This window comes from Spirulina subsalsa FACHB-351 (genome assembly GCF_026130165.1).
Classification (GTDB): domain Bacteria; phylum Cyanobacteriota; class Cyanobacteriia; order Cyanobacteriales; family Spirulinaceae; genus Spirulina_A; species Spirulina_A subsalsa_A.
On the sequence record NZ_JAIHOM010000012.1, the window covers coordinates 1 to 57671 of the forward strand.

Below are 57671 nucleotides of genomic sequence, written 5' to 3' on the forward strand. Positions count from 1 at the left end.
GAGCGGGGGAGCAGGGGAGCGGGGGAGCAGGGGAGCAGGGGAGCGGGGGAGCAGACCTAGTCCCTAGTCCCTATTCCCTAGTCCCTATTCCCTATTCCCTAGTCCCTATTCCCTATTCCCTATTCCCTCTCCAACTGACTCAAAAGCTGTGCTACTTCCCCTTGAGTAGTATCAAACTCTACGAGATGCTCTCGTTCCGTTGCCGTGAAATCCTCGAAATTGGCTTGTTGAGACTGGAGTAAGTCAACGGTGGCATCGGAAATGTCTCCGACTCGTTGCTGAAGGCGATCGCGCAAAACCTCCAGAGGGGCGCTACAGTAAACAACAGTCACCCGAAAGCGGCTTTTCTGGTCGAATAACGGACTCCGCCAAGCCAAACGATCATATTTAGCATCCAACACCACCGAATAGCCTAAATTCGCTAAATAAATCCCCACTTCCGCCAACCGTTCATAGGTTTTTTGATTCATTTCGGGGGTATAAAGATCATCACTTCCCCGCTCATTCAGTGCGATTCCTGCTAAATGTTTCCGCACCGCATCTGAACGGAGATGAATTCCTTGTAAACCTTGAGCAATGTGTCGGGCAACCGTCGTTTTTCCAGCCCCCGATAGCCCCGACATTAAAATTAACTGCCCCGGTTTAGCTTTAGTATAATCATCCGCTAATTTATAATATTTTTTCGCTGTTTCTAATGCCTTTTCACGTTCTGATTCAGGAATGTTGGGATCATTGAGTAAAAATGATGTCACCTTAGCCCTTACATAAGCTTGACGACTGAGATATAACGGCAAAACTTGCAATCCTTCCCAATCCGCCGTCACTTCTAGATAGGTATTTAAAAACAAATTGCCTAAATCTTTCCGCCCCCGTGCATCTAAGTCCATAATGGCAAACGCTACATCATAGAATGTATCCACAAAGCGGAACGGTTCGTTAAACTCAATGCGGTCAAAAAGTTGTACCTTCCCTTGCCAAAAACAAATATTTCTTAAATGTAAATCTCCATGACATTCGCGAATTTTTCCCGCCTTTTGCCGTTGCTTAAACAACTCTCCTTGTGTCGCAAAGAACTGATCTGTAAAAGCTTTAGTGTTTTTGAACTGTTCTAGGCTTTGGGCTGTGCCGATATAGCTTTCCGTCTGTTGATAGTTTTCATCAACGGCCTGTTTAATTTGCTCAACTTCCCCAAAACGGTCAATATAAGGATTGGTTTTGCTGGTTTTATGAAACTCCGCCACGACTTGACCTAACTCAATAATATGTTGCGGCGAAAGTTCTCCCTGCTCCAACATTTCACTAAACAGAACAGACTGGGGAAACTGGCGCATTTTTAGGGCATAATCTACCACTTCTCCTGAACCTTCAATGGCTAATTTTTCTCCGTCCTGGGTTAACGGTAATACCTCTAAATATAAATCCGGGGCAGTTTCTTGATTCATGTCTAATTCTGCCCCTAGAAAATGTTGTCGCTTCTCTAAGGTTGAATAATCTAAAAAACCGAAGTTAACAGGCTTTTTAACCTTATAAGCGTATTCACCTGTTAGGAAAACACAGGAAGTGTGGGTTTGCATTACCGTAATAGGATTTTGCACCGGATGGGGATAAAATTCCGGTTGCTGCATTTGTTGGATTAGGGTTTCTAAATTCATGATTGACACTCCCACACTGTCCGTTTAAGATTCAGGTTAAAGTTTGCTCTTTGTATTTTACAAGGAGTTCAGTCATTTTCCTAAGTTTGAGCTTTTGTGATAGAGCTAGGCTCACATTTCTCTGCTTGTAATCCTTACGACCAAGACTTATTATGCCCACCGATATTTCACCTAGCAGCACAGTCTCTCGGAGTGAACTCCGGGAACTGGTACAAAGGCAACTGGAATTGCTTTTAGAACAAAAAAACTATGAAGGGGCGAAAGCACTGTTAATTCCGGTGCAGCCTGTGGATATTGCAGAAGCTATTGAGAATCTGCCGGAAACTATGCAGGTGATTGGGTTTCGGCTGCTCAATCAGACAACCGCTATTACAGTTTATGAGTATTTAGAGCCTAAAGTACAGGTTGCGCTGTTAGAACACTTCAAGGAACAGGAAGTGATCAGCATTGTGGAAAATATGTCCACGGATGAGCGAGCTAAACTGTTTGAGGAACTGCCAGCCAAAATTGTCCGCCAGTTAATCAATCATCTGAGTTTGGAGGAACGTCAAGCTACGTCGTTGTTGTTGGGATATCAGCCTAACACGGCGGGACGGTTGATGACTCCTGATTATATTGCCTTGAAGCAGAATTTGACCATTATTGAGGCAGAGGAGCGCATTCGTCGTTTAGCTCAGGATGTGGAGGTGAGTTATTATCTGTACGTCACGGATGAGCAGAAGCGATTAGTGGGGATTGTCTCTCTGAAGGATTTGCTCTTAGCCAAGCCGGAGCAGATTATTGAGGAGATTATGACGCGGGATATTGTGTATAGTTACACCAATTGCGATCGCGAAGAAGTCGCCCAACTCATCCAGCGTTACGATTTACTCGCCCTCCCCATTGTGGACCAAGAGCAGCATTTATTAGGCGTTGTCACCGTTGATGATGTCTTAGATATTCTCGAAGCCGAAGCCACCGAAGATATTTATCTCATGGGGGCTCTACAAGATGACGGCGACGATTACTTTCAGGCGAATCTCTTCGATGTGGTAAAAAAACGCATCCCTTGGCTGTCGATTCTCCTCTTAACAAACTCCGCCACCATCTTTATTATGAGCGGTTTTGAAGAGGTGATCGAACAAGTGGTTGCCCTCTCCTTCTTTACTCCCCTCTTAATTGATGCCGGGGGAAACGTCGGCGCTCAATCTTCTACCGTTGTCATTCGGGGATTAAGCACCAAATCCCTCCAAGGAAAGAAAACCACTTGGGTGATTTTGCGGGAACTAATTGCCGGGGGTTTATTGGGTTTAATTATGGGGATTGTGGTGATTGTGGGGGTGTTTTTCATTCTCGGCAAGCCGGATATTGGGCTTACCGTTGGCCTCAGTCTCCTAGTGATCACTATTTTAGCGGCTACCACTGGGGCGGGTTTACCCTTTCTGTTTAAGTCCCTCGGTTTTGACCCCGCTTTGATGTCTGCCCCTTTTATTACCACCGTTGTGGATATTTTAGGGCTGTTTATCTACTTCTCCATTGCTCAGGCTATTGTTATGAATGGTGCTTAAGGGCCTGTTGAGTCACGTCATGGCGATAGCGGAACATCTCCCGCAATCGTGAATTTACCCATCCCCCCAGTAACCACTCCGCCAAAAGTCCTCCCGGGAGTTCATAGTCAATGCGGTCGGTGAGGCGGGTGTGTTTCCCTTCTGGGGTGAATTGGTGGTGATGGGTCCAAGATTGCATCGGGCCTAAAATTTGCTCATCCACAAAGCTATGAGGGGGGTCACATTGGGTATGGCGTGCTACCCAAGTGATGGGAACAAACCCTAACCATAACCGGAATTCGGAGATTGCGCCCACTTCTAACCCTCCTTGTCGTCGGATAATTTGTACAGGTTGCCAAGGGGGGGTCAGTTGGTGCAAAATGTCGGGCTGTTCGTGGAACTGCCAAACCTGCTCGATGGGGGCTTTAATTAAGCTAGACTGTTCAAAATGTAACATAAGTATAATGAGGGCGTTCTCGCCGCATTTGATCCCAGTGGCGTAGTCTACCAAAAAAACAATGGCTTATTGTCCTATTTGTCAAACTGAATATACCCCCAACGAGGATGAAATTTGTGTCACCTGTGGATGGGATCTGATTCCTCGTTCCCCTCGTATGACGGCGGGGGAATACCATCGACGGGAAGAACGGCGTTTAATGTGGGCGCGGCAAATGTGGATGACGCTACAAGTTCACTCGCCTTTGATTACATTGTTACGGGATATGCAAGAACAACTGTCTAAGGGGAGTGATGAACGTCAAGAATTGAACGGTTTGCTCCATCAACTTCAAGCACAGTTAACTCCTGAAGTGGCGGCTTCGGTGAATGGGAATTCTGCGCCGTTACGGTTGGAAAATGAACCTCTGCCGGATGTGGTGACTCCTCGGGAGCGTCTGGGGAATTATCGCACGTTGGAACGTTTGTTACAGCAGAAACAATGGCGGGAAGCGGATCAGGAGACGGCGCGTTTGATGATTGCGATCGCCCAACGGGAAAAACAAAACTACTTAACCCAAGCTGACTTAGCGGTTTTCCCCTGTCAAGAATTGCTGGTTTTAGACCAACTTTGGCAGGTCGCCAGTCAGGGAAAATTTGGCTTGATGATACAGAAACAACTTTATTTAGAACTGGGGGGGACTCGCTTCCTCCAACCCTCCATTTGGCGCACAATGGGTCAAAAGGTGGGCTGGGTACAAGGGAACGGTTGGTTAACCTATGACCGCTTAACTTTTAGTCTAGAGGCTCCTGTGGGTCATCTGCCTGTGTTGGGAGATGGATTAGTCTGGTTTGTGGGAGGATGGGATGGCGGAAATCAGGGCTTTTCGGCGTTAGTCTCCCGTTTGGTACAGTGTCGGGTTTAATTAAGAATTGATAATTGATAATTGATAATGGTTAACATCTTAGGCTGAGTTGCTCATGGTGAAACCTTGCGGTATAGCGTGGGGCTTCTCAACGTCTAACTCCCTTACAGAGGGGCAACTTCAATATCAACAACAGCCGTTACTTCAGCATGAAGTTTAACTTCAACTTTATAGTTCCCTAACTTGTTAATTTCCGGCAGGGTAATATTGCGTTTATCGACTTCTTGCCCAGCACTCGCTAACAACACATCCGCCACATCTTGACTGGTAACTGTTCCGAAAATCGCGTTATTTTCGCCCACTTGTTTCTGAATTTTTAAGCGTCCAATGGTTGCCAACGCCGTTTTCTGGGCTTCTGCTTGTTGTTTAATTTCTAACAAACGCTGTCTTTCTTTTTCCCGTCTAATTTCCACCTGTCGGATTACGCTAGGGGTTGCAGGGATGGCCATACCTTGGGGAACTAGATAATTCCGTGCATATCCGGGGGCAACTTCCACTAAGTCCCCTGATTTCCCTAATTTATGAACCTCTCGATTTAAAACAACCTGTACTCGCTTGGACATAGTTTCTCCGTTCTTAAAACTTAGGTGTGGGAGTGCTTTAAAATAAGTCACAGTCTTCCATTATAACCTAAAACCTATCTTTCTTGCCACGTAAACGACTAAAGGTTTGCACCGGATCTGAACTGTTCATGGCTTGTTGAAGGTTGGGGCTATCCCAACGGAGAAAAGGATTGGTTTGTTTTTCCACACCCAAAAGCGAGGGAATTGTGGCCTGATGTTGTTGACGGGCTTGTTGCACTTGCTGGTAACGTTCTTGTAGGGGGTGATTGTCTGGATCGACGGTGAGGGCAAATTTGAGGTTATTGAGGGTGTATTCATGGGCGCACCAGACGCGGGTAGAGTCGGGTAACTGGCGCAACTGACCGAGGGAATGCACCATCTGGCTGGGGGTGCCTTCAAATAGCCGTCCACAGCCTCCTGCAAAGAGGGTATCACCACAGAATAATTCTCCGGGTTCATGGGGGGTGGTTGGGGGGAAATAATAGGCAATGTGGGCGCGGGTGTGACCGGGAACAAAGAGGACTTCGGCACTACGTTGGGCGAATTCAATGCGATCGCCTGCCCATAAAAAGACCTTTTGACCGGGAATCCGTCCTCGATCTTCAGCCCCCCCATAAACGGTTAAATTCGGGAAATGCTGCATGAGGACACTATTAGCCCCCACATGATCCCCATGATGATGGGTGTTAAAAATAGCCACCAGCTCACCCCCAACTTGCTGGAGATAGTCCAACACCGGATCTGCTTCTGCTGGGTCTACCACCGCCCCTTGACGGTTGGTTTCATCCCACAACACAAAAATATAATTGTCCGTTAGAGCGGGAAGTCGAGTAATCTGCATTTTGATCAACTATTAATTCTCTATATCTTTTCCCCGTACAGAAGACAGGCGAGGGGGAATGGGCTAGTGTTTCGTGAGCTAGTTCGCTCCAGAGACAATCTGCCACTGTTATATTTTAGATTCACCTCCCCAGCCCCTACAATTGTCCCCCCTACTTGTACCATGAGCGAACCCCAAAAAAACCCAACCCTAGCCACCCTACCGGAAACAGTAGAACGGATTTTAAGCACGGGATATTTAACACGCCAAGAACATTTTCAACTGGTGACGCTGTTTCTCTCCGACTTAGCGGTAAACGAAGAGGAGCGCCGTCAACTGAATCGCATTTTTGATGAACTGCAAATGGGACGGTTAAAATACTCAAGTTCGACCTAGTGCCTTGTTCGTAATTTTGGCCCTTTTTGACTCCTCCGATCCAAACTGCTCACAGGGATATAAAGCCTCTGAGTTTCACGCTTACCGCTATATTTTTTATGAACAAAATACAGGTCATTGGCATTGGTTTAGATGGTGCGGCCGGATTACCCAGCACCTTGTTAGAACAGATTCAAAGGGCTAACCTTTTAGTGGGTAGTGCGCGCCATTTAAGCTACTTTCCCGACTATGGGGGTCAGCAAATCGTCCTGGGAGAATTGGATCCGGCGATCGCGCAAATTCAGGCCGCCCTCGAACAAGGGGAAAAAATCGTGATCCTCGTCTCGGGAGATCCCCTGTTCTTTGGTTTAGGGCGCTTGTTACTTGAACATTTCCCTCCCGAACTCCTCACCTTCCATCCCCATGTCAGCGCTGTTCAGTTAGCCTTTAATCGGGTCAAATTGCCTTGGCAAGAAGCCCAGATGATCAGCGTCCACGGGCGTTCCTTAGAAGTCCTCAGCGCGGCACTCCAGCAGGGAGAAAGCCCCATCGCTGTCCTCACCGACTCCCTCAACACCCCCAGCGCCATCGCGGCCCATTACCTCTCCCTCGACTTACCCATCCTGTATCAATTCTGGGTGTGCGAAAACTTAGGCTCTCCCGAAGAACGGATTCAACTGTTCACTCCAGAACTTTTAGTCAACCAAGAATTTGATCCCCTCAATGTTTTGCTCCTAGTTCGACAAACCCCTACAGAACTAGCTTTACCCGTGCAGCAACTGCCTTTGTTAGGGTTGCCGGATCATGTATTCTTGAGTTTTCGCGATCGCCCCGACCTCATCATCAAGCGAGAAATCCGCCTCAGCATCCTCGGAGAACTTGCCCTACGTCCTGCCCAAATCGTCTGGGATATCGGATCCGGCATCGGTGCCGTCGCCATCGAAATCGCTCGCCTTTGCCCCACCTCCCAAATCTACGCCATCGAAAAAACTAGCATGGGGCATCATCTCATCCAAAAAAACTGTCAACAGCTTTACGTCCGCAACGTTCACCCCATCGAAGGAGCAGCCCCCGACATCCTGCACGACTTACCCGCCCCCCATCGCGTTTTCATCGGTGGTAGTGGCGGCCAATTGAGTGAAATCCTCACCTTCTCTCAAAACGTCCTACGGCCCAATGGTGTCATTGTCCTTGCCTTCACCACCTTAGAACACCTTTCCCTAGCCCTCCACCACCTGCAACAAAGCAAATGGCACTATCGCCTCCTACAAGTCAATCTCTCCCGTTCCGTTGCCCTCAGTCAATACACCCGCTTTGCTCCCCTCAATCCCGTTACTCTAGTAACGGCCTATCGGGTCTAAGAACAGGGAGATCCCATCATTAATATTGCAAATTGTGAACTTATGTAAAGACAACTCAACAGAGCCGAAAAAGGGATTCAATTTCCCCGATCCTAGAACAGATAAGCCCTTGAACCCTCTTCCTCTGTTTGCAAAAATTAATAAGATTTCTCAGAATAGCGTCCCCTCCTCGCTTATCATGTAGATTAATCTTTGTAAAAAAACGATAAAATCACGGAGGTTCACACCTTGACTATTCCTCTACTAGAATACGCGCCTAACAGCCAGAACACTCGCGTTGCAGGGTATGAAGTGGGAGGGGATGAGTCTCCCAAACGCTTTATGTCTGGGATGGTTCTCTCTTCTGAAGATGCAACTAATATTATTGAAGCGGCTTATCGTCAGATTTTCTTCCATGCCTTCAAATCCGATCGTGAACCGATCCTAGAATCCCAACTCCGCTACGGTCAAATCACCGTGCGGGACTTCATTCGCGGTTTATTGCTCTCCAATACCTTCAAACGCAGTTTCTATGATCTCAATAGCAACTATCGTTTTGTAGAACAGTGTGTGCAACGGGTACTCGGTCGCGAAGTTTACAGCGAACGGGAAAAAATCGCTTGGTCCATTGTTGTGGCAACCAAAGGGATTGAAGGGTTTGTAGATGAGTTGCTCAATAGCGCTGAGTATCTGGAAAACTTCGGTTATGATAGCGTTCCCTACCAACGTCGTCGCGTTATCGATGGACATGACACAGGTGAAACTCCCTTTAACATCAAGTCTCCCCGTTACGACGGCTACTATCGTAGCATTTTGGGCTTCCCCCAAATCGTTTGGCAAAATGCGGTTCGTCGCTTTACCCCCCAAGACGAAAAACCCAAAGCTGGCAGTCCTGCCAATTTCTTGGGTATGGCACGGGGCTTAAGCAATGCTCAAGGGAATTCCACTCCCCGCGTTGCTTTAAGTGGCAATTACTTAGATTTAGTTCCTCGTCGTTAAGCAGAATGATCTCTTTAATGATCTCTTTAAAGATTTAGATTCTGGTCAAAAACTAGGCAGTCAGAGATTGAGAGAAGCGTTAAGTTAATCCTGAACGGTTTTTTCAATTTGTGACTGCCTTTTTAGGGAGGTCGTGTTCAACTCAAAACTCGATATTTCAAATAAAATCCTCCCCACATTAACAAAAGAATGACCACTGTTCCCAGTCCTAAATAACTTGGCACCCAAAACACAGCTTCAATGTGATTAATTTGTCCCGGTTGGAGTTGCCAAATCAATTGATGATTGACTTTACGCACTGGGGGGGTGTTGTCATCTTTATGCACCACATTCCGCGCACCCCAAGGGCTATTGAGGGCAAATTCTAGGTTTAAAAGATTGCCGGAATTAATGATTAATTCCCCTTCTCCGGCGAAAATACTTAAGGCCCGGAGGTCTACATCTAAAATAAGGCGATCGCGCTCTAACAACAACAGGTTACTCTGATTAACCACCACCTGAGAGTTAAGCTGCACCACATCGGAGTTCTCCCCTAATTCCACCCCTTGGGGACTTTGGTCTGTGGGGTTAAAAAATTGATTAAATTTCTCCCCGAATTCTTGACCATTGGCAAAGGGAATGGTAACAATCACCTCTTGTTCTGACACTCGTTTAACCCGACCTTGTAAAGCTTTAGCGCGAGTCTCAATAGTTTTTAGCCACTTTTTCGCCTCACTTTGACTAAAACTGGTCAATTGTTCCCCGAGTTGAATATGTTGGGTGATCTGACCTCTATATTGTCCTTGCCAATTCACCCCCACATCATAACGCACACAACCGGAGAGCAAAAAAACCGCCATAATTAGGCATAAAATCAGTCTTTTTTTCGGTATTCTACGCGGTTTCATCGGTCTGGGGTTGAATAGTCGCATCATCGAACCTTCCCAACTCTTATGTTATAATGGATCACTAGCAAAAACAGCTAAAACCCTTGCTAGGCAAGGAAAAAGGGAGTCTTCAGCCTTCCCCCAAAGCCCTCCCGATTTGTATTTCTGAGTTATCCACATTTACCGTAATTGATCATACATTAATGACTGTTCAAACTCGTCCTACCCTCCTGCTCATTGACGGTCATTCTTTGGCCTTTCGTGCCTATTATGCCTTTGCCAAGGGACGAGACGGGGGATTGCGCACCTCTGGGGGCATTCCCACTAATATCTGTTTTGGTTTTATCAAGTCTTTGTTACAAATCTTAACGATACAGAAACCCGATCGAATTGCGATCGCCTTTGATTTAGCCGACCCCACCTTCAGACACCAGCTAGATGAGGGCTATAAGGCCGATAGAACCCCCACACCCGAGGATTTTATCCAAGACCTCGCCAACCTCAAAACCCTCTTAAATGCCCTAAATTTGCCCACTGTAACCGCCTCTGGCTACGAGGCCGACGACATCCTTGGCACCCTGACCCAACAAGGCACAGCAGCCGGATATCAGGTTAAAATCATCAGTGGCGACCGAGATTTATTCCAATTAGTAGACGATGAAAAAGGCGTGAGCGTCCTTTACTTTGACCGCAATGTTATTAAAGGATCCGTCACCGGAGCCGTTGAATATAAAACCGCCCAAGTGGAAGCAAAACTAGGCGTTAAACCGAGTCAAGTCGTGGATTATAAAGCCCTGTGTGGCGATAAATCTGACAGTATTCCGGGAGTAAAAGGCATCGGCGAAAAAACCGCCGTTAAACTCCTCCACACCTACGAAACCTTAGAGAATATTTATCAAAATTTAGGCAAAATTACCGGAGCAAATTACAAGAAACTTAAAGAGGGAAAAGCCGACGCAGAACATTCCCAAATCTTAGCTCAAATTAAACTCGATGTTCCCTTAGAAATTACCCTAGATCAATGTCACCTGCGAGGATTTGACCCCCAGAAAGTCAAACCCATCCTAGAACATTTAGAACTCAAGCAATTCCTCAAACAAATTGACCACCTCCAGCACCAACTCGGGGGAGAAGTTCCCCCTCCTCCCCCAGAGGATACCTCCTTTTTCTCCTCAGAAGAAACCGACTCCCAACCCCCCCGACAAAGTGTTAAGATTCAACCCCAAACTATCCAAACCGAAGCCCAACTGACTCAACTGATTACCCAGTTAAAACAACAGACAGACCCCAACTGTCCCGTCGCTTGGGACACAGAAACCACCTCCCTCAATCCCCGTCAAGCGGAGTTAGTTGGGTTAGGTTGTTGTTGGGGAGAAAATCCCCAAGATGTGGCTTATATCCCCCTAGGTCACACCCAAGGAGAACAACTGGATAAAGCCCTAGTATTAGAAAAAATTGGCGCAATTTTAGCCGATAAAACCTATCCAAAAGTATTCCAAAATACCAAATTCGACCGTTTAATTTTACATCACCAAGGTATTGAATTAAATGGGGTCGTTTTTGACCCTATGCTGGCTCATTATGTCCTCCATCCTGAAGAAAATCATAACTTAACGGATCTGTCTATTGATTATCTCGACGGGATCACCGCCCAAAGTTATAAAGAATTAGGATTAACCAAAGAGCAAACCATTGCCGATCTCCCCATTCCCCAAGCGGCTGTATATTGCGGATTAGATGCCTATGCAACCTATCAATTAGTGCCTAAATTACAAGCAGAATTAGCCGAATTCCCAGAACTCAACCGACTATTTCGTGAGATTGAACTACCCTTAGAACCTGTTTTAGCTGACATGGAAACGCGGGGAATTCGGATCAATTTACCCTATTTAAAAACTTTATCTAAACAACTAGAACAGGAGTTAGAGGAATTAGAACAAAAAGCCTATAAGGATGTGGGGGAAACCTTTAACTTAAATTCGCCTAAACAGTTAGCTGAAATTTTGTTTGATAAATTAGGATTAAGTACAAAAAAATCGCGTAAAACTAAAACGGGATACTCAACAGATCACGCGACATTAGAAAAGTTACAAGGGGATCATCCCCTGATTGATCATATTTTATCCCATCGGACATTAGCTAAACTGAAATCTACCTATGTTGACGCATTACCGGAACTTATTGATCCCCAAACCCAACGAATTCATACGGATTTTAACCAAGCGGTAACTTCTACGGGGCGCTTATCTTCGTCTAACCCTAATTTACAAAATATTCCCGTTCGGAGTGAATTTTCTCGCCAAATCCGTCAAGCGTTTTTACCTCAAGATGGATGGCTTTTAGTTTCGGCAGATTATTCTCAAATTGAGTTAAGAATTTTGGCGCATTTAAGTCAAGAACCTGTGTTAGTGGAAGCTTATCAGAAGGGGGAAGATGTCCATACCGTAACAGCGCGTTTGTTGTTCGAGAAAAGCGATGTCACCCCAGATGAACGGAGACTGGGGAAAACGATTAATTTTGGGGTAATTTACGGTATGGGAGCCCAGCGTTTTGCGCGGGAGGCTGGGGTATCCCAGAAGGAGGGGAAGGTATTTATCGAACGCTATCGGGCCAGATATCCTCGGGTGTTCGATTATCTGGAGACGATGAAAAAAAATGCGATCGCCTTGGGATATGTGGAAACCCTCCAAAAGCGCCGTCGTTACTTTAATTTCACCAGTGCAACCCTGCAAAGATTATATCAGAGTAACCCCCAGGAAATTGATTTAGACGAGTTAAGGGGGCTGTCTGGTGTTGATGCTCAATTATTAAGAGCGGCCGCGAATGCGCCTATTCAGGGGTCAAGTGCGGATATTATTAAAATTGCTATGGTTAAATTGCAGCCGATTTTGCAACAATATCAAGCTAAATTGTTGTTACAAGTTCATGATGAATTAGTGTTAGAAGTTCCCCCGGAAGAATGGGAGAGTTTAGAACCCCAAATTAAGGAAACCATGGAAAAGGCGGTGAGTTTAACGGTTCCCTTAGAGGTTGAAGTCAGAGCGGGAGGAAACTGGATGGAGGCAAAATAATTTAAGTTAACCCGCGAAAAAACCTTTAGATCAGTGCTGAAAGAGGGAAAAAATTAAGAGGCGATTTATGAATAAGCCGAACATTAAAAGCCTGTACTATATCACGCACATAGGGAATCTTCCGTCAATTCTCAATCGAGGAATTTTATCTCATAAAAAAGTTGAAGAGCTAGGGGTTTCATATACTCCAATTTATGACCGAGAAATAATCAGCAGACGTAAGGAAAAATCCACACCTGAACGCAATAGCTTATGGGAGTATGCTAACTTGTATTTCCAACCCCGTAATCCGATGATGTACCGAGTAATTCATGAAACAAACAAGAGGGATATTGCTGTTATTGCAGTTAAGCCAACAGTGCTACAGGCATCAAGAGTTCTGATCACGGATGGAAATGCCGCTAACGGTCCAACCCAATTTTTTTCGATTAACGAAGGATTAACAGTACTTCAACAGCAATGGAAAATTATCCAAAACGATTGGTGGAATGAACTTGATGGTTCAAAGCGCAAAATAATGGCTGAGTGCTTAATTCCTGAAGAAATTAGCCCAGACTTTGTACATTCGATTTTTGTCACAGATCATAAAGCCAAGAAACAAGTGGAAGAAATTATTGGTTCAAGGCCAATCGGTGTGCCTGTGATACCTGAACCTCATATGTTTTTTCAACCTAAATATTCCACTCTTATTGGAGATAATATTTCTCTAATTGATGGTGATATGTTCTTCTCCAATATGCAAACACTAACGATTAGTGTTAATCTTCAAGGAGTTATGGGAAAAGGTTTAGCCTCGCGAGCAAAATATCAGTTTCCTGATGTTTATGTGGTCTATCAAGATGCCTGTAGAAGTAAAGAGCTTACAGCAGCGCAACCTTATCTTTACCGACGTGAAGCGTCATTAGATCAAGAATTAGCCGACCTAAGTCATCCATTTGAATATCCCAATTCTGTCAAATGGTTTCTATTTTTTGCCACTAAGAGAAAATGGAGAGAGAACTCTCGTTTAGAAGATATTGAAAGTGGCTTAGATTGGGTTAGTAAGAATTGCCATAAAGTGGGAATTAAATCTTTAGCCATGCCAGCTTTAGGCTGCGGGCTAGGTAACTTAAATTGGAGTGATGTCGGGCCGGTAATGTGTCGTTATTTGCACAATATTGGAATTACAGTTGCGATTTACCTGCCACGTGAGCATCAAATTGACTCTAACTATTTGACAAAGGAATTCTTGCTAGGATAGACAGATTAGCACTACATCACAGAATTGTTGATGAATAAGAGCGTGTGGTGTTGGCGATCGCATTGGGCAAGCTAAAGCACGAGGTAATTTAGGATTATGTACAACCTGTCTTCAGACTCTGCGCTATAGTCTCTGGCGTTGATCTTGATCTTGATGCACCACTCTTAGATGAGGACGAATAAGATTGTCTGTCGATCAGCCCCTTGTGATTAATGGATGGAGTATATTTGCCCATCCTCTATTCCTTCAACAGTTTGAGGAACTTGTGATGCAGGTTGAACCTCTGCGTCGAAAGGATGCTAAAAACTATAAAAAGAAGAATGAATCTGAGTAGAGCAGGAGAATAACATAATACTTATCTGAGGGAGTAACTTAGCTATGACGATATCTGAACCACTTGTTAGTGTTGTTATACCAACCTACAATAGAGCCTACATTTTAGAACGAACGATTCAAACTGTTTTATCCCAAACCTATCAAAATTTTGAAATCATTGTAGTTGACGATGCTTCTACAGATAATACACCTCAACTAATGAAAAGGTGGGCAGACTCACGGATTCAATACATCCGTTATGAACCCAATCGTGGAGTTTGTGTAGCACGCAACATAGGCATGAATACTGCTCAAGGTGAATATATTGCCTTGCTGGACTCAGATGATCAATGGTCTTCTCAGAAACTCGAAAAACAATTATCTGGCTTCAATAAACCAGAAGTTGGTGCTGTTTATTGTTGGTCATATTTTATTGGAATTTTTAATGAGATTAAACGTCTACGAATTTCGGAGGCCAGAGGGAATTTAAGAGAAAATCTACTCTATAGAAATTTTATAGGGAGTGCCTCTACCATTATGTTTAAACGAGAGGTGCTAGAAAAAGGTATCTACTTTAACCCGGAGTTACCCTTTTGTGAGGATTGGGATTTTTTTATCCAGCTAGCTAAACATTATGAGTTTGAGGTTATTAGAGAAGGATTATTATATTATTCAGATGATTTAGGTCAAAAAGATAGAGCCACTACTAAAAGTTCGATGATCACTGAAGGGTTTATAAAATTTTTAAATCACTATCATACTCAATTACCAGAAGGCTATAAAAATATTGGGACTTTAACCTTAGATCAAAAATCAGTATGTTTTTTCAGGTTAGGACAAACTTTAATCTGTCATGGACAACGTTCTAATCACTTACAAGGGGTACAATTAGGTTGTAAGTATTTAAAATTCTCCTATGGTATTGCTCCCTATAAACTACGTTTTCTATACCATTATCTAAGCTCCTTAATGGGGGGGGATTTTTATGTAAAAATGAACGATTTAGAAAAAAGTATACGTCAGAATTTAGGAAAACTTAAATTTTGGAAAAAGTCTAGGTAATATAATTGTCTTATGGCTACCTGTACATCACATAATGGTTAACTGATTTTGTAGTTCGTTAAAACTTATCTAGTACAGTGTTGTTAAAACGGGAATTATGCACAAATAGCCTAAAATATCACTAACCTGAGATAGAATAACATGGGTCAACCTGAATTTAAACCTGTTGCTTTCGCTGTTAATGGAACATTGATGCGAGGGCTAGAATTGAATCAAAATCTCTTAGAAATTGGGGCAACATTTAGCCAAGAAATCCACACAGAACCTTGTTATAAATTATGGTCAATGGGGGACGAATACCCGGCCATGCAGCGCGTCAAAACGGGAGGACAAAAGATTGCGCTGGAATTGTGGAATGTGCCTCCCTCGGGTTTAGTGACTATTCTCCAACAAGAACCGCCGGGCCTTTGTATTGGTAAAGTGTACCTAGAGACGGGGGAACAAGTCTTAGGGGTGCTGGGGGAGGGAATCTGTTGCGACGATGGACAGGAGATTACCCAGTATGGGGGATGGCGCAATTATATCAAAACTCTGAAGGAGCTAGACCGTGAGGAGCGCTTAGAACGAATGTTGGCGATCGCAGAACAAAACCAACTCGGCGAAATCGCTTGCAAACTCTGGTCTTTACAGCCCTATTTTAGCGCTTGGGTCTACTATGGGTCATGGGAATTTCGTTCCCCCATCCCCCAAAAGTCCCCCGGTGACACTGCCACCTATGTGACCAGTTTTGGAGTTGCGCCCCTCCTCCGATCCGGTATTCAACTGTTTCTTTGCCCTCAAAATCTAACTCTATTGTACCATAAATCTCAGCCAGATGTTGAGCAATTTATTCAAGATTTAAAGTCTTGCCTCCCCCAAGTTCCCGCTCAAAAAAATTGGCTCAAATTTAAACTCAATCAACCGGAACAAGCCACCTTTTTTATTACCCTATTTGGTCAATTTGCCAACTTATTTTAAGCGAAAAAACCATGACTCGTTTTATTCCCGCCGATCCTTATCCTTACCCCTACAACGGCGATCTCCGCCCAAAAAACACGGTTTTAATCATCATTGATATGCAAACCGATTTTTGTGGAATAGGGGGCTATGTTGACCAGATGGGCTATGATTTATCCTTAACTCGCGCCCCCATTGAACCCCTCCAAAACCTTCTCCAAGTCACGCGAGAACAAGGCTTTCATATTATGCACACCCGGGAAGGACACCGCCCAGACTTGTCTGATTTACCAGAAAATAAACGTTGGCGGAGTCAACAAATCGGGGCAGGAATTGGGGATGCGGGGCCTTGTGGGCGGATTTTAGTGCGAGGGGAATCGGGATGGGAAATTATCCCTGAATTAGCCCCTCTCCCCGGAGAAACCATTATTGATAAGCCCGGAAAAGGGGCATTTTATGCCACAGATTTAGATTTATTACTGCGCAAAAAAGGGATTCAAAATATTATTCTCACCGGGATTACAACGGATGTTTGTGTTCATACCACAATGCGGGAAGCGAATGATCGGGGCTATGAATGTTTAGTGCTGTCTGACTGTACAGGAGCAACCGATTATGACAATTATTTAGCCGCTTTAAAGATGATTAAAATGCAGGGGGGCGTATTTGGAACGGTGACAGATTCTAAGACCTTAATTCAAAGCCTGACTGAATAAGCCTTTGCTTTAACAATTCTAAGAAGTTGTGTCAAAAGAAATGTAAAGGAAGTCTATAATGATAGACAAAGCATGGATCGAGGAGAATTCACAATCATTATGTACACCCTACAAAAAACTAATACTAAAATTTTTCTTGATTACGATCGTATTGTAGCGGCTTGCCAAAAATGGAAAATTATAGAATTTGCCCTATTTGGCTCGGTGCTAAGAGATGACTTTGAGCCTGATAGAAGCGATGTTGATGTGTTAGTAGTTTTTCATCCAGACGCTCACTGGACATTGTTTGATCTTGTTGATATTGAGGATGACTTTAAGAAAATTTTGGGTAGAGATGTAGATTTAGTTGAACGTGAAAGTATAGAACAAAGTGATAACCCTTTCCGTAAGCAGGAAATTTTAAACTCTTTAAAAGTGATTTATGCTGCCTCGTGAACGTAACTACTTATTAGATATGCTGAAGTCTGCAAAGTTAGCTCAAGAGTTTGTGGCTAATGTGGATTGGGATCTGTTTCAACTTGATTTGATGTGTCAAGCTGCCGTAACTCGTCAACTCGAAATTGTTGGCGAAGCGGCTCGTAGGATCTCTGAAGAATCTCAGGCAGAACTATCTGAAATCCCCTGGCATCAAATCATCGGAATGCGGAATCGTATTGTCCATGAATAAGATCGGATTAACTTAATTACTCTTTGGGATACAATTCAGCTTGCCTTACCAGATTTGATCTCGGTATTAGAAACTATTATTGCGGCTGAAGAAACATGAAAATTTACTGAATTATCTTGAAGGAGTTGGGTGGCTTGATGAGCATTCAAGGGCCGCGAAAAGAAATAGCCTTGGACTTTTGTTCCCCCTAAAGCGGTGAGTTGATTTAATTCTTCTAAGGTTTCCACCCCTTCCACAATTACCTCTAACCCTAAAGAGGTGGCAAACTGGAAAATCCCGCGAATCAGTTCCCATTGTTTTTGGGAGACAAAAGAGCGGTCAATTTTGAGGACATCCACCGAGAGTTCATGTAAACGGGATAGGGAGGAGTACCCCGTGCCGAAGTCATCTAAATAGATTTGAATGCCCAGTTGTTTGAGTTGTTGGAGAACTTGTAAGGAGAGGGGGAAATTCTGAATCGTTAGGCTTTCGGTAATTTCCACTCGTAAGGAATGGGGGGATATGCCTGTGGTGAGACAAATTTCTGCAACTTGGGCGGCTAAATCCGCTTGTAACAGTTGTAGGGTGGATAGATTAACGCTCATGGTTAAGTCTTTGCCCCAGCCCTGTTGTTGCCAGTGGTGGAGTTGCCAGCAGGCACTGCGTAGGGTCCATAATCCCAGTTGATGAATTAAACCCACTTCCTCGGCTAAGGGGATAAATTCCGTGGGAGATATCCAGTGATGTTGGGGATGGTACCAGCGTAGCAGGGCTTCAAAACCGATGATTTTCTGGGTTGTCAAGCAAACGATGGGTTGATAGACCAGATGGATCTCTTGAGAGCCATTGGGTGTCTCAGAAGTCGGGATGGCATTGCGTAAATCCAATTCTAGACGCATACGCTCTAAGGCATGGGGGGAGAGCATGGGAACCGTAGCCCCTTGATCGGCTTCTAGGATATTGAGAACCCGGAGTAAACGTTCTAGATTTTTATTAGCGATCGCTAACAATCTCATCCCCTCATCACTTTGGGGCAGAATCTTACCACTGGAGAGCAATCCCAAGGAGGCTTGAATTGAAGTGAGGGGGGTTCGGAATTCGTAACTTAGACGACTCCGTTGGGACGATTCATCGGATTCTAATGATTCTAATGCCTGGGATACTCCCTGCTGCCTATCCATCATGACTTCTATTGCATCCATAAAACACACCTCGATTAATTAACCCCCGATCCCATTTCTTCCCATCTGTTTTGTGCTGATCTGGGTTTTCTGCTGTCACCCAATAGTCAAAAGTGTCATGCCCCCTTTAACTCTAGTGTATTGGCTATGTTTGGCCACCTGCAACCTGACACACTAAATCTCAGTATAGGGGGGAATTGTGAAGATAATGGGGATTAACTATTTTTTAAACCGTTTTGGGCTGACTATTTCGGCTAAACTGGCTTAAATCCCGCCAATATTGCTGAAAAATCTGCTTTTTCCCCTCCCCAAGAGAAAAATCCCCGTCGGCTTAGATGAATTGCAGAGCAAGGTTTGTGTAGAATACGATTGATTGGTTTGGGGTCTACCCAGCCAAGCAGTTCGATGAACTGCCATGATTTATGAGGATCCCTCCGACAGTTTATGTGGGAGGATCTCACTAGCTCTTTGTTCTGGGGAAGCAAACTGTGCGAATTCCGCTCGACTACTACAGGATCTTAGGCGTGCCAATCCAGGCCACCGCTCAACAACTCAGTCAGTCTTACCATGATCGCGCCTTGCAACTACCGCGACGGGAATATAGTGATCTGGCAATTAATGCTCGGAAACAATTACTGGATGAAGCCTATGGTGTTTTATCTGATCCCGAACAGCGCTCGGCCTATGATGCCAGTTTTCTGGCCAAAACCTATGAGCTAGATCAACAGCCCCAGCTAGATTCACCCCTCGAAAGTCTGCTGGAGTTGGGGGGCAATTCGCCGACCCCTTGGATTGAGATTAATCATGAACAATTAGTGGGGGCGCTGCTGATTTGGCAGGAACTAGGGGAGTATGACCTAGTGCTGAAGTTGGGACAGCCCTTGTTAGAAAATCCGGTCAGTATTAGCCCAGAACAAGAGCGTCTGATGCAGTCTAAGCTGATTCGGGCGGATGTGGTGTTAACCATCGCTTTGGCTTGTTTGGAGTTGGGGCGAGAACATTGGCAACAGGGCCATTCTGAGAAGGCGGCGATCGCCGGACAAACCGGACAAGAACTGCTATTGCGCGAGGGACTGTTCCCCAATGTCCGGGGCGAAATTCAAGCGGATCTCTATCGTCTGCGACCCTATCGCATTTTAGAGCTACTCTCCCACGAGGGGGAAGACGAAACCCGACGCACCCAAGGAATTCAACTCCTGCGGGATATGCTCCACGAACGGGGGGGCATTGACGGCACAGGGGATGATCAATCCGGGTTAAGTGTGGATGATTTTCTGCGCTTTATCCAACAAATTCGCCACTATTTAACGGTGGCTGAACAACAGGAATTATTTGAACTCGAAGCGAGACGACCCTCCGCTGTGGCCACCTATTTGGCGGTTTACGCCCTAATTGCCCGGGGTTTTGCCCAATGTCAGCCCTATTTGATCACCCGGGCGAAGGAAATGTTACAACGGCTGGGTCGTCGTCAAGATGTGTATTTAGAACAAGCCGTTTGTGCCTTGTTGTTGGGGCAAACGGAAGAAGCCAGCCAAGCTCTGGAACTGAGCCAAGAATACGAACCTCTGGCCTTTATTCGGGAAAATTCTCAAGATTCCCCGGATTTACTGCCGGGATTGTGTCTATACGGCGAGCGCTGGCTCCAAAATGAAGTATTCCCCCATTTTCGGGATTTAGCCGATCAACGGGCTTCCCTGAAGGATTATTTTGCCGATGAACAGGTACAAGGCTATTTAGAGCAGTTACCCAGTGAGGGAGCCGCCCAAAATCAATGGACGGTGGTGGAGTCTCCTGCTTTCGGGGCCGCGACAGCCCTCCAAGCAGAACCCCGCATTCCGGCCTCTGTAGCCCCACCGATGGGATCGGGAACGGCGGGGAGATTTGAGGATTTTGACCCCGGAATGCCCCCATCCAACAGTGGTCGGGGTGCGGTGGCGGGGATGCCCAGAAACCGCCCCCCTGTAGAGCGAGACTCCCACACCAGCCCGGATGAACGGGGAGGACGAGAACGGAAGGCCGATCCTGTGGCACTGCGGGATGAAGGCTATAGGCCTAGTCGTCGCAGGGGGAACAGAACTAGCCCCAGTCGGGCTGGTCGTCGCAGTAGCCGTTCTCAGAGCAAGGGGACTCGTTCTCTGATTTTCTTGGGATTGGGGGGCGTTGTGGGGGTGTTTTTCTTTGTCTTCCTAATTGGTCAAGCGATCCAACTGTTACGAGGGGGGCCGGATTTAGAACAGGCTGAGGTGATTGACCCCATGGAAACTATGCCCAATGGGGAGGAAATGCCCGTAGAAGAGGCCCCGGCTCCCTCGGTGGCGGATCCCATCCTGACCCCAGAAGTGGCGCGGGAAGTGGTGCAAATGTGGCTGGATGTGAAGAAGTTGGCTTTTGGTTCGGAATACCGGATTGACCAGTTGGAGACGATTTTAACGAATCCCTTGTTGGGGGTTTGGCGGGGTCGTGTGCAACAGGCGCGCAGTAGTAATATTTCCCGGGAATATCAACATACTGTGTCGGTGGATGAGGTGATTTTTGACCCGGCCCAGCCCAATGTGGGGGCGGCGGTGGTGTCGGTGCGGGAACGGACGACGGAATACCGGGCTGGGGCTTCGGCGGGGGTGCGGGATGATAATTTACGGGTGCGTTATGAGTTGGTGCGGGAGAATAATCAGTGGAAAATTCGCGATATGAGGATTTTGTAGGATGGATTCGGGATGTTGTTTGGGGGGCAAATGATCTAGCATAGCTAGGAAGTCTTGGGGAAAAGGTTAGATGAAAGGGAAAGGTTTATTCTTGGGGTGTTGTGCGATCGCCCTCTTAACAGGTTGTAGTGGCGATCCCACCGCCCAGCGCTGGTTTGCGCCAGATCCGGAATTGGAAACTCCGGCCAGTCCAGAAGCGTCCCCCTCTCCCTCTCCCTCCCCCTCCCCTACTCCCGAGGTGGAGGAAACAGCCCAAACTCTACCCCAAAATTTCCCGGAAACTATTCCCCAATACCCCGAGGCAACGTTATTAGAGGCTAAATATTCCTCGGCCCAAGTTCGGGGAACCACACGCTGGACAACGACGGATCCTCAAAACCTCGTGCGGGAGTTCTATCAACAGGCGTTTACGGAGCAGGATTGGACGCTGGAGACGGGGGAGGGGGAAGATGACTCCTTGAGCGCCCGTCGGGAGGATTTACGGGTGACAATCGCTTTTGAGGATGTTAGTGCCGGGGAAACCCAGTTTAGCTTGACCTATCAAGTGGGGGAATCTCCCACCCCGACGACTTCTGAGGGGGAGGGGGATTTATCCACGGTGTCGGAGCCGTTACGGGGCTATGTGTCCGATGTGTTGGCTTTGGGGGTGATGGGTGAGGTGAACCCTAACGAAACTGTAACCCGTCGAACCTTTGCCCGGTGGTTGTTTGAGGTGCATAATCGAATGTATGGCGATCGCACAACTAAACAAATTCGCCCCATTCCCACCCGAGATCGTCCCGCGTTTCAAGATATCCCCCCCAGTGATCCCGATTTTGCCCTCATTCAAGGCCTGGCCGAAGCGGGGATTATTCCCTCTCGCTTAACGGATAATAGTAACCCCGCCCTCTTTCAGCCTGATGCCCCTTTAACACGGGAAACCCTCTTATTGTGGAAAGTCCCCCTCGATGTGCGCAAAGCCCTCCCTCAAGCAACCGTTAGCGGCATTGAGCAGACGTGGGGCTTTCAGGATGCTGGGCAAATTAACCCCGAGGCTTTGCGGGCTGTGGCGGCAGACTATGAAAATGGCGATCGCGCCAACATTCTCCGCGTCTTTGGGTATACAACACTATTCCAACCTAAAAAACCCGTCACCCAAGCCGAAGCGATCGCCAGTTTGTGGTACTTTGGCTATCAAGGCGAGGGAATTTCTGCCCCAGAAGCAGCTAATATATCACCTTAACCATTGACACTTTACCCAAACAAAAAGCGGTGAACGTGCCAAACTCTGACCTATCAAGGGTGTAATGCAAAACTCGATTAAAACTCTGACCCGAGATCGTAGTGGTTTTTTAACCCTATCCCTGACCTTTTTTATTGCTTTTGGACTGTGGGGCATTTTAAATCATGCCATGTGGCGAGATGAAATGACCATCTGGCTCATTGTTCGAGATACCACATCTTGGGGCGAATTTCTCAACGTTCTCCGGTACGAACCCCACCCCATCCTCTGGTATTTCTGCGTCGCCGTTTTACAACAATTCAGCCAGAATCCCGTTTCGATGCAATTATTTCACCTCCTTATCGGCATAGGTGTTGCCTACTTGATTCTGACCCAATCCCCCTTTACTCGCCTGCAAAAAGTCCTATTAACCTTCGGCTATTTACCCTTTTATGAATACCTACTGATTAGCCGCAACTACAGCCTAGGATTACTTTTTGGTCTGGGAGTCTGTGCGCTATGGAAAAATCGCCAACACAGTTATTTAGGCTTATCCATTTTGCTGTTTTTGATGGCAAACTCTAACGCCTATAGTTTATTTATTGCCCTTGCGTTAGGGGCAACTTTAATGTTAGAATGGACATTTAGGCAGCCACTTAAAGTTAACTTAAAAGCTAGTTTAAGCAATCGATGGCTAAGTTTTATTATCTTTCTTTCCGGAATTATTCTATCCCTCTCCTTTCTCATTCCTCCCCCCGATAACTTAGAACGAGGAGGCTTAAGAAGTGGCTGGCAGTTTAGCTTTGATTTCCGCCATCTTTTAACCACATTAGCTAGAATTTGGAACAGCTATATTGTAGTCATTACAGCCGGAGATAGTAAATACTACAGTGTAGCCATTTGTGGCCTACTAGGTTTAGGACTGCTGCTCTTTTTTGCCGGATTTTTGCTCAGAAAACCCATCCTGCTCTTCTTCTACCTCCTCGCCAGTTCAGAAATTTTACTCTTCACCTATACCAAATTTCTCGGCGCACAGCGTCATTTTGGGCATTTATTTATTGTCCTAGTGATCACCTTCTGGTTAAGTTATTACTATGCCCCATCGGGCTTAATAACACGCTACTGTAAAGGCAAAATGAGACAGGTTTTAAACTTCTGTAATCGTCAGAAAACCTCCCTTTTTGTGGTGTTATTATACGCCCAATTAGCCGGGGGAATTGCCGCTTATATCCGCGATATCACCATCCCCTATTCTGCCAGTCAAGCCGCCGCCGAATATATTCAAGCCAAGGGGTTAAATCATCTCTTTATTGTCGGGAGTCGCGATGTAGTCATCAGTCCCCTCACAGGCTATTTAAACCGGAAAATTTACTACCCAGAACGCCAAGGACTGGGCAGTTTTGTTTTATTTACTCCCCAACGGCAGGAAGTAGACGAGTCAGAAGTATTAAGACAAGTGCAGGAATTAGTCCAAATTCATGGGGAACTGTTGCTGATTTTAAGTTACCCCATAACGGGGGTTAGAGAGGATTTAACCATTCGTCCCCTTGCCAACTTTCATGAGGGATTCATTTACAATGAAAAATACAATCTCTATCGCGTTTCTTTGTGATTAACTCACACCTAAAATGTCCTTATCCCATTTTCTCATCGGACTCCCCGGTGCAGGAAAATCCACTTTTTGCCAACGATTAAACCCCTTGGGACATTATACCCTTGTCTCACCGGATCAGATTCGCGCTCAATTCTACGGAGACACCCTGATTCAAGGGGATTGGGGGGAAATTGAACAGGAAGTGCTGCGACAAGTCAGGGCAAGCTGGCAGGCTGGAAAACCTGTGATCTATGATGCCACCAATGCTAAACGAGTTTGGCGCATGACCTTGTTGCAAAAATTGCCCCCCGAGATGGTATGGGTAGGATGGCATTTAATCACCCCCCTAGAAACTTGTCGCCAATGGAATCAACAACGGAGTCGCGTGGTGCCGGATTTTGTGTTAGAACGGATGCACCAATCCCTCCAACAATTTCCCCCTTGGAGGGCGGAGGGATTTGTCGCCCTGTATCCGGTTTTACCTCATGAGTGTGAAGAGTGGCAAATCCAAGATAAATTAGCGAGTTTGGGGGAAAATCCCCCCTCTGTTCCCACTTTTCCCCTGCACCGTTATTCCAAGCTGGTGGATTTTGAGCGTCTGTTGCACCTAATCGCGTTGTTTTTAAGCCATCCGAGTCTAGACGGGGGGAATATAGAGGGGATTTGTGAGGTGATGGAAGTCCAACGGGGGAGGATTTATGCTGAGGGAAATGCGATCGCCCAAGATATAGAATGGTTAGCACAACAGGGCATTGTACAAGGTCAGACGCAACAACTTCCCACCTCCTCCTGTGTCCTTTCCCCCCTTCCCTCCTTTCCCCTCATCCCCCATCCCTACTCCAATTTTGCCGCTTTTGAACGGTTAGTGTCTCTCCTCCGTTTTATCCTTTATCCCCCTCTGCGGGAGAGAATCACTGGGAAACCTCTGCCAACGGTAGTCCACATCCTCACCCGTGCCGGATTGGACAATAACAACCTTTTAGAAGATATCCAGCTTATTATCAAACCCTACGGTTTAGGGTTATCGTGAATCAGTGAACAGTCAACAATTCTCAATTCCCCATTAACGACTAAAATCATGTCTCGTCAACCCATTAACCCGTTTTTACTCATTGGATTAAGTGGTTTTTTTACCCTAGGGAGTCAACTATTTATCGATCTCTATCGTGTATTTTATCAAGACTCCACCATTTACTGGACTCATCAATCTATGCCATTATCCCTTGAGCAAACCGAGAATAATTTTCAGCTATTGATTGCCGGAAAAAGTCTGAATCGTCACTTATCAGAACAAACCCTTTATGGTGTAGATAACCAAGGAAGACAATACCCGATTGTAGCGCAAGATATTAGTGTTCGACTCAATAATTGGCCTCAAGTAAAAGCAAATCTCTTACTCAAAACGACCTTGACCGGATTTGCGTTTGGGATTACAATGACCCTTTTAATTTTGGGCTGTGTTCAAACCTTTAACCACCCACAAAAAAATTAAGTAGGGCTTGCTGAATAACTCGGGGAGCAGGGGAGCAGGGGAGCAGGGGAGCGGGGAATTGATAATTGACAATTGACAATTGATAATTATTACCTATTCCCTATTACCTATTGCCTATTCCCTATTCCCTATTCCCTTATGGAGTCTAGCGTTGTGCTTTTTCAGCAGACCCTAACTAAACCCGTTCTACCCAAATTTCCTCGGCTGTTTCTCGATCTAAAGCGGCACGAGTTCGACCCATACTAATAATATAAGAAGGGAATTGTTGTTCAACTTTAACCTGACAACCGGGCATGATTCCCAAAGCCATTAATTTAATTAAAGTCTGCTCAGTTTTCGGCTTCAGGGCTACAACTGTGTGGATTTGACCTTTTTTAACGGTGGATAAAGCATTCATAACTAGAAATTAACTCCTAAGAGGGTTAAACTGAGATGGAGAACATAGCCGATGAAAAAGGCAAAGGGAATAATAAATACAACCATCCAGATGGTATTTTTTAACCCTTGTTCTTTCACTAACATTTGTAACTGGGCAACACAGGGTAAAAAGAGGGTCAGGACAACGGCGGCGACGACTAACTGATTGCCTGTGAGTGCGCCCTGTTGTTGAATGTCAAAGAGTCCGGCTGCGCCATAATCTCGACGGAAGAAACCGTAAAGGAAAATGGGGGCGGTTTCTTGGGGAAGTCCTAATGCTCTGGCAATGGGTTCAATGAGGCGAATAATGGCATCAAATAGACCTGTTAAACGACCGACCCAAATTAAGACTGAGGCCCAAATAAAGAGGGGTAAAACTTCCCAGAAATACCATTTCATGCGAACCCAAGTTTTTATTAAAACGTTGCGTAATTTGGGCAAACGCAGGGGGGGGATTTCCATATAAAAGCCGCCGGATGTGCCGGGGAGGAGTCGAGCGGTGAGGTAGCCTATGCCTAAGAAGATGGCAAAAATCACCCCACCCCAAACAAGGAGGGCGGCTGGTTTCTGGGCGAGGAGGCCGAGGATAACGCCCCACTGGGCGGCGCAGGGGATGGCTAGGGAGAGGAGGAAGGCGGCAATGAGGCGTTCCCGTTGGGTGGTGAGGGTGCGTGTGACCATGGTGGCCATTGTGTCGCATCCTAAGCCCAAAACCATGGGAATCACGGCACGACCGGATAGGCCTAGGATTTTGAAGAGGCGGTCTAACATGAGGGAGAGTCGGGGGAGGTAGCCACTGTCTTCGAGGAGGGAAAACATGAGGAAGTAGGTGGCGACGACGGGGAGGACTATGGCGACGGCGTACCGAATGCCGAGGGTGATGATGCCGTAGTCGTGGGCGATGAGGTCTTGTAGGATGGGCCAGGGGATTAGTTGGCTGGTGATTTGGTCAACAACGGGGTTGATCTGTTCTTCAAAGAATCCTTCGATGCCATCGACAAGGACTCCGGCTCCAAATTCGCCGACGAATTTATAAACGCCGTAGTAGAGAATGAGGAGGAGGATGGGAAACCCGGTGAGGGGGTTTACGGTGAGACGGTGGAGGTGTTCAACGAAGGAAAGGCGGGGGGTGTCGGTGATGAGGAGTGCCTGATTTTCAAGGTGTTGGGCTTGCTGTTGGCGGGTTTGTGCGATCGCCAAGGAAAGGGGTTCACTCAGTTTTTCTTGGGTTTCGAGGATCAGGTGTTCAATATCTAAACGCTGGGGAAAGTCCGGGGGACAAGCGTCCCAGAGTTGGGGGTCTTTTTGCAGGAGTAAGAGGGCTAAACTGCGCGGGGTCAGGCGATAATTCTGCCAGGGGTGGGGATGTTGTAACCATTGTTCGAGTTGTGCGATCGCCTGTTCAATCGCTTCGGGATAAATGACTAGAGAATTCAAGGATTTACCTCCTAAATGAAAACAACCTCAAACCAATAAGGGCAGAGGTGGGGCGGGGATTTGTTGTTGAAGGGTCTGTTTTAACTCCTGAATGCCTTGATTCAGTCCGGCAGCCATCAAAATCACGGGAATCTGTAACTGTTGAGACAGGATTTCTGGGTGCAAGGCTAGTCCTAAGCGCCGTGCTTCGTCCATCATGTTAATGGCTAAGATCAAAGGCAGGTCTAATTCTAATAACTGAAGGGTTAGGGGTAACATTCGCCCTAGGTTTTTGCCATCGACAACATGAATGATGCTGGCGAAATCATGGGTTAAGAGGAGGGTTTTAGAAACGGCTTCTTCTTCACTGATGGGTAAGAGGGAATACATTCCGGGGGTGTCAATGACTGTCACCGTCTGTTCACCTAAACGCATCACCCCCCGACTCACTTCTACGGTTGTGCCGGGATAATTGGACACGGTGGCGTAAATCCCGGTCAGGGCATGAAATAATACACTTTTCCCCACGTTGGGCATTCCCACTAAGGCAATTTGGGCATCAGCAACGGTTAATTCGTCAGGAATCTGGGGTTGCTGTTGATTCCTTAGCCCCAGGGACCAATTCTTAAACAACCCGCTTTTCGGAGTCCCTTTGCCAGACCCACAGTGCGAGTTACAGCGATGACAGTCCATTCACGCTCCCCTTATTTATTGCAAATCTTTTTCAACTACTATTGTACAAGTGAGGTGATGTTCAAGGGCAACAATTTCCGAATTTTTTAACGATGGGGACAGGGTTGAGAGGGGGGGCTTGTTGCCGCACTTTTAACGTCTGTTATCCCAGTAAATCACAGGGTTTTGTGGGGTTTAAGGTCGGAGTCCTTGGGTCAGGGGTGGGGAGGGAAGAATGGCAGGGGAGAGGAAGTAGCCGGGGGAGGGGATTCTTGCAAATTATCATCAATTGTTCAGTTCAATTTCTAGCCATTTGTGCCGTGAAGATAACCCATGAGTGATTCTGACCTGAGATTTCGATACACCGTAGGTTTTAGCAAGAAATTGGATTAATTCTTGATTGGCTTTGCCGTCAACAGGGGGAGACTTAAGACGGATCATTAAACTCCCGTCGGGGGCTTCAGTCAGGCTTTGAACTTTAGAATTAGGCTTAACGGTGACTTGTTTTTTCATGGGGTAGTCCTGTTGGGGTGAGGCAATTCCGAATTAAAACCAAACTCTGGGAAGGTTGTCTAACTTCTACGGTACAACCAAAACTAGGATTCAGTTTGGAGAGGAGCAACCAATCACCATGAAGTATGTGCAGGAATATCGGGACGCGGAGGCCGCCCAAACCTATGCTAAGGCGATCGCCAAAATTACCACCCAACCCTGGACAATCATGGAAATCTGCGGGGGACAGACCCATGCCATTGTCAAATATGGCATTGATACCCTACTCCCTGATGCCATTACCTTAATTCACGGCCCCGGTTGTCCCGTCTGCGTTACGCCCATTCATCTCATTGATCAGGCGATCGCCCTAGCCTCCCACCCCGACATCATCCTCTGTTCCTTCGGCGATATGTTGCGCGTCCCCGGCAGTCAGCAAGATTTACTCATGGTCAAAGCCGCCGGAGGAGATGTCCGCATCGTCTACTCCCCCCTCGACTGCCTCAAAATTGCCCAAGACAACCCCCAGAAACAAATCGTCTTTTTCGCCGTTGGCTTTGAAACCACCGCCCCCGCCACCGCCATGGTCGTTTATCAAGCCCAACAAAAAAACATTCAGAACTTCTCCCTCCTCGTCTCCCATGTCCTCGTCCCCCCGGCAATGGAAGCCATTCTCTCCTCCCCTCAATGTCAAGTTCAGGGCTTCCTCGCCGCCGGCCATGTTTGCACTGTCATGGGGTATGAAGTCTATCAACCCATCGCCCAAAAATACCAAGTTCCCATTATTGTCACCGGATTTGAACCCGTCGATATTCTGCACGGGATTTATCTCTGCATTCAACAACTCGAAGCCGGACAGGCCTTGTGTGAAAATCAATATAAACGTTCTGTGCGACCTCAAGGCAATCTCCCCGCCCAAGACCTAATTAAGACCATCTTTGAAGTTGTTCCCCGTCGTTGGCGTGGCATTGGGGAAATCCCCCACAGTGGCCTAGGTTTGCGTCCCGAGTACCGCCAGTTTGACGCAGAACAGCGTTTTCAAGCCGAATTAGCTCAAAGGCCCCCCTCTCGCACCGATGAAACCCTCTGTATTAGTGGGGAAATCATGCAAGGTCACAAGAAACCCTTTGAGTGTTCGGCCTTTGGGACAACTTGCACCCCAGAACACCCTCTCGGCGCTCCTATGGTGTCTTCTGAGGGAGCTTGTGCCGCTTATTATCGTTATGCCCAAAGGAGGGTCATGACGACGGTATAGGGGAATTTTGACCCGTTAGGGCTTGCTGAGAAAGTCTGCTTGTCGGGGAGCAGGGGAGCAGGGGAGTGGGGGGGTCAGGAGTCGGGTGTAATGTCATTGACTCACTTTAGCCAGAAACCGGGTTGCGTTCATTGTCTAGTTTTCTCGATACACCCTAGCAAAAACCCGGTTTCTAATATCAATTATCAATTATCAATTCCCTGTTCCCTAGCCCCACGAGTAGAGTTATTCAGTAAGCCCTAATCAGTGAACAGTAAACGGATGACTATTCACTGATTCCTCTTCACTTAAAAAACAAGGGCTTAAGGAGTTAGTGATAAGTTAATGACTCACCCCCTTCCCAAACCACTTTGGGGGGTTTTTTAAGGTAAAAACCTCCGTTGCCTCTGCAATAGCGCGTCGGATATAAGAAGGAGTTTGCATTAATCCTAATAGCGTAATCCCATCCATTAAACGGAAACCTCCCTTGGTTTTTTCCGCTAACAAACGATCCACCTCCTCCGGTTCTGGACGGGTATTAATGGGTTGATTAGAAGCCAAAGCAAACCCCCAAGGAGCGCCATAGGTTGGCACAGGAGAACAGTAAGAGACGACATCACTAAAAATGGTCTTGACGGTGTTTACTAAATTGGCATGAAACCCCAATTCTCCCACCGAAACTGCACCCGCTTGGATGACAAAATAACCGTTAGGGGCTAGGACATTTTTAATCTTCTCGAAATATTCCTGAGTAAATAGGGCAAAAGAAGGCCCATCTTCAATGGCATCGGATAGATCAGAAACCACTACATCCCACTGTTCTGAGCAGTTTTCTAAATAGGCCACCGCATCGCCAATAATTAACTCTAACCGGGGATCAGAAAACGAGTTTTGATGGAGGTCTACCAAGTGTTCCTTACAGGCATCTACCACATCCCCATCAATATCTACCATAACCACCCGTTCAATGGTATTCCAGCGCAGAATTTCCCGCACGGCTGCCCCATCTCCCCCTCCTAAAACTAAGGCTTTTTTCGGGGAACCATGACAGATAAAAGCGGGGTGAATTAAGGGTTCATGATAGAGAAATTCATCCCCCGTGCAAGTTTGCCATTTTCCATCTAAAACTAAAGCCTTGCCGTAGACTCCCGTTTCCACAATGAACATTTCTTGATATTGGGTTTTTTTATAGGCAAAAACCTGAGTAATCCCATGTTCATAGACATCCCACGGGGTGATATATTCCTTAATCCAAGCATCAGCTTTTAGTTCACTTCCTGCCATAATTTACCCTCCTGATGGAATTTTGCACAGTCTTTCATTATACCCCGAAAAAGCCGGATTTTTAATGAAGTCGAATTAACCGACCTTCGGGGGAATCTGTTAAGACATAAAGAGAACCATCGGGGCTTTCCCGGACATCTCGCACTCGCTGACCAATGGGGATTTCACGCTGATCTACCACCTCACCAGAGTCATTGACTTGGATATGATGCACTGCTTGAGAGACTAAACCCCCCGCAAACAAATCCCCCTGATGCACCGCTAGACCGGACGGTGCGATCGCCGGAGTCCAAACCACATCCGGATCCACCATATCCGGATGGGATTGAAGGTCAGAAATCCGCCCCCCCGTATATTCCCGACTATGGGTGACTAAAGGCCAGCCGTAATTCTCCCCCCCAGCAATACGATTTAACTCATCTCCCCCCCGAGATCCATGTTCCGTAGACCATACTTGACCCGTTTGAGCATCAAGAGCCAATCCCTGAATATTCCGATGGCCATAACTCCACAGGGCCGGGTCACTGTCGGAATCTCCCACCCAAGGATTATCACCCGGAATTGAACCATCATCATTAATCCGTAGAATTTTACCCAAATGACTCCCTCGATTTTGCGCCTGTAAGCGAATGAGTTCCCCCCCCAGTCGTAGGGGAGGATTGCCCCCATCCCCAATACTCACCAGCAGAGTCTCATCCGGCAGCCAAACCATACGGGAGCCAAAATGCTGACCTCCCTGTTTCAGGGGTAAGGCTTGGAAAATCACCTCGACATTTTCTAAGCTGTTTCCCCTTAATTCCCCTCGCGCCACTCGAACGCCGTTCGCCTCCTGTGTTCCGTGGGAATAGGTAAAATAAATGAGGGAATTTTCCTCAAAGCGGGGATGAACCGCAATATCTAATAATCCTCCCTGACGGAGGGCTAATATCTCGGGCAGTCCGGCCACAGGAGTCGGGTCAAGAACCCCATCCCGCACTATCCGTAAGCGTCCCGGGCGCTCAGTAATCAGCATCGTCCCATCCGGCAGCCAAGCCAATCCCCAAGGATGCTCTAAATTCTCGACAACGGTGGTTGTTTGCCAGTTGTGAGTTAGGGGGATAGCCGAGGAGTCAGAATCCGTGGCGAGGATGTTTTCTGGTTCCCCTCTCTCGGCAGAGTTCCCTAAATTCTCCGGTGGGGTTTCTGGGGGGGTAGCACAGGCCATCAACAGAAAGACTCCCAGTAAGCTACTAGCCATAAGCGGTTGAATCATCTTGAGTCTCATTGGGTCTATCGCTCCAAATCACATCATCACACTAGAGTTCACGCTAACGAGAAAATCGCGCAACGGCAAGTTGAGTCAAAATCAGCGTTGTTCTGCTTGAGACAAGTAAAATCCTATTTTGGGATTATCCTAATATAGGTTTATCCTCGCTTTCATAACTCCTGTGCTAATTCAAGCACGATGAAATCTATTTTTAGGCCAGAGTATGATGTCTTTCGTCGATGCCTGATCACGGCTCGAAAAGAGGCGCAGTTAACTCAAGCAACCCTTGCTAAAGCGCTCAAAAAGCCTCAATCCTTCGTTGCAAAATATGAAAATGGCGAAAGAAGATTAGATGTTATTGAGTTCCTCCTAGTCAGTCGTGTCATTGGCGTAGACCCTTGCGAGATTTTAAAGCAAGTTGAGCAGGCTTGTAAATTTATATCTTGTAAGGAATGGGAATGAATACCCAAGACGCTATCAGCGTTGCAGCACAATATCTAGATAATTTGTCTGGACACACATTTGATCTGCTCAATATTTCTAAACCAATATCGGTTGAATCAGCTGTTAATTTAGCCAAAGTCATTTCTAAACTATCACCATTATTAGGAAATTTGATTGAATTTAACACAGTTGAGATTTTGAATAATCAGGAAATATTCGTACCATTTGGAGAATGGAAAAGGCAAGACCCAGGATTTCCTGATACCATTTTCATTGGTAGCGTCCAGCCTACCCCCGGATTGGAAATAAAAGCATGGTTTCCATTGGCTACCGAAATAACGGCTCGTTTCAAGGATAGTCAAAATCATTTTCAGTTTGATCAAACATATGTTGCTTTACTTGCTTGGCTTCCTGAAGCGTTAATTTATGGTAAACCCAAGATTTTAGATGTATGTGTTTTATCTGGTTTTTCAGTGGCTAAAGCAAGAGATGACCACTATCATAATCCTCCTGATTATCTTGTTCTCGAACCTGAAGATACAACTCAAAGGACGGCAAACTTGCAGCAAACCAATACTAACGGCTACAAGTTTCAAGGAACAAATGAGGAGTTGCTTGAAGCTGAAAAAATAGTGAATTCTTGGGGCAAGGATGGAAGAATTTATCAACCCACACAAGATTATCAGATGCTATTGCGACAACTGATCACTCGCTTCAAGTACAGATTAGATACCAATTTTGCCAAAATGGATAGGATTGTGCATCCGGGAATTGAAAAATTTAAGCAGCGTGTCTATAAAACACCATTCTGTGGCATGGAAGTTGGACAGTGGAATAAGCTTTTAGCAAGTCGTAGAGAGGAGTTAATCCAATCTGCTTTAAGGGAACACCTTGCCATTAAAAAAGGGAATATTGATGAGCTACTTGACTAAACCTTTTGACTCCATAGTAGAAATAAGTCTCGTCAATTTCACAGGCGAAAGCTTTTCGATTGAGAATATTAGCCGCTAAAGATGCGCTGAAAAGTCCACCAAAGGGTTCCCAGACAACATCCTGTTCCTCACTTGAGGCTTCAATGATTAGTTTCATCAGATCCAGTGGCTTTTGATTTAAGTGAATGGCTTTACCCTCAGCAGACTTAATGCGTTCATCATCACGCAAAGCTGAACGATCCCAAACATTGGTAAAACCGTGTGGGCAATTAAATTTAGAGCGCATTTTCTGCCAGTCTTCTCCGGTTAAGGGAGTCTTACCATCTTTAGAAAAATAGGGTTTTCCCTCTGGTTTTCCGTTTTCGTTCGCATAGAAAACTAATTTCTCAAACATGGCGGGCGGCGGAAAATACCATAAATGTCCTTGATTAAAATATTTTCTTGTTGCTGCATCTGCAACCCCACAAGCCTGATTAGCTTGGCGCAGAGGCAAACCGGATCTTAGCCATTCTTTTCGCAGCCATTCTTTCAGCGTTAAATTATTAATTCTAACTTCTCTAACATATTGCACACAAACTTCTGTAACTACTGGGAAACGCCTTATTTTTTCTGTGTTGATATTCCCTGCAATGTGACCTTTGCCTTTATTCCAGATATTGCAATTCACATATCGCCAACCAAATTTCTCAAGTATTGGATGCACCACAGCCCAACCAATTTCTGAGTTCCAAAACCAAAGGGTTGTACTGGGTAGGGCAAACTTAGACCAAGCTTCTATATGGGGTTGATACCATTCAGGTAGATCAAGATGATCTGAGGTATCCCCTTCAAAGCCTAAAATACCATAGCCTCCATCTGAGACTATTACGGTAGGTTTTTCCCAAGAATCATAATGTTCAATACTATTACCCAGCCTTAGACTAACATGGTTGTTATTCCAAGCGGAAAAGTCAAGTTTCTCGGTGATTTGGACAGTTTTACCACGACCCACAGTGCTTGTTGCTTGATTCTTCTTTGCCCTTGGGAGGCTCTGGGGAGGCTTCGGTAGACCCATGTATTTTTCTGATTGTTTCAGGAACAGGATGAACAACAACTTCAATGGGTGCTGACTTGAGTTTCCTCTGGCTGGAGTTGCCAAGTCCTAGCTTCTGGGGGGATACGTTGGTTTAATAGGGCCATCATGGCGAGTCCTGTAATGCCACTGATGGTTAACCAGGTTACACCTAAGCCGATAATCTCACTAAAAAAGACTTGAGTGAGCGATCGCAATCCTCCCCCCACTAACCATCCTACCGCCAAGGCCAATCCCCAGCCCAGAGAATTCAAAATAATCCACCACTGGGCTAAAGGGATAAACTGCCGTAAAAAAATCCATTGCACCGTACCCAAGATTAACCCCGTTGTCACCCCATAGGCCACCCCATAGAGCAAGCGAAAGCCGATAAAATTCGTGTGGGGAATACTCCAACCAATCGCCCCCAATCCTCCCCCGGTGATCACAAACCACCCCAAAGCTGTCATAATGAGCCATCCCCGCGCTTGGGGAAGTTCCTTCCGCAGGACGAAAAATTGGGCAATTCCGACAAACAGTCCCCCCAAAGCCCCGGAAAACATCGATATATCAGGGGTTTCCCCTACCTCCACCACCAACAGACTCACTCCATAACCGATCAGTGTTGCCATCATCCAATCGACCAAAAAATCCCACCCTAAAGGGATGTAATGGAAACGTCGTCTCACAGGATAGCCCATTCTTTCTCGTTAGCACGTCACAGCCTACAATCATAGAATAGCTCGCTAAGTCGAATTTAGTCCCCATTCCGCAATGAAGATTGAGCAAATTGAGTTTTTTGTAAAGAATGCCCAAGAATGGCGGCATTGGTTTGAGCAAAAAATGGGCTTTCAATGGCAGTCTATGACAGAAGATGCCCAGACTGTTTCTCATATTCTCAGCAGTGGGGAAATTCAACTGAAACTCTCCTCTGCTTCCCATCCTCAAAGCCCAGTTTTTGAATATCTCCAAGACCATCCGCCGGGGGTCGTGAATTTAGTCTTTCACGTGCAAAATTTGGATACCATTCTTGAGCGGTTAACTCAACATAATTGGACCTATTGCGCTGTGCAAGGCTATCATAAACGGGGAATTATAATTGAGATCATTGATGGATTAACCCAGACTTTACTAGAAGACAATCGAAACGGGCTATCTAAAGTAAGCAATCGTACTGTAACCGGAATTAATGCTATTGATCATCTTGTGCTCAATGTCCCGACCGGACAACTTGAACCTGTGGTCAAATGGTATAGTGAGATATTTGACTTAATTCCTCAACAACAGTTTACGATTCAAACGGAACAATCGGGATTATATTCACAGGTTTTAGTTCATCCTCAAACAGGACTTCAACTGGCGATTAATGAACCTACGTCGGCCAACTCGCAAATTCAAGAGTTTTTAGACTATAACGGCAAGGCGGGCATTCAACATATTGCGTTAAGGGTAGAACACATTGTCAAGGCGACAAAACACTTAAGTTTATCAGGGGTGCGTTTTTTGACAACTCCTGACGAATATTATCAGGATTTAAAAGGACGAATTCCCCCGTTTCCCCTTTCTCCCTCCCAATGGCAAGAACTTGAACAATGGCAGATTTTAGTGGAACATCAACCCGCTCGTCATGCGACTCAAGGGGATGCTCTACTTTTGCAAATTTTCACAGAACCGATTTTCGGAGAACCGACGTTCTTTTTTGAGTTAATCGAACGACGAAACAACGCCCAAGGGTTTGGGGAAGGTAATTTTACAGCCCTCTTTAAAGCCATAGAACGGCAACAACTACAACGCCAAGAAAATGGGCTACATTGACATACTCTTTATCTATAGCGAAGCTTAGATAGAGAATAGATCAAGGATGATACTAATGATTAATAAACAATGGCGACTGCTTTGGGCTTCACTTTGCCTGTGGGGAGTGCTAATAGGTAATAATTCTGCTCAAGCTTTACCTCCTGCGGAGGATATTCCCGAGGAAGTGTTACGGACGGAAATTATCCTAGACGGACGCTCTCGCTTAGACGGAGAACCGCTAACGGCGGCAGAATACGCGGAATTGGAGGCTTATTTAAGGGAAGGGGTTTCGGTGGTACAACTGGATCCTAAAATTCGAGAGTTGATTTTCCTGTTACGCTTACGAAAAGCGATTAACACGCTAATCCCATTTGTCAATTTCTAAGGGTCTAGTCAAAGGGCGATGTTACAACCAATTTGGGGCTTACTCACCATTTTTATTCTCTGTCCTCTGTTGGGAGGACTGCCAGTGATTGGTTGGTTAACCAAACGGTTCACCCGTCAGGATTTAGGGGCGCTGGGGACGGGCAATGTGTCGGTTTCGGCGGCCTTTTATCATGGTGGGGTGGGGATTGGTTTGTTGGCGGTGTTGTCGGAGGCGCTGAAGGGAATTCTGGCGGTTTTGTTGGCGCGCTATTTTTTCCCCCAAGAACCGGCTTTAGAGTTGGTGGCTTTGTTCGCTGTGGTGATGGGACGCTATTGGGTGGGGAAGGGTGCCGGGACAACGAATGTGGGATGGGGGATGATTGTTCACAGTTGGCAAGCGTCCCTGTTTATTCTGCTGTTGGGTGTGGTGAGTTTTACTCTGTTTCGCGATCGCCAATCGGGACGGTTTGCCTTTCTTTTCCTGTTGCCTCTGGTTCTTGGTCTGTTATACCCTCAAGACGGTTCCCGGATTTTCGCGGCGATCGCACTCGCCCTATTACTCGCCTGGATTTACTATAAAATCCCAGATGATCTAGACTTGCCCGAACAAAAAGCAGCCCAGGAGTCTCAAACTATGTTTCGTTTCTTTCGGGGAGATCAGGCCATTCTCACCCTACAAGACCGCCTAGACCCCCGCAAGGTCGGCAAAAAAGCGGCCACCTTAGCCCAATTAAAACGCTGGGGCTATGCCGTGCCGGAGGGCTGGGTCATTCCGGCCGGGGATGACCCACAACCTTTGATTTTATCCCTCGACCCCTCCCCCACCAACCCCCTGATTGTCCGCTCTTCGGCCTTGGGGGAAGATACAGAAACGACTTCGGCGGCCGGTCAATATCTCTCCATTGCCCAGATTACCGATAGTCAGGCCTTAGAAGAGGCGATTTTACAATGTCAACGTTCTTATAATCGACCCCATGCCATTCAGTATCGACGCGATCGCCTCACCGCAGAAGGATCCTTAGCCGTCATAGTCCAGAAACAGATCCCCGGAGTTTTTTCCGGGGTAGCCTTCAGTCGAGATCCCGTCCGTCGTTATGATCCCGCCGTCGTTATTGAAGCCTTGCCGGGGGATGCGGCGGCCGTAGTGTCCGGTCGTCGCACCCCGGAACGCTACCGCCTCCACTGGCCAGAAACGCCCTCTAGTGACCCAGAAACCCCCCCAGAAATCCCCATAGAGGGGACGGGTAATATCCCCCCCAACCTACTGCGAGAGGTGGCGGCACAGGTGCGAGAACTCGAAGAGCGGTTTTTTGGCATCCCCCAAGATATGGAATGGAGTTATGACGGTCAACAACTCTGGATTCTCCAAAGTCGCCCCATTACCAACTTACAACCCATCTGGACCCGCAAAATTGCCGCCGAAGTGATTCCGGGAGTGATTCGACCCCTCACTTGGTCGATTAACCGCCCCCTGACCTGTGGGGTGTGGGGGGATATTTTTCAAGTGGTCTTAGGAGAACGCGCTCAAGACATTGATTTCACCGAAACCGCCACCCTGCACTACTCCCGCGCCTACTTTAACGCCAGTTTGTTAGGCCATATTTTCCGCCTGATGGGACTCCCGGCCGAAAGTCTGGAATTCCTCACCCGAGGGGCGAAATTCTCCCGCCCCCCCCTCACCTCCACCCTGCGCAATCTCCCCGGTCTTTGGGCGCTCTGGGGGCGAGAACGGCAGTTAGAACAAGATTTTGAGGTGGATCTCAAAAAGCGCTTTCTCCCCACCTTAAATCAACTACAATACCCCGATCATGCCCTTTCTGACGAGGAATTACTGGCGCGAGTGGACTTAATCCTCTCCACCCTCAAACGGGCGACCTACTACAGCATTCTTAGCCCCCTCAGTGTCGCCCTGCGCCGCGCTCTTTTGAGGGTCAAGGTGCGGCAGTTGGACAATAGCCAAGCGCCGGAAATTGCCTCGACCCGGGCCTTGGCTCAACTAGCCCTCAAAACCCGGAACTTACTGCCTATGAGTCAACTGCACTTTGACAGTTGCCCTTCCCTCTTTGCCTATCTCGCCGAAATTCCCGACGGGGAAAATGTTCTCGCCCAGTTTCAACAGTGGTTAGACCGTTATGGTTATTTGAGCGAAGTCATCACCGATATTGCTTATCCCCGTTGGCGAGAAGAACCCCGCCCGATGCGAGAATTATTTACCCAATGTCTGCTCAATGACCAGCGCCGCGCCCAAGTTGAACAGATTCAACTCGTTAAAAACCCAGGAATGCGCGCCCGTTTGGTGCAACAACGGGTGAATTTACAAAATCAAGTGGCGGAAATTTATGCCAAACTGCTCGCCCATTTACGCTGGACTATTGTGACCTTAGAACAGCGTTGGTTAGATCAGGGGAAATTGAGTGAGGGGGGGGATATTTTCTTTTTGGAATTGGAGGAAATTCGCACCATCATTGAAGAGGAAAACACCCCCCGGCATGAGTATTTAGCGGATTTGATTGCACAAAGGCGATCGCACTGGCAACAAGATAAAGCCCTCAGCGCCGTTCCCTATATTGTCTACGGCAAACCCCAAAACCTCGACCCCCTCCCCGTAATTTCCCCCCTCACCACCCAGCAAACCATTCAAGGCATTGCTGCCAGTCCTGGTCAAGTAGAAGGACAAGTCAAAATCCTGCGCCATTTACCCCAAAATCTATCCTTACCCGAAAAAACCATTCTCGTAGTCCCCTATACCGATGCCGGATGGTCGCCCCTGTTAGCCCAAGTGTCAGGTCTGATCTCCGAAGTGGGGGGCATTCTCTCCCACGGCGCCATTGTCGCCCGAGAGTATGGCATCCCGGCCGTAATGGATATTCCCCACGCAACAGAACAGTTTCAGGAGGGGCAATGGGTGCGTTTAAATGGGGAAACCGGACAGGTAGAAATTTTAGCTTAAATGTCGAGAGAAGCCCCCCACCCCACTACGTTGAAGATGGGGTATTCTGTCCGACATTCTGGATAAAAACCGAGTTTCAGTTGTTTCTGAAACTCGGTCTTTCACTTAATGATCAATCATGCTCACACTCACTCACAAACGTGATGCTCAATCGGCACAAGGACCCGCCGCAATCACTTCTTCCCGCGCTGTTTCAAAGCGCTTAAAGTTCTGGACAAACCGACGAGCTAAATCCTTCGCTTGTTGGTCATAAGCCGCCGGATTATTCCAAGTACTCTTAGGATCTAACACTTGAGACGGTACACCGGGGACAGACTCAGGAACCAACACTTTGAAAATGGGGTGCGGATTAAACTTCACATCGTCTAACTGACCATTTAACGCCGCCGAAACCATTGCCCGAGTGTGTTTGATCGCAAACCGTTGACCCACACCATAGGGGCCACCAGACCACCCTGTATTCACCAGATAAACTTTCGTGCCGTGACGGTCCAAACGTTCGCCCAACATTTCAGCGTAAACCGTGGCAGAAAGGGGCAAGAAGGGCTTACCAAAGCAAGCGGAGAAAGTGGCCTCGGGTTCCGTAATCCCCCGTTCTGTTCCGGCTAATTTGCTGGTATAACCGGACATGAAATGATACATAGCCTGTTCTTTCGTTAACAGAGAAATCGGAGGCAACACACCAAACGCATCCGCCGTTAAGAAAATAACAGTATTGGGATGTCCACCCACACTGGGAACTACGGCATTGGGGATGTAATCAATAGGATAAGCAACCCGTCCATTTTCCGTGATGCTATCGTCATCATAATCAGGAGTCCGTTCAGCCCAATCTAGCACGACGTTTTCCATTAATGACCCAAAGCGAATAGCTTCCCAAATTTGGGGTTCATTTTCTTTAGATAACCGAATGGTTTTGGCGTAACATCCCCCTTCAAAGTTGAAGATGCCATCTTTCGACCAACCATGTTCATCATCCCCAATTAAGCGGCGTTCTGGGTCAGCCGATAGGGTGGTTTTCCCAGTTCCAGACAGACCAAAGAATAAGGCGGTATTCCCTTTTGCATCCATGTTAGCGGAACAGTGCATGGGTAATACATCCCGTTTGGTCATGAAATAGTTCATCAGGGAGAAAACGGATTTTTTGATTTCTCCAGCATAGTAAGAACCACCCACAATGATCAGTTTTTTGCCCAAGTGAGCCACAATAAAGGCTTCTGAGTTAATGCCACCATCATTTTCTGGGTCGCCTTTTAATCCGGGGACAGCCAAAACGGTGAAATCTGCTTTGTGGTGGGCTAATTCTTCTTCACTGGGACGGATGAACAGTTGATGGGAGAATAGGTTTTGGGAAGGTAATTCGTTGATAATTCGCACACCCATGCGATGTTTAGGATCTCCTCCCACAAAGCCATCAAAAATATACAGATCCCGACCTTGTACATAGGACAAAGCGTGCCGATATAACAGATCAAAGTTAGCTTCTGAAATCGGCACGTTTAATTTATTCCAGTGAACTTCTTCTTTAGAAGTGGGTTCTTCTACAATAAATTTGTCGTTAGGGGAACGCCCTGTATATTTCCCAGTTTGAACAGATAATGCCCCATTACTGGCTAAAACCCCTTGACCTCGGGCTAAAGTATGTTCAATCAGTTTGGGAATGGAAAGGTTGCGATAGATGTGGCGAACGTTTTTAATGCCTAAAGACTCCAAGCCATAGGTTGGGGTCGGTTCATTGCTGAGAGCTTCAGTGTCGTCAAGATCCTTGTTTAATAATTTGTCAACCGCGAGTTCTTGATAGTCATTTTTGTCTTGATAAGCACTGCTTTGTTGAGTCATAATGAACACTCCATTCAATAAATGAGCTTTGCCCTACCAATTGCTTGTAGCATTTGCACTGATAGTCTGTGCCTTTTAAGCGCGGCTATTTCTGCTTATGCTCGAAATTTTGCATTCTGAAAATTCCCAACATTACCCGACACTGAGGCCTTGAATTTAGGATGGACATAGGTCAACAGGCTTTTTCGTTGAGTTTCCTGTTCAATTCATCGGTTTAATTCGTCCCAACCTATCAAGGTAGAATTGTAAGATAGGGCAAGAATCAAGGGCTAAATACTGGGGTATTAAACCCTGATCAGGTTACTTTACAATGAACTTAAAAAGTTATTACAAACCCCATCTCGCCAGCTTTAAGGAAAAATAAAAGCTAGGGAATTGATTTAAGGAAACTTACTGGATAACAGTTACCTCAGCTAATGAGTTCAGGAACACGAACTCAGGAACATGAACTCGGGAACATCAACTCAGGTTCGTTTTACTTGGGCAACTTTGCTTGGGTAATTCTCCGTGCATTTGTTAACTAGACTACCAAACTTTTCTAAGTTTTAAAAGTCCTTGGGAACAAAGTTAATCTTTTCTTCAGAAAAGCATCACAAGCTGGGGAAAAAATTAGAAAATACTTCAGAATGTCCCCGATTGTTGACTTAACTTTTAAGGGGTTCAGGATGTGATACAGCTTGTTCAATATTCAACCTAAATCCCTCTCCCAGAGGGGGAGAGGGACTTTCCAGTTTAAGGATTTGGCGCTAAAGCGCAACTACGAACCCGTTATAGTCGCAGCGCCCTCGCCGCCGTTTTTGGGTGGGGAAGATGTCACCAACCTTCGGTGAGAACTTCTGCAAAGGGAAAATCAGGGGCGGCCAACACTAAAAGGGTAGTGGGTAGTCCGGCGACCCGCTGCTGGAGGGTTTCATAGTAGGCCTTAAAATCGAAGTTGTCTCTGGGTTTGGCTATGCCGAGAAAGACTAAATCGGCTTGGGCGGAGGATTCATGTAGGATTTCCTCAAAAGAACGACCATCGGAGACTAAAACTTTGGGGATGGCTCGAATCCGCAGGTCTTCAATCATTTGGGTTAGGTTGATTTGAGCGGCTTGGGCGGCACTGGGATCTCCCACGACTAACTTGAGGTATATCTCGGCGTTGCGCCAGTCGAGTTGACTTCGTAAGAGATAGCCGAGGAGCAACATTAAGCTCCCGTTGGCTTGCATCCCCCCCCACCATAAATCAAGGCGTTGGCGTTTGCCAAACCCGCGTTCTGGGTTTTCTCGGAAAATGATGAGGCTGCGCTTGGCATGGTAGATAGCTTGAATCATTTGACAATATTGCTCTCGGCGGCTGGGTTCTTCACTATCTCCGAGGAGGATGGTGTTGGGGACAATAGCGCCGAGGCCGTAGGTTTCGACTAATTGTTCGGCTCCGGCAAAGGGATTGTCGGCGGTGATGATGCGGACGAGGGCTTGAACGCCCCGTTTTTCGATGTAGTCGCGCAGGGTTAGTTCGAGGTCGGTTTGTTGACCCATGTCCCGGGAGCCGGGGGGGAGGATGCTGGCGATGGTGACGAGGCCTCGGTTGTGGGTGAGGGCATCGGCGAGTTCTACGAGGGGCCAACGTTTGCGAGGGATGCCGGAGAGGACGAGGATATGGGGTCGCCAGTTTTTGGTGTCTTCGCTGTGTCCGACTTGTAAGAGGCCGACTCGGAGGAGGTTCATCCATAAACCCCGTCGCACGTCGCCCCAGGTGGTGATGAGTTCTCGTTGTTGTAGCCAGAGGTAGATGGCGAGGACGATGATGGCGGCGACGGTGGTGGCGGTGGGGTTAATCAGGAACATGACGATTAAACAGCCTACAGCGCCGAGGAGGGAGAAGAGCCAATGGATGCGGAAGGTGGGGCGGAAGGAGGGACTATCTAGGAATCCTTCGATGGCGGCGGAGATGTTGAGGACGAGGTAGGTGGTGAGGAAGAACATGGTGAGGACGGGGGCGATGAGGTTGAGGTCGCCAATGCAGACGGCGGCGATCGCAACCACTAAGGTGACGGCGGTTCCAATTTTGGGTTCATCAGTCGGACCGCTCCCTTGTCCAAGAAAGCCCATCCATTGGGGTAGGACTCCATCCCGGGCGAGGGCTTGTAAGACCCGGGGCGCGCCTAAAATACTGCCGATGGCGCTGCTCAGGGTGGCTCCCCAGACCCCGAATAGGATGGCGGGGCCCCAAAGTGCCATTTGTTCCATAATGAGGGGGTATTCTCGCAGGGTGCTAGCATCGGCACGGAGGGCAAGGATGACGGGCAAGCCCATATAAATGACGTAGCCTGTGCCAACGGCGGCGAGGGTGCCGATGGGGATGGCTTTGGTGGGTTCTCGTAGGTCGCCGGACATATTGACTCCGGCCATGATTCCGGTGACGGCGGGGAAGAAGACGGCAAAAACAGCCCAGAAGGGTTCTCCTTTGTTGGTCCAGAGTTCAATCTGGGTGGGTTCGATGGGCTTACCGAGGAGGAAGGAGATGAGGGAAAGGGCGATCGCCGCCATAATAAAATATTGCGCTCGGATGGCAATATTGGCGGAGGTGATGGCTAAAATAGCAACCCCAATGGTGGTGATTAGGGCAATATAAACTTGATTGAGGTCGGGGAAGGTTTGGGTGATACTTTCGGCAAATCCCAAGGTATAGAGGGCCACGGAGAGGGCTTGAGCGAAGTAGAGGGGAATCCCCACGGCTCCCCCGGTTTCTAAGCCCAAGGAGCGACTAATCATGTAGTACGCGCCCCCTACCCGCACCACTCGATCGGTGGCGATCGCACTCACAGACAGCGCCGTTAAAAAGGTGATGGAGGTGGCCAGGGTGACAATCGCTAAGGTCCCCAATAAGCCCACATTCCCCACCACCCAACCAAAGCGGAGGTACATGATCACCCCCAAAATGGTCAAAATTGACGGGGTGTAAACACCGCCAAATGTTCCTAAACCAGATGATTTTGTCATGATATCCCAGGGAAACATTGACCGATTTTCCCTCTAAGCTTCGCTATAGAGGGAGAGTCTGTCAATCCCGCAATTGAACGGGCATCGCTAAATAGGTCATTTTCAACCCACTGAGAGGGGTAAAAATAACGGGCTGGGTGGGTGCATTGAGATGAATGCAAATTTCAACGCTCGACAGCGCCTTTAACCCGTCCATCAAATATTTAACATTAAAGGCAACTTCAGGAGGGTTACTGCTGGTAATTTGCGCTGACATCGACTCTCGTCCACTGCCCAAATCCTGCGATTCAACAGACAAAAATAATTGCTGATTGTCGTGATCGATCACACAGCGCACCACATTATTTTTAGAATCAGCCAACACAGAAATCCGTTCTAAGGCACTCTGAAATTGACGGCGATCGACATTAATTTGATTACCAAATTGTTGGGGAATGAGTTGTCGATAAGCTGGGTAAGCTCCCTCTAATTTGCGGCTCGTAATGCGTTGATTGCCTAACTCAAAAACAATCTGACTTTCATCAACGTGCAGCATGACCGAATCAGTGTTCTCCCGCAGGGTTAACATTCGTTCCAATTCTCTCAAGGTTCTGGCGGGAATTGTGACTTCAAAGTTATCCCCCGCTTGGGCTGTTTCTGAACCGGATTCATTGGGGGTTTCAACAACAGCTAAACGGTGGCCATCGGTGGCTGCAAATTCAATGGCATCGTTCCCTAAAGTAACATGAACTCCCGTTAAAACTTGTTTGGTTTCTTCGGTACTAGCGGCGAAAATTGTAGACCGCAAACCCTCGCTTAAAGCTTGTACGGGTAAGGAGATTGATTCCCCATCTTCGACTATGGGTAAGTCAGGAAACTCCTCGGGGTCCATGCTGCGTAATTTATAACTTCCGAAGGTAGAAGTTAAGGTAATAATTGTATTTTCTCCCTCGTCTTCTGTCTCTTCTACTTGAGCGAGAGTGATTTCTCCTTCGGGCAGTTTGGAGACAATATCACCCAAGGTTTTAGCGGGGAGGGTAATGATTCCTCCTTCGCTTACTTCGGCCGGGAAACTGGTTTGAATCCCTAAACTTAAGTCAAATCCTCTTAAGCTAACTTTTTGGGTGTCTTCATCGGCAATCAGGAGGACATTCCCTAAAACGGGGTGAGTTGGACGGGAGGGAACTGCACGACTGACGAGGGAAAGGTTCGTGTTCAGGTCACTTTGGCTACAAACGAGTTTCATGGGCAATGACATAATCAAAAGCCCTTAATTATAGCATTTTAAGAAGGTTTAGTCAAGAATACTTGACTCACGCCACAGCCTAAAATTAAGAGGCCGCCCATCGCTTGTAAAAGGGAAAGACTTTCACTGTAGAGAAGGAAGCCAAGCAGGGCAGCAATGAGGGGTTCTACATAGGAAATAATGCCATATTCTGAGGCTTTTAAGTAGCGAACGGCGGTAATCATTAAGGTAATGGCAAGGAAGCCATGAAAAAAGCCGACTCCGACTAACCAGAAGGTATTATTCAGGGTGAGAAATTGTAGCTTAAATTGTAGCCATAAGGGGAGGAGGAAAAGGTTGGTAAAGAGAAACTGATAGAAAATACGGGTTTGGGATAGGCAATGGTTGGGGATTTTGCGGTTGATGATAACAAAACTAGCATAGGCAAGGGCGGATAAGAGTCCCCACAATGAGCCGATGACGTTTTGTAGGCCTTGGGTGGGGTCAAAGTCTAGGATAAAAATAAAGCCTAGGAAGGCAATAATGAGGGCGAGGGTTTGAGAGAGGGTGAGTTTTTCTTTGAGCCAAAAAAAGGCGATGGCGGTGGCGATAAAGGGGGCAAGATATAGGAGAAATACGGCATAACTGAGGGAGGTAAAAAGGATGGCTTGGGTGTAAGAAAACATCAAGCCTGCCCAACTGAGGCCGCCTAAGATGAGAGGAAAGAAGGATTTTTGAAAGGGTTGGATGAGGTGGATTTTGCGGGTGATGAGTAAATAAATGAGGAAGAAGAGGAAGCCGAGGTAAAATCGCGCTAGGACAATGAGGGAAACGGGGGCGTTAATTTGTTTAACAAATACGCCTAGGCCTGCCATGATGCTAACGCCGATAATGGCGTAACTGTAGGCGAGAATTCGAGGATTTCTAGGGGGCATTTAAGGGGATTGGAGAGAGGTGAGTAACTGTACAAGTTGTTCTGCGCTATCTAATACGGCTAATTGGGCGGCCTGCTGTGCCATTTGGGTTAATTGGTGGGGGTTTTTGAGGAGTTCTAGGACTTGTTGTTCTAGGTGTTGGGGGGTTAGGTCGTTTTGGCGGTAGACTTGGGCGGCTGCTTTTTCTTCAAAGGCGATCGCATTATAATATTGATGATCTTCGGCCGCGTAGGGATAAGGGATTAAAATGGCAGGGGTTTGAGTAACGGCTAATTCGGTTAAAGTCCCGGCCCCAGCACGACTGATGGCTAAATTCGCCCGTTGCAACAGTCCGGCCATATTATGATAAAACGGTCGCGGGAAATAATGGGGATGCTGGAAACTCTCAACATCCGGGTCTTGTTCCCCCGTTAAATGGACGATATAAGCGCCTGCTGTTAGCCAAGATTCGGCACAGAGACGGACTAAACGGTTGAGGGCAAGGGCACCCTGAGAACCCCCCATCACGACGATGAGAGGGGCCTCTGAGGGGATGGGAAAGTCGAGGGGTTGGGGGGTTAGAAAGCTATCTCGCACGGGGGTACTCACCCAGCGCGTTTTGGCGGGGGGAAGCAAGCGAGCGGTATTCTGGAAACCGATGGCGACGGTGTGGCAGAGGGGAGCGAGTAAACGGGTCACTTTGCCGGGGATGGCGTTGGATTCGTGGAGAATGACGGGAATTCCTTGGAGTTTGGCCGCTAAGATGGCCGGGGCCGCAATATAGCCTCCGGTGGTGAATACGGCCTCAATTTGCAGGGTTTTGAGCAGTTTTTTCACTTGCCAGATGGAGCGAATCTGCTGCCAGAGGATACGGAGGGTTTTTAGGCTGAAACGTTGTTGAAACCCTTCAATGGGGATGAGGTGGAGGGGATAGGTTTGGGGGACTAGGGTTTGTTCTAAACGGTTGGGAACCCCTAACCAGTTGATTTCAGCCTGGGGGAGGCGTTGTGCAACGGCTAACGCGGGGAAAAGATGGCCTCCGGTACCACTAGCGGCAATGAGTAAACGCATAGAAGTTTTTAGGACAAATGATCTGAGATGCTCTGGGGGTCGGATGTTAAAGTTATACCATAGGGCTGGAGATTCGGACTAAGAGCTAATTGTGTCAAGATATGTGGAGTTTTTTGAACTTCTGTATAGATTGATTTTTTTTTGATCGAGTAATAAAAAATCTTCGTGAGAGAAACCCTATAATCGGGAAGGATTAAGGATAATACCACTACAAGATTCACATTATCAAGGATAGGTAGGGCGAAGTATGTCACCCAAAACAAAAGAGTCCCACGTTGATGTTCAACAAGCACAAACGCGCCTGTTATTGTATTTATGGGATATGGATGGGAAAGAAAACCCAGTGAAGCGCGGAGAGTTGAACAAACGACTGGGTAAGTATGCAAAGGACTATCAATCTGCACTCACTGCATTAGAAGAGTCGGGAGCCATTGAGACAATTCAGAACAAACGCTCAGTTAAGTTTGCCTTGACGGACAAAGGATTGCAAGAGTTAGAAACCGGATTACAAAGTCCCGATTTTGTTTTTGTGGGGAATCAAGTAGGGACGAAAGTTCCTAATGCTTTGTTACGGTGGCTTAGAGGGATGAAGGGGGGAGGAGTGGCTGCTAGTCAGAAGGTCGCGCCTAAAATTAGTAAGTATGATGAGTTTAAATCGGTGGTTTTTGCGGTTTACGATGAACTCAATCAAGGCTACAACTTGGGGGATTTGGTGCCAATTTATCGCATTCGTCGGGAAATTGGCGATCGCACTAAACGCACCCAGTTTAATGATTGGCTGGTCAAAATGCAAGCCGATGACTTGATTCAACTCATGGCCGGAGAAATGCCAGACATGACCCCCGATAAGCAGGAAGATTCTATTACTCTCACTGGGGGAGCATTCCGTTACTACGTTAAACGCCTAGGATAATTCATTGCCAGAAGTGAGTTGACAGGAGTTAACTCACTTCTCTTTAACCCCTCTCCTTTTGTTCGCCATCCCACCCCATAACAGACCGTTGTGGTGTAGCAGATTACCTGTTATTGGTCACTTCACAGGATTATAGTAATTATGGCTAAAAATTCGCCCATCGATGCCGTTCACGCGGCTATTCAAAGCCACAATATTTTTAGTAAAGCAGGCATTGTCCGAGAACAAAATGTATGGGGTCGGGGATTTCCTGATGTTCCTTCCTTAAATCATCATGCCTCCGATACCGTTTTAAAGGCTTTAGAGCAAGTGCGCACGACGGATGATAAAGTAACCTCTTTAGTCATTACAGCACAGCAAGGACAAGGTAAAACTCATTTACTTAATCGCATTCGTCGCCAACTTTTACAAGAATCTGATTTTGCTTTTATTTATGCCAATGTTCTGAGCTATACAGACTTAAATCAGGTTCATGTCTACTTTTTACGCACCATTACTGAAAGTTTAAGTCGGGACAATCATGAGGGAGTGACCCAGTGGCAAATGATTGCATCTGCCATGATGAATAGTGTGGTTAAAAATAAACAATCTGCTAAAAGTTTTGTTCGCAAATTTGATCAAGTTCATCAAGCTTATTTAAACAAAGGTCAAAACCTACTGGATGCTTTAACGGCAAAAATTAGAGAACAAAAACCGGGAATTGATCCTTATATTATTCGTGCCGTCATTGGCACACTTTCTGGCAAAGCCTCAAGCTATGCGGAAAAATGGTTAGTGGGAGAGCAACTAGAAGACTCCCATGCTAAATATTTAGGATTGCCGTCTCATTCTCAGCATCTTAATCACAATCAAGAAAAAACGGCTCTCAGCTTCATCAAGCAAATCCTCAGTTTAATTGGTGAGTATATAGTTCCGTTCTCATCTGTTTTGATGAATTGGAAAGTGATCAGTACAATGAAGGTGGATTGATGTCTCACCAAGTGATCGCTTTTTTAATTAAGTCTTTATATGACACATTAGAACAGTCTAAAAGTGGAAAAGGGGTTGTTATTTTATCGGTGATGTTACCAGACACATTCCTCAATATTATGGGTTTACCGGGAGGCACACCAGAACGGATTTCAACCTTTACCCATAAAAAAGCGATCGATCTAAAGTTTGTGAATGGGGTTTCAATGGTCGAGTTAGTTAAACTCTATCTTAACCTATTTTACAACAAAAAAGCCGTTATTCCACCCCATGAATTATATCCTTTTGATGAGGCTGAAATAACACAATATGCACAAACCAACAAACCAACGGTTAGAGAAGCACTCCGTTGGTGTGCGCAGCACTTCAAAGTTGCAGAAGATACTTTACCGACTGAGGCAAAAGGTCGCTTTGAGTTTGCTTTAACTCGGGAAACAGAGGATGATTATAGCGACGATCTCGAAGATAATCAATTTATTGGGGATGTTCTACGATTTGGTTTTAAAACCCTGATTGGGGAGTCTTTACAAGGGGAAACCTCGACGGGGGAATTGCTTAAACAAATGACGGTGACGGGAATTGAAGACATTACTCCTAAATCGAAAAATAATAACTGGATTAACTTTAAAATTGTTGTCAAAGAGGAAGGACAAGAAATTAAAATTGGTCTGATGGTATTGCAAAATAATCACGGTTTATCTGTGGGTGCGGGAATGAATCGGATTATTGACTATGAAACCTTTGGGTTTAATCGCGGGTGTTTAGTTCGTTCCCACGAGAAAAAAATTAAGGAAAATTGGGATTCCCATGCTCATCTAGAATTCCTAATCCAAAAGCTGGGGGGGGAATGGGTGGACTTGAAACTAGAAGAAGTTAAACCGCTTATTCAGCTTTATAATGTTTATCAGCAGCGTGACTATTACAAGCTCGAAGAGCAAGATATTCTGAACTTTGCTAAAGAAATTACGGTCAAGAATCCTTTGTTGCGGGAAGTATTAAGTAATCCTGCAAGCAATATTGACTCCTTAATTCAAGATTTTATTGATGAGGTTAGTGTGGAGGGTGAGCAGAATTCAGATGATGCTGATTTAATGAACAATGAGCTTGTTTTTGATCTCCCGAATAGTTCAGATACCAGTGAAATGGTATCATCTGCTCCTGCAACACCGGATAATCCAAAGATAAGTTCAGCCGTTGATGTTACAACAGAAACCCCCACAGAGGAAACCCAGACCAAAGTTGATACTACATCATCTAAGACCACAAAAACGGGTAAGTCAAAAACATCGACTGCTGGGAAAGGAAAGATAGCAGAAGTATCTAAAACGGTAGAATCGGATCAATCCCAAAGTTCTAAGCCGTCAGCTAAAGCCACATCGGGGAAAACAAAACCTGCTGAGAAATCCCCACCCCCAGCCGTTGAGCAATCCTCTAATTCTAAGCCGTCAGCTAAAGCCACATCGACTGCCAAAACAAAAGCAGCAAGTCAGAAGGCAAAATCGATTGAGGTTGAACAAAAAGCTCCCCCTGCTGCGGTTGAAAAAAGTCCACCTGTCACTCTTCCTCCGGTGGAAGATCCGGAAAAACAATGGTTTGAAAAAAGCTATTCTGGTCAAACAATTGTCGCTTTTCATTTCAATGGAGAACGGTATGAAACGGAGTCTTGGAAAGACTTTCTAATCAATGTTTGTATTTTGATTAAACTGAACCACTCTAAAGATTTTTATAAAGTCCAAGAAGCTGTGAAGGGACGAACAAGATATTTTTTTACTACCAAGCCAGAAGATTTACGTAAAGCAGAGAAAATATCTGGGACGAATCTTTATGTCGAAACTTCATTGAGTGCTAATGATGTGGTGAAATTGATCAAAAAAATAGTTGACTTGTTTGAATATCCTGCGGATGTCATTGCCATAGAAACCCATGAATAGTTCAACGCTTCCTAAAGCCATTTCATTAGGATTTTGTACTTTTGATCTTGATGTTGAAGCACTGTTGGCAGGGGAATTGATTGCTCTTCCTGCGAAAAAGTTCTTGAGAAGTGGTCAGTGCTTTGCGTTAATCCCCGTTTTTTCTGGGGACTTAATTGAGCGCAATTACTATCACCCCAACTCGCCGAGTTTTTCCCCATTGTCCCACCCGCAAAACGGGACAGATTCTATTCAGATTAAAGGGTGGGTTGAGTGTAGAGATTGTGAGATTGTAGAACCTTCTGATCTCGATACTCTCGCTCAAGCTACTATTTGGACTCCCCAAGGATTGCGGGAACATTTGCAAGATCGCCCCTATTTATTTCTGGCTTATTTCCGGGTGTATGAACTGCCGAAGGTGCTGGAAATTCCTACCTTGGGGGATTTGCGGGAGACAGTGGGCGATTTTGTGCGCTTGGAGGATGCGATCGCCATTTCCCCCAATCACCCCATCCTAACCGAGGAAGTCTTTCAACAACGCTGCCAACAACTCCAACAACGACAACCTGCACCCCTCCCGGAAATCGTTCCCTCTGCCCCTCCAGAGCCGCCAGAACCCCCCTCTCCCCCCCCAGCAGACCAAAACACCCCAACCCCTCCCCCTACCCCCGTTATTTTGGAGGAACGGGACTGGAAAGAGCGCATTGCCGAAACAGGCAACTCTAGCCAAGGTCATGAATTTGAAAAGTTAGTGCGTCAAAGTCTATTATTTTTGGGATTTCGCAACACGAACCCCACACCAAAAGCCAACTTAGATCCCAACAGTACCGGAGGCGCTGGGGGGGCTGATTTTTATGCCGATTATCCCTACTCAATTGTGGGAGAATGTAAGGCAACTAAAAGCGAAAAAGTTCGTAACAAAGTCACGTCACAACTGATTCATTTAGGGGTTACTCAGTTGACACAACAAGAATTTGATCAGAGTTTAAAATTAATCTGTGCAGCAGGCAAGTTAACCCCTGACGCAGAACAAGCGGCTAAGGAACATAAAATGAATGTGATTCGACCAGAGACGCTGGAAAATTTGGTTAAATTAAAAGCAGAATATCCGGGTTCTATTGATTTGTGGAAATTCAAAAAATGGCTAGAAAAACAACCTTTTGGAGAAGCGTCTGATGAAAAAATTCAAGGGTATATTAGGGAGGTTTCGATAAGCTTAGAAATTCGCTTTCATTTGGTGCAATTAATTCAGGAGATTAACGAGCCTGCGGGTTTAGAATATATTCGGGGAAAATATGATAGTTCTAGTCCTCCTCAGCCTCTGAGTGAAGAGCAATTAAGAGATATCTTAATTGAATTAACTTCTCCTCTCACGGGATACTTAGGATGGGAAAAAACAGCCGATGGGGGGAGGCGATTTTATCGGTTGCGTAGTTTTGATCAGGTTTAACAAGACTGACAAGTTAAGCCTGAATATTTTCTCGTCAAGACAATCGGGAAAATGTGGTTTTTTCCCAAAATGTTAGAACTCAGATAGGAGTGCTATAGTTAATTTTGGAATGAACTAGCTCTGACACACCCGATATAGCGTTTCCATTTGAGTTTTGTAATCCACAAGGGAAAGCAAAGGGAACAGGGAACATTATACAAGGGTTACAAGGAGTTTGAAGTATTATGAGAAACTTCTCTGAGAGTTGATCAATGATTTGGAATCGCTATATAAAGTAAAAAAAATAATCCTAAAATGCCTCTAACTCAGCGTTTCAATCGTTTAGAATTCATTCAACAATTAGACCCCATTCAAGATCATGCACAAATTTATCATATTTTGGCGGGGTATGAGTTTCCTTGGGATATTAATAAAGCTTTAGAATTAGCGTTAATGAAAACCTTTTGTGTCCCCAGTATTAGTAAACTGCTGGATAAAACCGGAGAGTTTCATCACCACGGACAAAAACGTTATGATGATACGGGTTTAATTGTTTCTCGTATGGTTAAGTATGGGTATCTGGTCGGACAAGGAAAAGCAGCACTCGAACGAATGAATAAAATTCATCAGCATTTCCCGATCAAAAATGACGATTATTTATATGTTTTGTCCGGGTTTATTTATGAGCCGATTCGCTGGATTGAACGTTTTGGCTGGCGGCCTCTTTGCGAAAGGGAAAAGTTAGCGATGTATTATTTTTGGTGTGCTGTGGGCCAAGAAATGGGGATAAAAGATATCCCAGAAAGTTACGCCTTATTTGAGCAATATAATCAAAACTACGAACAGCAATATTTCTACTATTGTGATGCTAATGCGAGGGTCGGGGAATCAACGGTTCAAATTTTTCTCCATTGGTTTCCTGCTATGTTTAGACCCATTCTCCGGCCTTTGATTTATGCGATGTTGGAGGAGTCTATGCTGGAGGCCTTTGGTTTACCTTCTCCCCCCGCTTATCAGCGCTCTTTTGTGTCTAATACTCTCAAATTCCGAGGCTATCTACTTTCCTATTTTCCCCCTCGGCAACGACCGGATTTTTATCTGGACCGCCAACATCTCAGTTATCCGGGAGGTCACTCGTTAAAGGATGTGGGTCCGGTGGGTATGTTGGAGGAGTTGAATCGGGAACGACCAGAACAAAGTAACTAATTTAATCCCCTGCTCGCGGCTGGGGAATTTTATCAAGTTTTCTTAACACTCTTGGATCTTCCCCGAAAAACTGTCACAATAGATACAGAATTACATTGCGGGTGTGTCTTCCGGATTGACTGATTCTCATGATGAAGGGTTAACAGAATCCGTCCCGGGCGATCAGATATCAGATGGTCAGACTTGAGATATATCTCAGGTTGCGGGGGGATCTCCTTTTGAAAATTTTTTAATAAAGCAAGCAATCGAGGGTTTTAACAATGGAATTATGCTATCGTGGCGTTCATTACCAACGTCAGCCGTTATCTTTAGAAGTGTCTGAGGGTGAATTGTCAGGCAAATATCGCGGTCAGTCTTATAACTACCGCTATCCTAGACATATTCCAACGCTGCAAACAAAACCGCCGTTAAAGTATCGGGGCGTGGCTTACCAATATTGCCCGATGATCCAAACGGAGAACACTTTAAAGGCTCAGTTGGCTGCGATCGCCGAAAACTGTGGAAACCCTGCTCCTGTAGCTCGTCTTAATCGTGCGCAAGAAACGGCTCAAGTCCACCTCTATAATATGCGCCGCAATCTAGAGTATCGCTTACAGGTGGCACGGGCGAGAGGAGATCAAAACTTGATCGGAATGCTGGAAAAAGAGTCTCGGCAACTTGCCCTTTAGAATCTTAGCCTGACTCGCAACGAAACGCAATCCCAGAGCGAAACTTTTCAGCTTCGCTCTTTTTTTGCTCACAATTTTGGTGAAAATCACTATAATTAAAATAGCCCTCACAACTAAGGGAAAATTATGATCACTCAAACCCTACTCCCTCAAACTCAAGACTTAAGCTTACAGCCGAAGGACTATAGTCTGTTTACGGATCTCTATCAATTGACCATGAGTGCTTGTTATGTTGGGGAAGGCATTGCCCAACAGCCTGCGAGTTTTGAACTGTTTACCCGACGCTTGCCGGAGGGGTTTGGTTATTTAATTGCGATGGGATTGACTCAGGCGTTAGAGTACCTAGAGCAACTCCAGTTCACCAGTGGGCAGATTGCGGCATTACAGGAAACGGGAATTTTTGCCCAAGCGCCCTCGGAGTTTTGGCATTTGTTGGAGTCGGCGCGCTTTACGGGGGATGTGTGGGCAGTACCGGAAGGGACGGCGATGTTTGCCCATGAACCTCTGTTGCGCATTGAGGCGCCCCTGTGGCAAGCGCAATGGGTGGAAACCTATTTGCTCAATGCGCTCAACTATCAAACCCTAATCGCTACGAGAGCGGCTCGTTTGCGGGATATAGCGGGGGAGGATGCCCATTTGTTGGAATTCGGTACAAGGCGAGCTTTTAGCCCTCAAGGGGCGCTCTGGGCAGCACGGGCGGCTTTAGGGGGAGGATTGGATGCGACGTCGAATGTGTTGGCGGCGTTGCAGTTGGGGGAGAAACCTGTGGGGACTATGGCTCATGCTTTGGTGATGGCGGTGAAGGCGCTGGCGGGGTCGGAAGATGAGGCGTTTACAGCGTTTCAGCGTTATTTTCCCGAGGCGGCGCTCTTGGTAGATACATATGATCCAGTGGCGGCAGTGGAACGCTTGGGGGAACAGGTGCGGGAGGGGAAACGGCATCTTAGGGGAGTGCGTTTGGATTCGGGGGATTTGGTGGCGTTGTCCCAAGAGGTGCGATCGCAGTTACCCGAGGTGAAAATCTTCGCCAGTGGGGATCTCGATGAGTGGGAAATCCAGCGCCTGCAACGGGAGGGGGCTTGTATTGATGGCTATGGATTCGGCACCCGCTTAGTGACAGGGGATCCGGTGAATGGGGTGTATAAGTTAGTGGAGATTGGGGGCATTCCCACCATGAAACAATCCAGTGGAAAGGCCACCTATCCGGGCAGAAAACAGGTTTTTCGGCGCCTTGGCGAGGAAATGCGCGATCGCCTAGGTCTGGCATCAGAACACCCGAGAGAGGGCGAAATTCCCCTACTGCGCTGTGTGATGAGAGGGGGGGAGCGTTTGCGAGGAGGGGAGTCTTTAGGGGAGATTCGCGATCGCACCCGTCAATCCGTGCAAAGCTTACCCCCCCAAACTCGTCAACTGGATCATCCCACACCTCCCCCCGTCCTCATTTCTCAAGAGTTACAAGCGTTGCAGTCAACAGTCCAGTAGCTCTGTAGGTTGGGTGAAGCGCCAGCGCAACCCAACAAAACAATTGATAATGAATAATTGCTAATTGTTTCGCGCTCTGTAGGTTGGGTGAAGCGCCAGCGCAACCCAACAAAACAGTCAATCGTTCTCCATTCTCCCACCATCGAAGTAAAACCATGACAGAAATAGCCCTTTTCGGCACCAGTGCTGATCCTCCGACTTCAGGCCACCAAACTATTCTACGCTGGCTTTCTAACCATTATGATTGGGTGGCCGTGTGGGCCTCAGATAATCCCTTTAAACAACATCAAACCCCCCTAGAACATCGGATGATGATGTTACGCTTAGTGATTATGGAAATTGAAGCCCCCCGGCACAATATCAGCTTAAATCGGGAATTAAGCCATCCTAGAAGCTTAACTACAGTGCAGAAAGCGCGAGAAATTTGGGGGGATGAGGTAAATTTAAATCTGGTGATTGGTGCGGATTTAATTCCTCAACTCCCCCGATGGTATAACGTCGAAACCCTGTTAAAACAAGTACAATTGCTGATTGTGCCGCGTTTCGGTTATGCCATTGATCCCGAAGGACTGGCACAATTAGAAACATTAGGGGGAAATTATGCGATCGCCGATCTCAATGCACCGGGAGTTTCATCCAGTGCCTACCGGGAAGAAGGGGATCAGAGTGTCGTGATTCCCCTTGTTCAAGACTACATCCATCAACAACAACTCTATGCCTCGTGATTCTGTCCTGATCCTTCTTCTGCCTTCCCGCACCCTAACCCCATGAATACCCCTGATCCCCCCAACCTTGATTCACCCATGTTAGCTGATTTTAAAGTTGGGGTGGATAACGTCATCTTTTCCGTAGATAGTGAGCAGAATCGACTCTTAGTATTGTTAGTCAGGCGCTCCCATGAACCCTTCCTCAAATCTTGGAGTTTACCCGGCACCCTTGTCCGTCAAGGAGAATCCCTTGAAGATGCCGCCCATCGCATTTTATGCGAGAAAATTAAAGTCGAGAATCTCTATTTAGAACAACTCTACACCTTCGGCAATCCCGGCCGAGATCCTCGGGAGGATATTCACTCCTTTGGGGTGCGTTATCTCAGCGTGAGTTATTTCGCCCTCGTCCGTTTAG

At 46.5% G+C, this 57671-nt stretch carries 51 protein-coding genes (1 of these 51 running past the window's edge); 32 read left to right on the forward strand and 19 right to left on the reverse strand.

Going from position 1 to position 57671, the window contains the following annotated elements:
* Window positions 1–119: 119 nt before the first annotated feature.
* Window positions 120–1652 carry a bifunctional aminoglycoside phosphotransferase/ATP-binding protein gene (locus tag K4A83_RS03515; protein WP_265263027.1) on the reverse strand — a complete coding sequence of 511 codons (1533 nt, stop codon included), beginning with the start codon at window positions 1650–1652 and terminating at the stop codon, window positions 120–122.
* 152 nt (window positions 1653–1804) lie between these two features.
* On the opposite strand from K4A83_RS03515, the gene mgtE reads away from it, so the two are divergent.
* Entirely contained in the window at window positions 1805–3199 is a 1395-nt protein-coding gene (gene mgtE, locus K4A83_RS03520; protein ID WP_265263028.1) for a magnesium transporter, read from the forward strand.
* Here the strand turns inward: mgtE and K4A83_RS03525 are convergent.
* Window positions 3183–3635 (reverse strand): SRPBCC family protein, encoded by a 453-nt coding sequence (locus tag K4A83_RS03525; RefSeq protein WP_265263029.1) that lies wholly within the window; start codon window positions 3633–3635, stop codon window positions 3183–3185. The two genes, mgtE and K4A83_RS03525, sit on opposite strands and share 17 nt — an antisense overlap.
* A gap of 61 nt (window positions 3636–3696) precedes the next feature.
* On the opposite strand from K4A83_RS03525, the gene K4A83_RS03530 reads away from it, so the two are divergent.
* Window positions 3697–4539, forward strand: a complete 843-nt coding sequence (locus tag K4A83_RS03530; RefSeq protein WP_265263030.1) for a GUN4 domain-containing protein — start codon at window positions 3697–3699, stop codon at window positions 4537–4539.
* Window positions 4540–4643: 104 nt separating this feature from the next.
* Here the strand turns inward: K4A83_RS03530 and rplI are convergent, their stop codons facing one another.
* The gene (gene rplI, locus K4A83_RS03535) at window positions 4644–5102 is read right to left on the reverse strand and encodes a 50S ribosomal protein L9 (protein WP_265263031.1); all 459 of its coding nucleotides are present in this window, start codon (window positions 5100–5102) and stop codon (window positions 4644–4646) included.
* A gap of 67 nt (window positions 5103–5169) precedes the next feature.
* Window positions 5170–5943 (reverse strand): hydroxyacylglutathione hydrolase, encoded by a 774-nt coding sequence (gloB, locus tag K4A83_RS03540; protein ID WP_265263032.1) that lies wholly within the window; start codon window positions 5941–5943, stop codon window positions 5170–5172.
* A gap of 162 nt (window positions 5944–6105) precedes the next feature.
* Between gloB and K4A83_RS03545 the strand changes: the two genes are divergently transcribed.
* The 3 genes from K4A83_RS03545 (at window position 6106) to K4A83_RS03555 (ending at window position 8636) form a co-directional block, all read left to right on the forward strand.
* A complete protein-coding gene (locus tag K4A83_RS03545) occupies window positions 6106–6318 on the forward strand; it encodes a hypothetical protein (protein ID WP_265263033.1) in 213 nt (70 codons plus the stop codon).
* 98 nt (window positions 6319–6416) lie between these two features.
* A complete protein-coding gene (cbiE, locus tag K4A83_RS03550; protein ID WP_265263034.1) occupies window positions 6417–7658 on the forward strand; it encodes a precorrin-6y C5,15-methyltransferase (decarboxylating) subunit CbiE in 1242 nt (413 codons plus the stop codon).
* Window positions 7659–7886: 228 nt separating this feature from the next.
* Entirely contained in the window at window positions 7887–8636 is a 750-nt protein-coding gene (locus K4A83_RS03555) for a phycobilisome rod-core linker polypeptide (protein ID WP_265263035.1), read from the forward strand.
* Between the two features lie 137 nt (window positions 8637–8773).
* Here K4A83_RS03555 and K4A83_RS03560 read toward each other — a convergent pair whose 3' ends face one another.
* On the reverse strand, window positions 8774–9523 hold the full coding sequence (locus K4A83_RS03560) for a DUF3153 domain-containing protein (RefSeq protein WP_265263036.1): 750 nt from the start codon (window positions 9521–9523) through the stop codon (window positions 8774–8776).
* Window positions 9524–9705: 182 nt separating this feature from the next.
* Between K4A83_RS03560 and polA the strand changes: the two genes are divergently transcribed.
* The 7 genes from polA to K4A83_RS03595 all read left to right on the forward strand — a co-directional run bounded on the left by polA (window position 9706) and on the right by K4A83_RS03595 (window position 17509).
* Window positions 9706–12573, forward strand: a complete 2868-nt coding sequence (gene polA / locus K4A83_RS03565; RefSeq protein ID WP_265263037.1) for a DNA polymerase I — start codon at window positions 9706–9708, stop codon at window positions 12571–12573.
* A gap of 67 nt (window positions 12574–12640) precedes the next feature.
* On the forward strand, window positions 12641–13813 hold the full coding sequence (locus K4A83_RS03570; protein ID WP_265263038.1) for a DarT ssDNA thymidine ADP-ribosyltransferase family protein: 1173 nt from the start codon (window positions 12641–12643) through the stop codon (window positions 13811–13813).
* Between the two features lie 378 nt (window positions 13814–14191).
* Window positions 14192–15190: a glycosyltransferase family 2 protein gene (locus K4A83_RS03575; protein WP_265263039.1), complete on the forward strand. Its 999-nt coding sequence runs from the start codon at window positions 14192–14194 to the stop codon at window positions 15188–15190.
* A gap of 141 nt (window positions 15191–15331) precedes the next feature.
* On the forward strand, window positions 15332–16147 hold the full coding sequence (locus tag K4A83_RS03580; protein ID WP_265263040.1) for a gamma-glutamylcyclotransferase: 816 nt from the start codon (window positions 15332–15334) through the stop codon (window positions 16145–16147).
* An 11-nt stretch (window positions 16148–16158) separates the two neighbouring features.
* The gene (gene biuH, locus K4A83_RS03585) at window positions 16159–16842 is read left to right on the forward strand and encodes a biuret amidohydrolase (RefSeq protein ID WP_265263041.1); all 684 of its coding nucleotides are present in this window, start codon (window positions 16159–16161) and stop codon (window positions 16840–16842) included.
* Window positions 16843–16941: 99 nt separating this feature from the next.
* Window positions 16942–17277, forward strand: coding sequence for a nucleotidyltransferase family protein (locus K4A83_RS03590; RefSeq protein WP_265263042.1), 336 nt, complete (start codon window positions 16942–16944; stop codon window positions 17275–17277).
* Window positions 17264–17509, forward strand: a complete 246-nt coding sequence (locus tag K4A83_RS03595) for a HepT-like ribonuclease domain-containing protein (protein WP_265263043.1) — start codon at window positions 17264–17266, stop codon at window positions 17507–17509. The genes K4A83_RS03590 and K4A83_RS03595 overlap by 14 nt, the downstream gene beginning before the upstream one ends.
* Window positions 17510–17544: 35 nt before the next feature.
* On the opposite strand, the gene K4A83_RS03600 is transcribed toward K4A83_RS03595, so the two are convergent.
* Window positions 17545–18690 (reverse strand): EAL domain-containing protein, encoded by a 1146-nt coding sequence (locus K4A83_RS03600; protein WP_265263044.1) that lies wholly within the window; start codon window positions 18688–18690, stop codon window positions 17545–17547.
* Window positions 18691–19157: 467 nt separating this feature from the next.
* On the opposite strand from K4A83_RS03600, the gene K4A83_RS03605 reads away from it, so the two are divergent.
* From K4A83_RS03605 to K4A83_RS03625, 5 genes are all read left to right on the forward strand, one after another.
* On the forward strand, window positions 19158–21371 hold the full coding sequence (locus K4A83_RS03605; protein WP_265263045.1) for an IMS domain-containing protein: 2214 nt from the start codon (window positions 19158–19160) through the stop codon (window positions 21369–21371).
* A gap of 70 nt (window positions 21372–21441) precedes the next feature.
* Window positions 21442–22593 carry an S-layer homology domain-containing protein gene (locus K4A83_RS03610; protein ID WP_265263046.1) on the forward strand — a complete coding sequence of 384 codons (1152 nt, stop codon included), beginning with the start codon at window positions 21442–21444 and terminating at the stop codon, window positions 22591–22593.
* Between the two features lie 64 nt (window positions 22594–22657).
* Window positions 22658–24184, forward strand: coding sequence for a hypothetical protein (locus K4A83_RS03615; RefSeq protein ID WP_265263047.1), 1527 nt, complete (start codon window positions 22658–22660; stop codon window positions 24182–24184).
* A 16-nt stretch (window positions 24185–24200) separates the two neighbouring features.
* Window positions 24201–25196: an ATP-binding protein gene (locus K4A83_RS03620; protein WP_265263048.1), complete on the forward strand. Its 996-nt coding sequence runs from the start codon at window positions 24201–24203 to the stop codon at window positions 25194–25196.
* 48 nt (window positions 25197–25244) lie between these two features.
* Window positions 25245–25658 (forward strand): hypothetical protein, encoded by a 414-nt coding sequence (locus K4A83_RS03625; protein WP_265263049.1) that lies wholly within the window; start codon window positions 25245–25247, stop codon window positions 25656–25658.
* A 175-nt stretch (window positions 25659–25833) separates the two neighbouring features.
* Here the strand turns inward: K4A83_RS03625 and K4A83_RS03630 are convergent, their stop codons facing one another.
* The 4 genes from K4A83_RS03630 to K4A83_RS03645 all read right to left on the reverse strand — a co-directional run bounded on the left by K4A83_RS03630 (window position 25834) and on the right by K4A83_RS03645 (window position 28676).
* Complete coding sequence (locus K4A83_RS03630; RefSeq protein ID WP_265263050.1) at window positions 25834–26055, reverse strand: FeoA family protein; 222 nt, start codon at window positions 26053–26055, stop codon at window positions 25834–25836.
* Between the two features lie 2 nt (window positions 26056–26057).
* Entirely contained in the window at window positions 26058–27512 is a 1455-nt protein-coding gene (locus tag K4A83_RS03635) for a ferrous iron transporter B (RefSeq protein ID WP_265263051.1), read from the reverse strand.
* A 27-nt stretch (window positions 27513–27539) separates the two neighbouring features.
* A complete protein-coding gene (locus K4A83_RS03640; protein ID WP_265263052.1) occupies window positions 27540–28184 on the reverse strand; it encodes a FeoB small GTPase domain-containing protein in 645 nt (214 codons plus the stop codon).
* A 264-nt stretch (window positions 28185–28448) separates the two neighbouring features.
* A complete protein-coding gene (locus K4A83_RS03645) occupies window positions 28449–28676 on the reverse strand; it encodes a DUF167 domain-containing protein (RefSeq protein WP_265263054.1) in 228 nt (75 codons plus the stop codon).
* A gap of 118 nt (window positions 28677–28794) precedes the next feature.
* Between K4A83_RS03645 and hypD the strand changes: the two genes are divergently transcribed.
* Window positions 28795–29910: a hydrogenase formation protein HypD gene (gene hypD, locus K4A83_RS03650; protein WP_265263055.1), complete on the forward strand. Its 1116-nt coding sequence runs from the start codon at window positions 28795–28797 to the stop codon at window positions 29908–29910.
* A 321-nt stretch (window positions 29911–30231) separates the two neighbouring features.
* On the opposite strand, the gene K4A83_RS03655 is transcribed toward hypD, so the two are convergent.
* Together K4A83_RS03655 and K4A83_RS03660 are read right to left on the reverse strand one after the other, a co-directional pair.
* On the reverse strand, window positions 30232–31173 hold the full coding sequence (locus K4A83_RS03655; protein ID WP_265263056.1) for a spermine/spermidine synthase domain-containing protein: 942 nt from the start codon (window positions 31171–31173) through the stop codon (window positions 30232–30234).
* Window positions 31174–31234: 61 nt separating this feature from the next.
* On the reverse strand, window positions 31235–32425 hold the full coding sequence (locus K4A83_RS03660; protein ID WP_265263057.1) for a PQQ-dependent sugar dehydrogenase: 1191 nt from the start codon (window positions 32423–32425) through the stop codon (window positions 31235–31237).
* A gap of 192 nt (window positions 32426–32617) precedes the next feature.
* On the opposite strand from K4A83_RS03660, the gene K4A83_RS03665 reads away from it, so the two are divergent.
* Both K4A83_RS03665 and K4A83_RS03670 read left to right on the forward strand, forming a co-directional pair.
* Window positions 32618–32881, forward strand: a complete 264-nt coding sequence (locus K4A83_RS03665; RefSeq protein WP_265263058.1) for a helix-turn-helix domain-containing protein — start codon at window positions 32618–32620, stop codon at window positions 32879–32881.
* Window positions 32878–33795, forward strand: coding sequence for a hypothetical protein (locus tag K4A83_RS03670; RefSeq protein ID WP_265263059.1), 918 nt, complete (start codon window positions 32878–32880; stop codon window positions 33793–33795). Before K4A83_RS03665 ends, K4A83_RS03670 begins: the two co-directional genes overlap by 4 nt.
* Here the strand turns inward: K4A83_RS03670 and K4A83_RS03675 are convergent.
* Window positions 33761–34849, reverse strand: a complete 1089-nt coding sequence (locus tag K4A83_RS03675; RefSeq protein WP_407809805.1) for a DNA methyltransferase — start codon at window positions 34847–34849, stop codon at window positions 33761–33763. The genes K4A83_RS03670 and K4A83_RS03675 overlap by 35 nt on opposite strands.
* A gap of 41 nt (window positions 34850–34890) precedes the next feature.
* Window positions 34891–35547 carry a hypothetical protein gene (locus K4A83_RS03680; protein WP_265263061.1) on the reverse strand — a complete coding sequence of 219 codons (657 nt, stop codon included), beginning with the start codon at window positions 35545–35547 and terminating at the stop codon, window positions 34891–34893.
* A gap of 73 nt (window positions 35548–35620) precedes the next feature.
* Here K4A83_RS03680 and hppD point away from each other — a divergent pair, with 73 nt between their 5' ends.
* The 3 genes from hppD to K4A83_RS03695 are packed head-to-tail and all read left to right on the forward strand — an operon-like array spanning window position 35621 to window position 39959.
* Complete coding sequence (gene hppD / locus K4A83_RS03685; protein ID WP_265263062.1) at window positions 35621–36661, forward strand: 4-hydroxyphenylpyruvate dioxygenase; 1041 nt, start codon at window positions 35621–35623, stop codon at window positions 36659–36661.
* A 55-nt stretch (window positions 36662–36716) separates the two neighbouring features.
* The gene (locus K4A83_RS03690) at window positions 36717–37028 is read left to right on the forward strand and encodes a hypothetical protein (RefSeq protein ID WP_265263063.1); all 312 of its coding nucleotides are present in this window, start codon (window positions 36717–36719) and stop codon (window positions 37026–37028) included.
* Between the two features lie 18 nt (window positions 37029–37046).
* Window positions 37047–39959, forward strand: a complete 2913-nt coding sequence (locus tag K4A83_RS03695) for a glycerol-3-phosphate acyltransferase (RefSeq protein ID WP_265263064.1) — start codon at window positions 37047–37049, stop codon at window positions 39957–39959.
* 147 nt (window positions 39960–40106) lie between these two features.
* Here the strand turns inward: K4A83_RS03695 and pckA are convergent, their stop codons facing one another.
* The 5 genes from pckA to murG form a co-directional block, all read right to left on the reverse strand.
* Entirely contained in the window at window positions 40107–41798 is a 1692-nt protein-coding gene (gene pckA / locus K4A83_RS03700) for a phosphoenolpyruvate carboxykinase (ATP) (protein WP_265263065.1), read from the reverse strand.
* Between the two features lie 813 nt (window positions 41799–42611).
* A complete protein-coding gene (locus K4A83_RS03705) occupies window positions 42612–44783 on the reverse strand; it encodes an APC family permease (protein ID WP_265263066.1) in 2172 nt (723 codons plus the stop codon).
* A gap of 61 nt (window positions 44784–44844) precedes the next feature.
* Window positions 44845–46008, reverse strand: coding sequence for a DNA polymerase III subunit beta (gene dnaN / locus K4A83_RS03710; RefSeq protein WP_265263067.1), 1164 nt, complete (start codon window positions 46006–46008; stop codon window positions 44845–44847).
* Between the two features lie 38 nt (window positions 46009–46046).
* A complete protein-coding gene (locus K4A83_RS03715; protein ID WP_265263068.1) occupies window positions 46047–46922 on the reverse strand; it encodes a DMT family transporter in 876 nt (291 codons plus the stop codon).
* On the reverse strand, window positions 46923–47972 hold the full coding sequence (gene murG / locus K4A83_RS03720; RefSeq protein ID WP_265263069.1) for an undecaprenyldiphospho-muramoylpentapeptide beta-N-acetylglucosaminyltransferase: 1050 nt from the start codon (window positions 47970–47972) through the stop codon (window positions 46923–46925). It abuts the gene before it with no gap.
* A gap of 247 nt (window positions 47973–48219) precedes the next feature.
* Here murG and K4A83_RS03725 point away from each other — a divergent pair, with 247 nt between their 5' ends.
* The 9 genes from K4A83_RS03725 to K4A83_RS03765 form a co-directional block, all read left to right on the forward strand.
* Entirely contained in the window at window positions 48220–48885 is a 666-nt protein-coding gene (locus tag K4A83_RS03725) for a hypothetical protein (RefSeq protein WP_265263070.1), read from the forward strand.
* 141 nt (window positions 48886–49026) lie between these two features.
* Window positions 49027–49854, forward strand: coding sequence for a KAP family NTPase (locus K4A83_RS03730; protein ID WP_265263071.1), 828 nt, complete (start codon window positions 49027–49029; stop codon window positions 49852–49854).
* Window positions 49854–51785: a hypothetical protein gene (locus tag K4A83_RS03735; protein ID WP_265263073.1), complete on the forward strand. Its 1932-nt coding sequence runs from the start codon at window positions 49854–49856 to the stop codon at window positions 51783–51785. The genes K4A83_RS03730 and K4A83_RS03735 overlap by 1 nt, the downstream gene beginning before the upstream one ends.
* Entirely contained in the window at window positions 51778–53214 is a 1437-nt protein-coding gene (locus K4A83_RS03740) for a restriction endonuclease (RefSeq protein ID WP_265263074.1), read from the forward strand. Before K4A83_RS03735 ends, K4A83_RS03740 begins: the two co-directional genes overlap by 8 nt.
* A 294-nt stretch (window positions 53215–53508) precedes the next feature.
* Window positions 53509–54399 carry an oxygenase MpaB family protein gene (locus K4A83_RS03745; RefSeq protein WP_265263075.1) on the forward strand — a complete coding sequence of 297 codons (891 nt, stop codon included), beginning with the start codon at window positions 53509–53511 and terminating at the stop codon, window positions 54397–54399.
* A 260-nt stretch (window positions 54400–54659) separates the two neighbouring features.
* Window positions 54660–55067 carry an arginine synthesis PII-interacting regulator PirA gene (gene pirA, locus K4A83_RS03750; RefSeq protein WP_265263076.1) on the forward strand — a complete coding sequence of 136 codons (408 nt, stop codon included), beginning with the start codon at window positions 54660–54662 and terminating at the stop codon, window positions 55065–55067.
* 126 nt (window positions 55068–55193) lie between these two features.
* Complete coding sequence (locus K4A83_RS03755; RefSeq protein WP_265263077.1) at window positions 55194–56549, forward strand: nicotinate phosphoribosyltransferase; 1356 nt, start codon at window positions 55194–55196, stop codon at window positions 56547–56549.
* 155 nt (window positions 56550–56704) lie between these two features.
* Window positions 56705–57274, forward strand: a complete 570-nt coding sequence (locus tag K4A83_RS03760) for a nicotinate-nucleotide adenylyltransferase (protein ID WP_265263078.1) — start codon at window positions 56705–56707, stop codon at window positions 57272–57274.
* Between the two features lie 42 nt (window positions 57275–57316).
* Window positions 57317–57671, forward strand: partial view of an NUDIX hydrolase gene (locus K4A83_RS03765; protein WP_265263079.1) — the beginning only. Its footprint extends 380 nt past the window's final position; 355 of the gene's 735 nt are visible here — the first part of the coding sequence; it begins with the start codon at window positions 57317–57319; the stop codon falls past the right edge of the window.

What these genes read in the sequence shown, in the direction of transcription:
- K4A83_RS03515 (WP_265263027.1), bottom strand. Translation starts at nt 1,652, where the DNA reads ATGAATTTAGAAACCCTAATCCAACAAATGCAGCAACCGGAATTTTAT.
- mgtE (WP_265263028.1), top strand. Translation starts at nt 1,805, where the DNA reads ATGCCCACCGATATTTCACCTAGCAGCACAGTCTCTCGGAGTGAACTC.
- K4A83_RS03525 (WP_265263029.1), bottom strand. Translation starts at nt 3,635, where the DNA reads ATGTTACATTTTGAACAGTCTAGCTTAATTAAAGCCCCCATCGAGCAG.
- K4A83_RS03530 (WP_265263030.1), top strand. Translation starts at nt 3,697, where the DNA reads ATGGCTTATTGTCCTATTTGTCAAACTGAATATACCCCCAACGAGGAT.
- rplI (WP_265263031.1), bottom strand. Translation starts at nt 5,102, where the DNA reads ATGTCCAAGCGAGTACAGGTTGTTTTAAATCGAGAGGTTCATAAATTA.
- gloB (WP_265263032.1), bottom strand. Translation starts at nt 5,943, where the DNA reads ATGCAGATTACTCGACTTCCCGCTCTAACGGACAATTATATTTTTGTG.
- K4A83_RS03545 (WP_265263033.1), top strand. Translation starts at nt 6,106, where the DNA reads ATGAGCGAACCCCAAAAAAACCCAACCCTAGCCACCCTACCGGAAACA.
- cbiE (WP_265263034.1), top strand. Translation starts at nt 6,417, where the DNA reads ATGAACAAAATACAGGTCATTGGCATTGGTTTAGATGGTGCGGCCGGA.
- K4A83_RS03560 (WP_265263036.1), bottom strand. Translation starts at nt 9,523, where the DNA reads ATGAAACCGCGTAGAATACCGAAAAAAAGACTGATTTTATGCCTAATT.
- polA (WP_265263037.1), top strand. Translation starts at nt 9,706, where the DNA reads ATGACTGTTCAAACTCGTCCTACCCTCCTGCTCATTGACGGTCATTCT.
- K4A83_RS03570 (WP_265263038.1), top strand. Translation starts at nt 12,641, where the DNA reads ATGAATAAGCCGAACATTAAAAGCCTGTACTATATCACGCACATAGGG.
- K4A83_RS03575 (WP_265263039.1), top strand. Translation starts at nt 14,192, where the DNA reads ATGACGATATCTGAACCACTTGTTAGTGTTGTTATACCAACCTACAAT.
- K4A83_RS03580 (WP_265263040.1), top strand. Translation starts at nt 15,332, where the DNA reads ATGGGTCAACCTGAATTTAAACCTGTTGCTTTCGCTGTTAATGGAACA.
- biuH (WP_265263041.1), top strand. Translation starts at nt 16,159, where the DNA reads ATGACTCGTTTTATTCCCGCCGATCCTTATCCTTACCCCTACAACGGC.
- K4A83_RS03590 (WP_265263042.1), top strand. Translation starts at nt 16,942, where the DNA reads ATGTACACCCTACAAAAAACTAATACTAAAATTTTTCTTGATTACGAT.
- K4A83_RS03595 (WP_265263043.1), top strand. Translation starts at nt 17,264, where the DNA reads ATGCTGCCTCGTGAACGTAACTACTTATTAGATATGCTGAAGTCTGCA.
- K4A83_RS03600 (WP_265263044.1), bottom strand. Translation starts at nt 18,690, where the DNA reads ATGGATGCAATAGAAGTCATGATGGATAGGCAGCAGGGAGTATCCCAG.
- K4A83_RS03610 (WP_265263046.1), top strand. Translation starts at nt 21,442, where the DNA reads ATGAAAGGGAAAGGTTTATTCTTGGGGTGTTGTGCGATCGCCCTCTTA.
- K4A83_RS03615 (WP_265263047.1), top strand. Translation starts at nt 22,658, where the DNA reads ATGCAAAACTCGATTAAAACTCTGACCCGAGATCGTAGTGGTTTTTTA.
- K4A83_RS03620 (WP_265263048.1), top strand. Translation starts at nt 24,201, where the DNA reads ATGTCCTTATCCCATTTTCTCATCGGACTCCCCGGTGCAGGAAAATCC.
- K4A83_RS03625 (WP_265263049.1), top strand. Translation starts at nt 25,245, where the DNA reads ATGTCTCGTCAACCCATTAACCCGTTTTTACTCATTGGATTAAGTGGT.
- K4A83_RS03630 (WP_265263050.1), bottom strand. Translation starts at nt 26,055, where the DNA reads ATGAATGCTTTATCCACCGTTAAAAAAGGTCAAATCCACACAGTTGTA.
- K4A83_RS03640 (WP_265263052.1), bottom strand. Translation starts at nt 28,184, where the DNA reads ATGGACTGTCATCGCTGTAACTCGCACTGTGGGTCTGGCAAAGGGACT.
- K4A83_RS03645 (WP_265263054.1), bottom strand. Translation starts at nt 28,676, where the DNA reads ATGAAAAAACAAGTCACCGTTAAGCCTAATTCTAAAGTTCAAAGCCTG.
- hypD (WP_265263055.1), top strand. Translation starts at nt 28,795, where the DNA reads ATGAAGTATGTGCAGGAATATCGGGACGCGGAGGCCGCCCAAACCTAT.
- K4A83_RS03655 (WP_265263056.1), bottom strand. Translation starts at nt 31,173, where the DNA reads ATGGCAGGAAGTGAACTAAAAGCTGATGCTTGGATTAAGGAATATATC.
- K4A83_RS03660 (WP_265263057.1), bottom strand. Translation starts at nt 32,425, where the DNA reads ATGATTCAACCGCTTATGGCTAGTAGCTTACTGGGAGTCTTTCTGTTG.
- K4A83_RS03665 (WP_265263058.1), top strand. Translation starts at nt 32,618, where the DNA reads ATGAAATCTATTTTTAGGCCAGAGTATGATGTCTTTCGTCGATGCCTG.
- K4A83_RS03670 (WP_265263059.1), top strand. Translation starts at nt 32,878, where the DNA reads ATGAATACCCAAGACGCTATCAGCGTTGCAGCACAATATCTAGATAAT.
- K4A83_RS03675 (WP_407809805.1), bottom strand. Translation starts at nt 34,849, where the DNA reads ATGGGTCTACCGAAGCCTCCCCAGAGCCTCCCAAGGGCAAAGAAGAAT.
- K4A83_RS03680 (WP_265263061.1), bottom strand. Translation starts at nt 35,547, where the DNA reads ATGGGCTATCCTGTGAGACGACGTTTCCATTACATCCCTTTAGGGTGG.
- hppD (WP_265263062.1), top strand. Translation starts at nt 35,621, where the DNA reads ATGAAGATTGAGCAAATTGAGTTTTTTGTAAAGAATGCCCAAGAATGG.
- K4A83_RS03690 (WP_265263063.1), top strand. Translation starts at nt 36,717, where the DNA reads ATGATTAATAAACAATGGCGACTGCTTTGGGCTTCACTTTGCCTGTGG.
- K4A83_RS03695 (WP_265263064.1), top strand. Translation starts at nt 37,047, where the DNA reads ATGTTACAACCAATTTGGGGCTTACTCACCATTTTTATTCTCTGTCCT.
- pckA (WP_265263065.1), bottom strand. Translation starts at nt 41,798, where the DNA reads ATGACTCAACAAAGCAGTGCTTATCAAGACAAAAATGACTATCAAGAA.
- K4A83_RS03705 (WP_265263066.1), bottom strand. Translation starts at nt 44,783, where the DNA reads ATGACAAAATCATCTGGTTTAGGAACATTTGGCGGTGTTTACACCCCG.
- dnaN (WP_265263067.1), bottom strand. Translation starts at nt 46,008, where the DNA reads ATGAAACTCGTTTGTAGCCAAAGTGACCTGAACACGAACCTTTCCCTC.
- K4A83_RS03715 (WP_265263068.1), bottom strand. Translation starts at nt 46,922, where the DNA reads ATGCCCCCTAGAAATCCTCGAATTCTCGCCTACAGTTACGCCATTATC.
- murG (WP_265263069.1), bottom strand. Translation starts at nt 47,972, where the DNA reads ATGCGTTTACTCATTGCCGCTAGTGGTACCGGAGGCCATCTTTTCCCC.
- K4A83_RS03725 (WP_265263070.1), top strand. Translation starts at nt 48,220, where the DNA reads ATGTCACCCAAAACAAAAGAGTCCCACGTTGATGTTCAACAAGCACAA.
- K4A83_RS03730 (WP_265263071.1), top strand. Translation starts at nt 49,027, where the DNA reads ATGGCTAAAAATTCGCCCATCGATGCCGTTCACGCGGCTATTCAAAGC.
- K4A83_RS03735 (WP_265263073.1), top strand. Translation starts at nt 49,854, where the DNA reads ATGTCTCACCAAGTGATCGCTTTTTTAATTAAGTCTTTATATGACACA.
- K4A83_RS03740 (WP_265263074.1), top strand. Translation starts at nt 51,778, where the DNA reads ATGAATAGTTCAACGCTTCCTAAAGCCATTTCATTAGGATTTTGTACT.
- K4A83_RS03745 (WP_265263075.1), top strand. Translation starts at nt 53,509, where the DNA reads ATGCCTCTAACTCAGCGTTTCAATCGTTTAGAATTCATTCAACAATTA.
- pirA (WP_265263076.1), top strand. Translation starts at nt 54,660, where the DNA reads ATGGAATTATGCTATCGTGGCGTTCATTACCAACGTCAGCCGTTATCT.
- K4A83_RS03755 (WP_265263077.1), top strand. Translation starts at nt 55,194, where the DNA reads ATGATCACTCAAACCCTACTCCCTCAAACTCAAGACTTAAGCTTACAG.
- K4A83_RS03760 (WP_265263078.1), top strand. Translation starts at nt 56,705, where the DNA reads ATGACAGAAATAGCCCTTTTCGGCACCAGTGCTGATCCTCCGACTTCA.